The sequence below is a fragment of the Streptomyces sp. NPDC002669 genome (genome assembly GCF_042889165.1).
GTDB lineage: Bacteria > Actinomycetota > Actinomycetes > Streptomycetales > Streptomycetaceae > Streptomyces.
Genome location: NZ_JBIAQQ010000006.1, coordinates 1 through 57,671, shown reverse-complemented (window position 1 = coordinate 57,671; position 57,671 = coordinate 1). Strand labels below are relative to the sequence as shown.

Sequence of the window (57,671 nt, the reverse complement as noted above, 5' to 3'; positions counted from 1 at the left end):
GGGTCCCCAGCGCCTCCTCCTGCGTCGTGCCGGCCTTCTTCGGTACGGCGAAGCCGTGGTCGCCGTACGGCACCTCGACGATCCCGTAGGTCCCCGGGGAGAATTCGGCGGGCCGCCCGAACGGGTCGTTGCCGCCCTGTACGACGAGCGTGGGCACGCCGGTCCCGGTGAGCTCGTCCTCGCGGGACTTCTCCGGCTTCCCCGGCGGGTGCAGCGGGAAGGCGAGCGCGAGGACGGCGCGGGCGCCCAGCTCCGCGGCCGTCCGGCAGGCCACCCGGGCCCCGGCGCTGCGGCCGCCCGCGACGACGGGCGCCCCGGCGGCGGCGAGGGCGGGCCACACCCCCCGCCATCCGGTGTCCAGCGTCTTCGGGGCGGGCGCCAGCTTCTTCCCGGCGACCCGCCACGGCTGCTCCACCAGGGCGACGGTCACCCCGTGGGCGGGCAGCGCGGCGGCCAGGGCCCGGAGGTCGCGGGCCTCGATGCCGCCGCCCGCGCCGTGGCCGAGTGCGAGCACGAGCCGGGCCGCCGTGGCTCCCCCGGCGGGGAACCAGGTGATCCTTGCCGGTCCGGCATCGGTTCCGACCGTCTCGACCGTACGGTCCTTCTCTGTGGTGGTCACGCGTCCCATCCTCCCCCGGCGGGAGGCCGAAAGGGCGTCAGAAGAGGGTGCCCTCCTCCGGCGCGGCCAACTCCTCCACCAGTTCGGGCCCGTTGTTGCGGACGTTGCTGACGGCCGTGGCCACCGGGTAGGCCCGCATCAGTCCGGCCGGCGGCGGCGCGAGCAGCCCCCGCACCTCCTCGGCCTCGGTGTTCGACGGGTCGAGCCAGGCGTCCCAGCGGTCCGGGGTGAGCATCAGCGGCATCCGGGGATGGATGTCGGCGAGCGTCGCCGGGCCCTCGGCGGGGGCGACGCCGAGCGGGGTGGTCTCCGCCTCCGTCGTGATCACCGAGCAGGTCACCCACCAGGCCGCCGGGTGGTCGTCGGGCAGGGTCCGGTCGCGCCAGAAGTCGTACAGCCCGGCCATCGCGAAGACCGACCCGTCGGCGGGCGTCACGAAGTACGGCTGCTTGCGCGGGCGCTTCTTCCTCCCCTTCTCCTCCAGCTGCCGCTCGTCCGCGCCGGTGACCCACTCGTAGTAGCCGTCGGCGGGCAGGATGCAGCGCCGGGAGGCGAAGGACCGCCGGAAGGACGGCTTCTCGTGGACGGTCTCCGCGCGGGCGTTGATCATCCGCGCGGCGCCGTCGGGCGACTTCGACCAGGAGGGCACGAGTCCCCATCTCAGGGTGCGCATCTGGCGAACCGGACGCGGCTCCGCCGCGTCCTTCACAGGACGTTCCAGTACCGCGTAGACCTCCTTGGTCGGTGCCACGTTCCAATCCGGCGCCAGGGCCTCTGCGGGCTCCCACTTCTCGACCTGGAAGATTCCGGTCAGGTCCTCGGGCCGCCGACTCGATGCATACCGTCCGCACATGAGTGCCAGACTGCCACGACCGTCACGACGGCAAGACGCCGAATACCGCAAGGAGCCGCCCGCATCATGGACAGCACCGATCTGGGCAATCTGTGGGACCGCGTCACCGGCACCCAGCCCGCCCCCGAACAGTGGCTCGTGGTGGTGACCGGGACGCTCGCCCTCATCGCCGTCGTACCGAACCCGCTGTGGCGGCTGAGCCGCAACGCGATCACCATCGCGCACGAGGGCGGCCACGGACTGATCGCACTGCTCACCGGCCGGCAGCTCACCGGCATCAGACTGCACTCGGACACCAGCGGCCTCACCGTCAGCCGCGGCAAACCGACCGGCATCGGCATGATCCTCACCGCGGCGGCCGGTTACACCGCCCCGCCACTGCTGGGGCTGGGCGGGGCGTGGCTGCTGGTCGACGGCCGGATCACGCTGTTGCTGTGGCTGGCCACCGCACTGCTCGTGACGATGCTGGTGATGATCCGCAACGTGTACGGGGCGCTGGCGGTGATCCTCACCGGTTCGGCCTTCCTGCTGGTGTCCTGGCTGGCCTCGCCCGCCGTGCAGTCGCTGTTCGCGTACGCCGTGGTCTGGTTCCTGCTGCTCGGCGGCGTGCGGCCGGCCTTCGAGCTCCAGTCGAAGCGGCGGCACGGGGGTGCGCCGGACTCGGACGCGGACCAGCTGTCACGGCTGACCGACGTGCCCGCGCCGCTCTGGCTCTTCCTCTTCCACGCGGTGTCGCTCTCCTCCCTGATCGGCGGCGGGCGCTGGCTGCTCGGCATGTGAGACGGGCGGCGCCCGGGGCGCGGGGGCGGGCCCACCGGACGCTCTAAAGTGAGGTCCATGACCGAAAGCTCCGTGCACCCCGCCCTCTGGCCCGCCCCCCATGCGACCGGGGCCGTCGACGCGACCGTCACCGTGCCCGGGTCGAAGTCGGTCACCAACCGCGCGCTCGTCCTGGCCGCGCTCGCCGCCGAACCCGGCTGGCTGCGCCGCCCGCTGCGTTCCCGCGACACCCTGCTGATGGCCGAGGCGCTGCGCGCGATGGGCGTCGGCATCGAGGAGACGGTCTCGTCCAGCTCCGCCGTCACGGGCGGCCCGGAGGCGTCCGGCGAGGCGTGGCGGGTCATCCCGGCCGGTCTGCACGGCCCCACCACGGTCGACGTCGGCAACGCCGGCACGGTGATGCGCTTCCTGCCGCCGGTCGCGGCCCTCGCCGACGGCCCGGTCCGGTTCGACGGCGACCCGCGTTCGTACGAGCGCCCGCTGGACGGCGTGATCGACGCGCTGCGGGTGCTCGGTGCCCGGATCGACGACGAGGGGCGCGGCTCGCTGCCGATGACGGTGCACGGCAGCGGTGCGCTGGACGGCGGGCCGGTGGCGATCGACGCCTCCTCGTCCTCCCAGTTCGTCTCGGCGCTGCTGCTCTCGGCGCCCCGCTTCAACCAGGGGGTGGAGGTGCGCCACACGGGCGCCCGGCTCCCCTCCATGCCGCACATCCGGATGACCGTGGACATGCTGCGGGCGGTCGGCGCGCAGGTCGACGAGCCGGAGACGGGCGGTGAGCCGAACGTCTGGCGGGTCTCCCCCTCCGCCCTGCTCGGCCGGGACCTGACCATCGAGCCCGACCTGTCCAACGCCCAGCCGTTCCTCGCGGCCGCGCTGGTCACCGGCGGCCGGGTCACCATCCCCGACTGGCCCGAGCGCACCACCCAGCCGGGCGACGCGCTGCGCGAGATCTTCACCGCGATGGGCGGCAGCTGCGAGCTGACCGAGCGCGGCCTCACCTTCACCGGCTCGGGCCGCATCCACGGCATCGACGTCGACCTCGGCGAGGTCGGCGAGCTGACGCCCGGCATCGCGGCGGTGGCGGCCCTCGCCGACTCGCCGTCCACCCTGAGCGGTGTCGCCCATCTGCGGCTGCACGAGACGGACCGGCTGGCCGCGCTCACCAAGGAGATCAACGAGCTCGGCGGCGACGTCACCGAGACCGCCGACGGGCTCCACATCCGGCCCCGTCCGCTGCACGGCGGTACCTTCCATACGTATGACGACCACCGGATGGCAACCGCGGGGTCGATCATCGGCCTTGCCGTCCCCGGAGTGGAGATCGAGAACGTGGCGACAACCGCCAAGACCCTGCCGGACTTCCCGCAGATGTGGACCGGAATGCTCGGGGTCTGAGAAATGCGCCGTTACGGCAAGAACCCCGACGAGGACGACGTCCGGGTCCGCCCCAACCGCAAGGGCAACCGGCCCCGCACCCACATCCGTCCCAAGCACGAGGACGCCGAGGACGGCATGGTCCTCACCGTCGACCGCGGCCGTCTCACCTGTCTCGTCGACGACCGCACGGTCGTCGCGATGAAGGCCCGCGAGCTGGGCCGGAAGGCCGCCGTGGTGGGCGACACCGTCTCGATCGTCGGGGACCTCTCCGGCGACAAGGACACCCTCGCCCGCATCGTCCGCATCGGTGAGCGCCGCTCGGTGCTGCGCCGGACCGCGGACGACGACGATCCGTACGAGCGGGTGGTCGTCGCCAACGCCGACCAGCTGGCGATCGTCACGGCGCTGGCCGATCCGGAACCCCGGCCGCGGATGATCGACCGCTGTCTGGTCGCCGCGTACGACGGCGGGCTCTCCCCGCTCCTGGTGCTCACCAAGTCGGACCTGGCCTCCCCGGACAAGCTGCTGGAGGCGTACACCCCGCTGGGCGTCCCGTTCGTCGTCACCAGCCGCGAGGAGCTGGAGAACGGCGACGCGGCCGACCGGGTCCGCGAGCAGCTCCAGGACCGGGTCACCGCCTTCGTCGGGCACTCCGGCGTCGGCAAGACCACGCTGGTCAACGCCCTCGTGCCGGAGGACCGGCGACGCACGACCGGGGTGGTCAACGCGGTCACGGGCCGCGGTCGGCACACCACCACGTCGGCGCTCGCGCTGCCGCTGGCCGGCGGGCGCGGCTGGGTGATCGACACCCCCGGCGTGCGTTCCTTCGGGCTCAACCACATCGACCCGTCCCGGGTGATCCACGCGTTCCCGGACCTGAGGCCCGGCGCCGAGGAGTGCCCGCGCGGCTGCACCCACGACAGCCGGCAACCGGAATGTGCCCTGGACGCCTGGGTGGCGGACGGTCACGCCGACCCGGCACGGCTCGACTCGCTGCGCCGGCTGCTGTCCACCCGCGAGCGACGCGAGGGCGACTGACCCGACGGCCCGGTCCCGGCAACCGGTCCCGACGGCCCGGTCACGGCCGGGCGACGCGTCGGCGACCGGGCCGGGCGCGTTTGCGATCTGCCGTCGCCGGTAAGTGCATAATCACACCGAGCCTGGCAAGGCGGTCACCGACGTGGGAGGGCACTGACGATGGCGTGGCTGCTGGTCGTGGTCGCAGGACTTCTGGAGACCGGCTTCGCCGTCTGTCTGAAACTCTCGCACGGCTTCACCCGGCTCTGGCCGACCATCGCGTTCGCCGCCTTCGCCCTCGGCAGCTTCGGACTGCTGACGCTGTCGCTGAAGAAGCTCGACGTGGGGCCCGCCTACGCCGTGTGGACCGGCATCGGCGCGGCCGGCACCGCGATCTACGGCATGGTCTTCCTCGACGACGTGGTCTCCACCCTCAAGCTGGTCTCCATCACCCTGGTCATCCTCGGGGTGATCGGACTCCAGCTCTCGGGCTCGGCCCACTGACCGCGCCGCGCCGTCCACCTGCGGGAACACCGCTCAGACGAGCGGGCCGGACGTCCCCTCCAGCACCTGGCGCACCAGGGGGACCGGTCCCCGCCCCCTCCCGGACCGCGCCGGCACCAGCGCGTAGCTCAGGGCCAGCCTGAGCACGATCTCGCAGCGCGCGGCGAGCGCCGCCGGGTCGTACGGCGGCCGTCGCGCGGCCGGGTCCGGGCCGAAGGCGCCGAGGACGGTCGCCGCGCGTTCCCCGGCCAGCCGGAGCAGCTCCGCGGGCGGCGGTGTCCCGGCATCGGCGCGCCGCTGGGCGGGCACCGGTGAGGGGGGCGGAGGGCCACCACGCGCGGGGCGGGGCGACCGTTCGTTCCAGCAGCCCGTCAGCACCCCTCTGACCAGGGCGTTCGCCCGTACGGCCCGGACGGTCCAGACGGCGGTGGCGGTCAGTTTCTCCGTGGCGCCGCCGTCCGAGGCCAGCGCCCGTTCCACCCCGGCCAGATAGCCGTCGGCGGCGTCGCGGAGCAGGGCGCGGGCCAGGCCGTCCTTGCCGCCGAACTCGTTGTGGAGGGTCTGCCGGGAGACGCCGGCGGCGGCTGCCACGTCGACCATGCGCACCGCCGTCCAGGGCCGGGTCGCCAGCGCCGAGAGGGCGGCGTCCAGCAGTGCTTCCCGCGCTGTGGGCATCGTCGCCTCCCGCGCCGAGGGCTCCGTCCCAGCGTTGGGGCGCCCCGGAGAACTGTCAATGGCCCGCGCGGGCCCGGGGTCCTGTGGTCCCGTTCACCTGCGGTCGATACTGTGACGACATGCCCGATTACCACGATGATCTGCGCCTTGCCCATGTCCTGGCGGACGCCGCCGACGCGGCGACGATGGACCGGTTCAAGGCCCTGGACCTCAAGGTCGAGACCAAGCCGGACATGACGCCGGTGAGCGAGGCCGACAAGGCCGCCGAGGAGCTGATCCGGGGCCACCTCCAGCGGGCGCGCCCGCGGGACGCGATCCTGGGCGAGGAGTTCGGCATCGAGGGCACCGGCCCGCGGCGCTGGGTGATCGACCCGATCGACGGCACCAAGAACTACGTGCGCGGTGTGCCGGTCTGGGCGACGCTGATCTCGCTGATGGAGGCCGGGGAGGACGGTTTCCAGCCGGTCGTCGGCGTGGTGTCCGCCCCGGCGCTGAACCGGCGCTGGTGGGCGGCGAAGGGGGCCGGGGCGTTCACCGGCCGCAGTCTGACCTCCGCGACCCGGCTCCAGGTGTCGAAGGTCGAACGGATCGCGGACGCCTCGTTCGCGTACGCGTCGCTGAGCGGCTGGGAGGAGCAGGGCCGGCTCGACGGGTTCCTGGACCTGACCCGGGCCTGCTGGCGCACCCGCGGGTACGGCGACTTCTGGCCGTACATGATGGTCGCCGAGGGTTCGGTGGACATCTGCGCGGAACCGGAGCTCTCGCTCTGGGACATGGCCGCCAACGCGATCGTCGTCCAGGAGGCGGGCGGCAGCTTCACCAGTCTGGACGGGGTCTCCGGCCCCGGCGGCGGCAACGCCGCGGCCTCCAACGGCCTGCTCCACCACGAGCTGCTGGGTTATCTGAACCAGCGCTACTGACCCGGTCCCGGCCCCGCCGCCCACGCCCCGCGCGCGCCGCGCGCCCCGTACCGCCCGGGGCGCGCACGAGGGGGGCATCCTCCGCCCGGACCGCGCCGGTGGTCCCGCCCGGCCGACCGGGGGCGGTCCGGGACTCCGCCACGCGCCCCCGTGTGCGCACTCCGGGGCGGCTTCGCCCCTTGTCGGTCCCCCGCATCGGTGCGACGCTGGGAGTCCCCCCGCTTGTGAAATTGTGAACCGACCCGTGCGGTCGTTCCGACAAGGAGGTGGCTCCCTTCATGCTCGTCCGTGACGCCATGAGCACTCTGGTTCTCACCATCGGCCCCGCCCACACGCTCCGTCAGGCCGCTCGGCTGATGTCGGTCCGTCGCGTCGGAGCCGCGGTCGTCCTCGACCAGGACACCAGCGGGCTCGGCATCCTCACCGAACGCGACATACTCGACGCGGTCGGCTGGGGCCAGGACCCCGACGTCGAGACCGTCGCCGCCCACACCACCACCGACGTGGTCTTCGCCGCCCCCACCTGGACCCTGGAGGAGGCCGCGGAGGCCATGACGCACGGCGGGTTCCGCCATCTGATCGTGCTGGACGACCACGGGCCGGTGGGCATCGTCTCGGTCCGCGACATCCTGCGCTGCTGGACGCCCACCAGGCGCCGTCGCCACCCGGAGCTGATCGGCTGAGAAGCCCCGGAACGGCCGGCGGGCCGGTCTCCCGGGGAAAGGGAGACCGGCCCGCCGTCGACGACAGGCGTCCGGGTCAGCCGCGCAGGGCCTGGACCGCGGCCTCCAGACGCTTGCCGAAGTCGCCGTCCGCCCGGCGGAAGTTGTCGATCGCGCGCTCGGCGATGTCGTCGCGCGACACCTTGGCGATGAACCCGGCGAGGTTGTCGACCAGTCGCGCCTTCTCGTCCTCGGAGAAGAGCCGGTAGAGGTTTCCGGCCTGCACGAAGTCGTCGTCCTCGGCGTGGCTCGGGGCCGCGTGCGTACCGACCTCGCCGTTGACGGTGGTGGGCCCCCACAGCGGGCGGTCCGTCTGCGCCGGGCCGCCGAAGCTGTTCGGCTCGTAGTTCTTCGCACCCTTGTGGCGGCCGTCGTACAGGTAGCCGTCACGGCTGTGGGTACGCGCCTCGGTGGCGTGCGGACGGTTCACCGGCAGGTGGTCGGCGTTGATGCCGACGCGGTAGCGGTGGGCGTCGCCGTAGGCGAAGAGACGGCCCTGGAGCATCTTGTCGGGGGACGGACCGATGCCCGGCACGAAGTGCGCGGGACTGAAGATCGACTGCTCGACCTCGGCAAAGATGTTCTCCGGGTTGCGGTTGAGCTCCAGCTTCCCGATCTCGATCGGCGGGTAGTCCTCGTGCGGCCACACCTTGGTGAGGTCGAACGGGTTGAAGCGGTACGTGGCCGCCTCGGCCGCCGGCATGATCTGGACCTGCACGGTCCAGGTCGGGAAGTCGCCGCGCTCGATGGCCTCGCGCAGGTCGCGCTGGTGGCTGTCCGGGTCGGAACCGGCCAGGAGGGCGGCCTCCTGCGAGGTGAGGTTCTTGATGCCCTGGTCGGTCTTGAAGTGGTACTTGACCCAGAAGACCTCGCCGGCCTCGTTGTTCCACTGGAAGGTGTGGGAGCCGTAGCCGTTCATGTGGCGGTAGCTGGCGGGGATGCCGCGGTCGCCGAAGAGCCAGGTCACCTGGTGGGTGGACTCGGGGGACAGACCCCAGAAGTCCCAGACGTTGTCCGCCTCCTGCGAGCCGGTGTACGGGTCGCGCTTCTGGGTGTGGATGAAGTCGGGGAACTTGATGGCGTCCTTGATGAAGAACACCGGGGTGTTGTTGCCGACGAGGTCGTAGTTGCCCTCCTCGGTGTAGAACTTCAGCGCCCAGCCGCGCGGGTCGCGCACGGCGTCGGCCGCACCGAGATTGCCCGCGACGGTGGAGAAGCGCAGGAACGTCTCGGTCTGCTTGCCGACCTCGGAGAGGAACTTCGCCCGCGTCCACTGCGAGACGTCACGGGTCAGTGTGAACGTGCCGTACGCACCGGCGCCGCGGGCGTGCACGACGCGCTCCGGGATGCGCTCGCGGTTGAAGTGCGCCAGCTTCTCCAACAGCGACTGGTCCTGTACCAGGACAGGACCGCCGACGCCCGCGGTCTGGCTGTTCTGGTTGTCGGCGACCGGCGCGCCGGCCTCCGTGGTGAGCGGTCCCTGCGTCACGTGCGCCTCCTGCGTCGTTCCTGCACATTCGTCATGTCCTGCACAGCCTGTCCCTTGGCCTATACCGTTCCCGATCCTACAATAGACATTGTCCAAGTCAATTGGGCATCCAAATCAACACTCGTTCGGGATACACCCCCTCCACTGTTAGGCTTGTTCTCATGAGTGACCTGCTGGAACGACTCCGCGGACGCGGCTGGCGCATGACCGCACAGCGGCGCGTCGTGGCCGAGGTCCTCGACGGGGACCATGTGCACCTGACGGCCGACGAGGTCCACGCGAGGGCCGTCGCCAAGCTGCCCGAGATCTCCCGCGCCACCGTCTACAACACCCTGGGCGAGATGGTGACGCTCGGCGAGGTCATCGAGGTCTCCACGGACCGCCGCGCCAAGCGCTACGACCCGAACGCGCACCGCCCCCACCACCACCTCGTCTGCGCGAGCTGCGGCGCGATCCGCGACGTGCACCCGGTCGGCGACCCGATGGCGGACCTGCCCGGCGAGGAGCGCTTCGGCTTCACGATCTCCGACGTCGAGGTGACCTACCGGGGCATCTGCCCGAACTGCGCCGCGACGACCTGAGCCGACCCGGCCGACGATCGCGGCACGGGGACTTCCCGTCCCCGGCGTTCCCATCCCCGATGTTCCCGCCCATGCGGGGCGGTCCATACGGTCCCGGGCATGCACAGAGGGCCGGATCCTTGAAGGATCCGGCCCTCTGTTTTCAGTAGCGGGGACAGGATTTGAACCTGCGACCTCTGGGTTATGAGCCCAGCGAGCTACCGAGCTGCTCCACCCCGCGTCGTTGTGTTCACAACATTACGTCACCCCTCCGGCCCTGTGCAAATCGATGGCGCCCCCGCGCGGACGACACGGTTCCGGAACCTCCGCTCCCCCGGCCGCGCCCCGCACCGCCGGACGGCCCGGGGCGGGCCCGGGGGCGGTGCTCGGGTCGGGGCGGCTCCAGGGTGGTGCGCGGGGCCGGGGACGGTGCGCAGGTCGAGGGACGGTGCGCGGGTCGGGGCGTGCCCAGGGGGTGCGCGGGTCCGGGACCGGACCGGCGGGGGCCGCGCTGCCAGGCGGCCCCGGGACGGAGGCCGGCGCGGGCGGTGCCCCGCCGCCCCGGCTCCGTCCGGCCCGTCCTCGCTACGCGGTCAGCTCCTGGTGCAGTGCCTCACGCAGCCGGGCGGCCCGTTCGGCGACCTCCGCCGGGCCCAGCTCGACGGCCCGCGCGCACCAGCGCTGCCCCTCGGTGAGCTCGCCGCGACGGGCGGCCAGCAGGGCCAGGCGCAGGGCGGCCCGGCCGTGCCCGTCGTTCGCCGCGCGGCTCCACCACAGCGCGGCCTCGCGCTCGCTGCCCTCGCGGGCGAGCAGCAGCCCCAGGTTGAAGGCTCCGTTGCGGCTGCCCGCCTCGGCGGCCTCGCGGTACCAACGGGCGGCGCTGTCCACGTCGCCGCGGGCGGCCGCGAGCATCCCGACCCGCACCTGGGCGCGACGGTGCCCCTGCTCGGCGGCCCGCTCGTACCACTCCTCGCACTCGGTCTTCTCCGGCATCGGCTCCCCCAGCGCGGGAGGGCCCGGAGGCGGCCGGCGCGAGTCCAGCACCCCGGCCAGCCGGAAGGCGGCCTCGGCGCTGCCGCCGCCGGCCGCGCAGCGCAGATGGCGTTCGGCCTCCTGCTCCTCGCCCCGGTGGAGCAGGGCCATGCCGACCTGGAGCGCGGCCTCGGTGTGCCCGGCCGCCGCCGCCCGCTCGTACCAGACCAGGGCGGCACGATCCTCGTCGCGCCCGGCGTACAGGATGCCGAGGTTGAACGCCGCGTCCACGCTGCCCGCCTCGGCGGCCTTGGAGAACCAGGGCTCGGCGCCGGTCGCATCGCCCGCCTGGAGCAGGAGCACGGCCAGCGCGTTGGCGGCCTCGCGGTGGCCCGCGTACGCGGCGCGGCGGTACCACTGCTCGGCCTGCGGCGTGCGGTCCTGCGCCGCGCAGAGCAGCCCGAGGTTGTAGGCGCCGTTGACGTCGCCCGCGTCCATCGCGGCGCGGTACCAGCGTTCGGCGGTCTGCTGCTCGCCGCGGGCGGCGTGCAGCGCGCCCAGGGCGTTGGCCGCGTTGCCGTCGCCGTCCTGCGCCGCGCGCAGCCACCACACGGCGGCGCTCTCCTCGTCGCCCGCGTCGCGCAGCAGGAAGCCGAGCGCGCAGGCGGCCCGCGCCTCACCGGCCTTCGCGGAGATGAGGTACCAGCGGCCGGCCTCCTTGGGCTCGCCGCGCTGTTCGAGGATGGCGCCCAGGTGCAGGGCGGCGCGCCGGTGCCCCCGCGCGGCGGCCTGCCGGTACCACTGCTCCGCCTCGCCCACGCGTCCGGTCTCCGGGCCCGCCACCGGGCCGTCGTCCCTGCGCGCCAGGACGCGGTCGATGGCGTCCGGCCGGTCCGCGCCCCTCCCGCCGGGAGCGGAACCCGGCCGCCCGAAGGCGTCGTGCGGGTCACCCGCGGCGCTGCGGTCCAGCATCCGCGCGAGGCGGTACGCGGCTTCCCGGTGCCCCTGTTCCGCGGCGGCGCGCAGCCAGCGCTCCGCGCCGACGTCGCTGCGGTGTTCCAGCAGGTCGGCGAGGGCGTACGCGCCCAGCGCGTGACCCTGCTCGGCGGACTGCCGCAGCCAGTACTCGGCGCCGGGCTCGTCGCCGCGCTCGCGGTAGTGACGGCCGAGGGCATGCGCGGCAGCCGCGGAACCCGCGACGGCGGCGACACGCCACCAGCCGGCCGCCTCGTCGGGGTATCCGCGCTGGTGGAGCAGGACACCCAGATTGTTGGCCGCGGCCCGGTCGCCGTCCGCGGTGGCGCCGCGCAGGTAGGGCTCGGCGCCGTCCAGGTCGCCGCGGCGCAGCAGCAACGCGCCGAGGACGCTCATCGACGCGGTGTCCCCGGCGTCGGCGGCGCGTCGGTGGCGCGCCTCGCTCTCGGCGCTCTCCGGGCTCTCGGCGCCGCCGGAGGTTCCGTCGGCCTCGGCACTCCCGCCGACGCGGGCGCTTCCCGTGTTCTCTGTGAACTCCGTGCTCTCGGCGGTCGCGGCACACCCCGCAGTCTCGGCGGTCTCGGTCGTCCCGATGATCTCAGGTGTATCAAGCGTCTCGGGTGTCTCGGATGTGTCGGTGGTCTCACTCTTTACCGCGGCGTCAACACCAAAAGCCGCGTTCACCTTGCTATCCGGCCGATGAACGCGGCGCTGCACAAACCGCCCTGTCTCCAACAGAGTTGCCCTGTCCCCCATAAATACCATCGTCGCACCACCTGTAACCCGCGTACACCCGCTATATCGCGGCCAGTGAGGTCACTTCAGCGTTTTGTCGACATGCCCACAGAGAGACAAGTCAAACACGTCCGGGCCCAACTCGTGCCCTGCGAACCGCCCTTCACGCGCTTCACACAAGAAATCTCGTCACGGCATGACGAAGGCCCGGATCCTCGAAAGGATCCGGGCCTTCGTCTTTCAGTAGCGGGGACAGGATTTGAACCTGCGACCTCTGGGTTATGAGCCCAGCGAGCTACCGAGCTGCTCCACCCCGCGTCGTTGTGCAGAAACCGTACCACGACGTGGGGTGGAGCCTTTACCGGGTTTCTCAGCCGCCGCTGCGGGCGGCCGAGGCGTTCTCCTTGTCCTTGTCCTCCGGCTTGCCCTTGTCGGAGCCGTTCTTGTCCGCGTTGTTCGCGCTGCCCGGCTTGGGCTGGGCGGCCGCCGCGCGTTCGAGAGCGTCCTGCAGGTCCTTCTGGGCCTCGCCGTAGGCGGTCCAGTCCTGTTCCTTCAGGGCCGCCTCACCCGCCTCGTAGGCCTTCTGCGCGTCCGCGATCGCCTTCTTCAGCGCCGCGTCGCCGGTGGCCGGCGGCTGCGTGGTGTCGCCCGGTGGCCGGGTGGTGTCCGTGGGCGGCTGGCCGGTGTCGGAGCCCGCCACCCCGAAGACCGCGTTGAGCGCCTCGCCGAGGCTGTTCTCGAAGACGGTCTTCGACCCGTACGAGGCGGCGACCTTCCGCAGCAGCGGATAGTTCTGCGTGCCACCGCGCGTGTAGACCGGCTCGATGTAGAGGAAGCCCCCTTCGAGCGGCACGGTCAGCAGATTGCCGTACTCGATGTCGGAGTCGGTCCCCTTCAGGTTCCTCACGAACTCGGCGACGTCGTCGTTGCCGTTGAGCTCGCTCTGCACCTGACCGGGGCCCTTCACCGTGGTGGTGACCCGCAGCAGCCTTATCGTGCCGTAGTCCTTGCTGGCCGCGTCCGCGTCCACCGCCATGAACGCCCCGAGGTCGGGTCGTCCCTTCGGTGTGAACGTCGTCGTCAGCGAGAACTTCTGATTCTCCTGCCCCGGCATCTTTATGCTCAGGTAGTACGGCGGGACGGAACCGGACTCCTTGTTGGTCGGGTCGTCCGGGACCTGCCACGCGTCACTGCCGCTGTAGAACTGGGCGGGGTTCGTGACGTGGTAGCGGGTGAGCAGTTCGCGCTGCACCTTGAACAGGTCCTGCGGGTACCGCAGGTGGTCCATCAGGTCCTGCGGGATGTCCGACCTGGACTCGACGGTGCCCGGGAACGCCTTGCGCCAGGTCTTGAGAACCGGGTCCTCGGTGTCCCACTCGTAGAGCTTGACCTTGCCGTCGTACGCGTCGACGGTGGCCTTCACCGAGTTGCGGATGTAGTTGACCTGGTTCTGCTGGGCGACGACCGCGCGCTGGTTGGTGGTCAGCGAGTCGGCCGTGGTGTCACCGAGCGTCGTGCGGGAGGCGTACGGGTAGCCGTTGGTGGTGGTGTACGCGTCGACGATCCACTGGATGCGTCCGTTCACCACCGCCGGGTAGGCGTCGCCGTCGATGGTCAGCCACGGGGCGACCGCCTCGACGCGCTCCTTGGGCGTGCGGTTGTAGAGGATCCGCGAGCCCTCGCCGATGGCTCCCGAGTAGAGGATCTGCGGCTCGCTGAACGCGACGGCGTACGCGGCACGGTTGAAGGCGTTGGAGAGGCTGACCCCGCTGTTGCCCTGGTAGCTGGTGGTCTTCTCGCCGTCCTCCTCGTAGTCGAGCTCCTTCTGGGGCCCGCCGACGATGGAGTACTGCTCGGTCTTCTCGCCGTAGTAGATCCGCTGCTCGTACTTGCCGAGCTCACCGCCCGTCGGCAGGCCGGACTCGGTGAAGTCCGGGGAACCCTTCGGGTTCTTGCCGGTCGTCGTGCCCCGGGCCGCGATGGCGCCGTAGCCGTGGGTGTAGGTGAAGTGGTCGTTGATCCAGTTGCGCTTGGGGATGCCGTCGAGGTTGAGCTCGCGCAGACCGATGATCGTGTCCTGGTCCTTGCCGGCGGCGTCCTTGTAGCGGTCGACGTCCAGCGTCCTGGGGAACTGGTAGTAGTTCCTCTTCTGCTGGAGCTGCTGGAAGGCCGGGGAGACGACGTTGGGGTCCATCACCCGGTAGCTGGCGGCGTCGTCCGCGCTCGCGCGCAGCTTGGCGTCGTCGTCCGTCGTGCTCTTGCCGGAGTAGTCGTCGACCTGCGCGTTGTCGATGTCGTACGCGTCACGCGTCGCGTCGATGTTCTTCCGGATGAACGGGGCTTCCTTGGCCTGCTCGTTCGGCTGGACCTGGAACTTCTGCACGATCGCCGGGTAGAGCCCGCCGATCAGGATCGCCGAGAGGACCATGAGGCCGAAGCCGATCACCGGGAGCTGCCAGGTGCGGCGCCAGAGCGTCGCGAAGAACAGCACGGCGCAGATCGCGGCGATGCAGAACAGGATGGTCTTCGCCGGGAGGTAGGCGTTGGCGTCGACGTACCGCAGGCCCGTCCAGTTGTCCGTGGCCTTGAAGTCGCTGGACTTCACGGCCAGGCCGTACCGGTCGAGCCAGTACGCCACGGCCTTCAGCGAGACGAAGACCCCGAGCAGCACCGACAGGTGGCCGGTGGCCGCGCCGGTCGCGCGGGCGCCGGGGCTGGTGATGCGGAGCCCGCCGTACAGGTAGTGGGTCAGCCCGGCGGCGATCAGCGAGAGCACCGTGGCCGCGAAGCCGAAGCCCAGCAGGAAGCGGTACCACGGCAGGTCGAAGGCGTAGAAGGACACGTCCAGGTGGAACTGGGGGTCCTTCTGCCCGAACGCCACGCCGTTCACGTACATCAGCCAGGTACGCCACTGACCGGAGGCGGATGCTCCGGCGATCAGCCCGACGAGCGCGGTGATCGCGAGCAGCACCCACTTCTTGTGCGGGGCCAGGCTCATCCGGTAGCGGTCCAGGCTCTGCTGTTCCAGGGACATCGCGCTCAGCGGCGGCCGGAGCCGGTGCGCGAGCCAGATGTTCAGACCGACGGCGACAGCCATCAGGAGTCCGAAGACGAGGAACAGCCCGATCTTGGTCCACAGGGTGGTGGTGAAGACGGACGAATACGAGACCGACCGGTACCAGAGCCAGTCCGTCCAGAACCCGGCGAACATGACGAACGCCATGGCGAGAATCGCCAGGACGCCCAAGGTCATGAGCAGGGTACGGGCGCGCCGGGACGGGCGGCCGACTCTGATCCGTGGCCCTGTCGGGCCTCCGCCGCGGTCCGGCATCTGGAAAGCCAACGTGCGCACCTCGAAGTTCGCGGGTCGTTGTGGAGCGGGCCCAGCGATCGTAGAGCCCACCTATGCAACTTACTGAGGCTTTACCTAGTTCCCGTTACCGGGGCGGAAGGAGGCAGGATGTTGGCCATGTCCAATGTTTCCCCCTCGGGCCCCCCGATGGCCGCGAGCCCGCTCACCGTCGCCGTGCTCGAAATCGACGAGTACATCTCAGGTCTCGGCTGGGACCAGCCGGCCCGGCTCTTCGCCCTGGTCGACACCGCCAAGCTGCGGGCCCAGGAGCCCGGCCTCGCGGCCCAGCTCGGTCTCGACGCCGCCGAGGCCCCGACCTCCTCGCTCACCCCCATCGAACAGGACGAGCTGCCGCCGGGCACCGCCCTGGACGAGTTCCTGGCCACGATCGCCTGGCCCGACGCGGTGATCGGATGCGCGATGTCGGTGGAGCGGCTGATGCTGCCGCCGTCCGCCGAGGCGTCCGTGCCGGAAGGACTCAGCGACGCACAGCTGGCCAAGTGGGTCGCCAAGCACCCGGAGCGCCAGGAGGTGCGGATGACCGTGGCCGTCCTCCGGGACGGTACGCGCGAGTCGGCCGTGCGGCTGCGGGCGAAGGACACCCCGAGCGAGGTGCGGACCGGTGCCGGTCTGGTGCCCGGACTGGCCGACGCGCTGGCCGCGACCTTCGAGGCCTGACCCGCCCGGCCCCGCAGGGGGCGCGGTCAGCCCGCCGAGCAGCTCGGCAGTCCGGCCGTGTCCCCCGCCCCGATCTTCTCCAGGGACTTCCGCGCGTCGGCGAGCGTCTTCACCCTCACCAGGGTGAGTCCGCTCGGCGTGTCGGAGGCAGCGGCCCCGCAGTTCTCGTCCGGCGTCAGGAAGTACCTGGCGCCCGCGTCGCGCGCGCCGACCAGCTTCATGTTGATGCCGCCGATCGGGCCGACCTTGCCCTTGTCGTCGATCGTGCCGGTGCCCGCGATGAATTTTCCGCCGGTGAGCTTGCCGGGCGTCAGCTTGTCGATGAGGCCCAGCGAGAACATCAGGCCGGCGCTCGGTCCGCCGACGTCGGCGAGCTCGATGTCGATCCGGAACGGGAAGGTGTGGTCCGTCCCCGCCTGGATACCGACGATCGCGCGGTCCTCCTTGGGGGCCTTCGCGGTCGTGATGACGATCTTCCGGCTGCCCTCGGGCTCCTTGCCGGCCTTCTCCGCCGCCTGTGCCGTCTTCGCGGGGATGATCGTGAACGTGACCTTCTCGCCGGGATCGTGGCGGGTGACGAGCTTCGCCACGTCCTCCGGCTGTTCGATCGGCGTGCCGTCGACCTGCTTGATCACGTCGCCCGCGTGCAGCTTGCCCTGGGCGGGGCTGTCCTTCACGACCGTGGAGACCACGACGCGCGAGGAGACCGGGATGCCCAGCTCGGTCAGCGCGGCGACCTTGGCGCTCTCCTGGGACTGGCTGAACTCCTCGGCGTTCTCCTGCGTCGACTCCTGCTCGGTCTTCCCGTCGGGGTACAGCGTGTCGTGCGGAACGACCACGCCGTCGTGGGCCAGCCAGCCGTAGACGGCCTCGACGAGGTTCATCCGGTAGTCGGCGCCGGTGACCCGGACCGTCGTCATGTTGAGGTTTCCGGACGTCGGGTACGTCTTGTGCCCGGAAATCTGCAGGACGGGTTCGCCGCCGACCTTGCCGAGGGTGTTCACGGTCGGTCCGGGGGACATTTCCGAGTACGGCACTTTGATCAGCACGCCTGCGCAGAGCAGCGCGATGAGGATCAGGGTGGAGGCGAGCATCGTCGCGGTGCGGCGTGGCATGGAACGACAGTACGGGAAGGGACTGTCAGTGCACTGTCGGGGCCGGTCCGTACGGAACGGGCGACAGGGCGGGGCGCGGCGCCGGAGGGCGCCCGCGACCGGGGCCGCGCCACGGGTTGGCGACTGCGTATGTGCGACGGAAATCAGACCACGTCGGAACCGGAGTGCGATTTCTCCATCGCCTCACGGAACCGGGCATACCCGGCGAGCTCGGAGACATCACCGGTCGTGCGATTACGAGCGGCCCAGCTACCCCATATCGCAGCGCCGAGCGCAGCGAAAAGCGGAATCAACAACCAGGCGAGTGCTGCCATTACGACCTCCCTACCCCATGAGCGACCGCAACTGACCGATCAGCAGATTAACCGTCTGCGGAATCAACGCTCACGGCAGGGGTGCGGTTACGCAAATCAGGTCCGGACGGCCGCCCGTCCGGGTTGCGCTCAGCAGGCGCCGACCCACTCCTCGGTGCCGTCCGAGAAGCGCTGGTGTTTCCAGATCGGGACCTCGTGCTTGAGGTCGTCGATGAGCTTGCGGCACGCCTCGAACGCCTCGGCGCGGTGCGGACAGGAGACGGCGACGACCACCGCGAGGTCGCCCACTTGGAGGTCGCCCACCCGGTGGACGGCGGCCAGCGCGCGGACCGGGAAGTTCGCGGCGACCTTCTCGGCCACCCGGCGCAGCTCGTCCTGCGCCGACGGGTGACAGGAGTACCCGAGCGCGCCGACGTCCTGACCGCCGTCGTGGTTGCGCACCGTGCCGACGAAGAGCGCCGTACCACCGGCGGCGTCGTCCCCGACGGCCCGGAAGACCTCGTCGACCGACAGCGGCGTGTCGCGGATCTCCAGCAGCCGGATGGGGTCCATCGACGCCTGCTCGCCGGGGTGGTCGTAAGTGGGAGCCATGCGACCCATGGTGCCGTACGGCACCGACAGCGTGGAATAGCGTTTTCCACCGGCGGGCCGCCCCCGGCCTTGGAGCCTTCTACAGCACCCCGAAGGGGTGCCGTGCGGGCCCTGCCGGAAGGAGCCGCACCGAGGAGTCGTGCCCGGGACGCCATGCCAGGACGCCGCACCCGGAAGGGCCGCGTCCTGAGCACCGTGCCCCGAGGGCGCGTGTCCGGGAGGGCCGCGCCCGGGAGTGCGTGCCCCGGAGGGCCGCGCCCGGGGCGCCCGCCCCGCCCCGATCAGATGCGGCGGCGGGCCTTGCGGGCGCGGCGGACCAGCGCGGCGGTGCCCAGGAGTGCCACGGTCGCCCCGGCGGCGCCCGCCGCGGTGGCGTCCTTGCGGCCGAGCCGGCGTCCGGCGACGGTGTGCCGGCCCTCGACCTCTTCGAGAAGCGCGGCGAGCACCTCCTCGTTGGTCCAGGCCGGGCGCCAGCCCACGTCGTGCAGCCGGCTCACGCTGACCACCCAGGGGTGCATCGTGTACGCCAGGTCGCCCGCCGGTGACGGGGTGAGGCCGATCCGGTGCAGCCGGGCGGCGGCGCCCAGGGCCACGGCGGAGGGCAGTTCCATCCGGCGGACGCCGCTGAGCTCCTCGACCTCCTCCTGTTCCAGCCAGCCGTCGCAGCCGACCGCGAACTCGCCGTCGATCTTCTCCAGCGCGGCGTACTCCAGGGCCGTGACCAGGTCGTCGACGTGGCAGAACTGCCAGGCCGGACGCGATCCGGCGACGACCAGGAGGCGCGGCGACTCGAAGTAGCGGGTCAGCGCGGTGTCCGTGCCGCCGACCAGGACGGTCGGCCTGACCACGGTCACGTTGAGCCCGGGGTGGGCACGGGGCGCGCGGCGGCCGAGCCGCTCGATCTCCAGCAGGTCGCCGACGCCGGTGGCCTCGGCGGTGGCCCGCAGCTCGGCGTCCTCGGCGAGCGGGATGTCGTTGTCGGGCAGCGCCCCGTAGACCATCGCCGATGTGCACAGCACGACCCGGTGGACGCCGACGGCCGCCGCGGCGGTCAGCACGGTCTGGGTGCCGCGCACGTTGTAGGCGGTGCGGGCCGCGGGGTCGGTCTCCAGGTCGAGGTCGAGCGCCAGGTGCACCACGACGTCCGCGCCGCGCAGTTTCTCCACGATGGCGGGGTCGCGGACGTCGAGGAGGTGCCAGGTCGCCTCGGACACCTCGCCGCGGCGCTCGTCGATGGCGATGACCTGCTTGATCTCCTCGGACGCCGCGAGGCGCGCGGTGAGCAGCTCGCCCACGCCGCCGGCGGCTCCGGTGATCGCGACGACGGGGCCACGGCTTCTGGAACGGCTCTTGGCGGGTTTGCTCTCGGTCGAGGGGTCGGACGGGTTTCGCGCTGCGCGAACCTGAGGGTCTGGGGAACTCACCGGGCGTCTCCAGCGGTTGTCTTCAGTACGTACCCGAGTGACGCGTGCGTACCAGGTGGCGTCCATCCTGCCGCAGGGCGGGCCCCGACGGAGCACTGAGGCCCTGAGCGGACTTTTGGTGTCTACGCTGGATGGTGATGTCGGGCAGTCGCCGCCGGTTCGAGCCGGCGGCCCTACGAGCCGAGGAAACCCGTGAGTGACACCCCATTCGGATTCGGCCTTCCGCCGGAGGAGCCGGAGAACGGCGACGAGGGCAAGAAGAAGGACCCCACCGGAGGTGGGCAGGGTTCGGGCGGGCCTGCGAACCCGTTCGGCTTCGGGCCCGGCGCGGGCGGTGAGAATCCGTTCGCGGCGATGTTCGGCACGATGAATCCCAACGACCTGGGCGCCGCCTTCCAGCAGCTCGGCCAGATGCTGAGCTACGAGGGCGGTCCCGTGAACTGGGACATGGCCAAGCAGATCGCCCGCCAGACGGTCTCGCAGGGCACGCCGGACGGCACCAAGGACGCCAGCGTCGGCCCGGCCGAGCGGTCCGCGGTCGACGAGGCGCTGCGCCTGGCCGACCTGTGGCTGGACGGCGTGACGTCGCTGCCCTCCGGTTCGGTCTCGACCGTGGCGTGGAGCCGGGCGGAGTGGGTCGAGGCGTCCCTGCCCGCCTGGCAGAAGCTGGTCGACCCGGTGGCCGAGCGCGTCGGTCTCGCCATGGGCGACGTGCTGCCCGAGGAGATGCAGGCGATGGCCGGCCCGCTGATCGGCATGATGCGGTCGATGGGCGGCGCGATGTTCGGCCAGCAGATCGGGCAGGCCGTCGGCGTGCTGGCCGGTGAGGTCGTCGGTTCGACCGACATCGGGCTGCCGCTGGGCCCGGCGGGCAAGGCCGCGCTCCTTCCGTTGAACGTCGAGAGGTTCGGCAAGGACCTCAGCGTCCCGCAGGACGAGGTGCGGCTGTATCTGGCCCTGCGCGAGGCCGCCCACCAGCGCCTCTTCGCCCACGTCCCGTGGCTGCGCTCGCACCTCTTCGGTGCCGTCGAGGGGTACGCGCGCGGCATCAAGGTCGACACCAGCAAGCTGGAGGACGTGGTCGGCCAGTTCGACCCGTCGCAGCCCGAGCAGTTGCAGGACGCCCTTCAGCAGGGCATGTTCCAGCCGGAGGACACGCCGGAGCAGAAGGCCGCCCTGGCCCGGCTGGAGACGGCGCTCGCCCTGGTCGAGGGCTGGGTCGACGCCGTGGTCCACGAGGCCGCGAAGTCCCGTCTGACCTCGGCGGACGCCTTGCGCGAGACGATGCGCAGGCGCCGTGCCTCCGGTGGTCCGGCCGAGCAGACGTTCGCCACGCTCATCGGTCTGCAGCTGCGCCCGCGGCGGCTGCGCGACGCCTCCCGGCTGTGGGCGTCCCTCACCGACGCACGCGGTCTCGACGGGCGCGACGCCCTGTGGGAACACCCCGACATGCTGCCGACGGCCCAGGACCTGGACGATCCGGACGGCTTCGTGCACCACGAACAGCTGGACTTCTCCGAGCTGGACAAGATGCTCGGCGAGGCCGCGCAAGGCACCCAGGGCACGCAGAAGCCCGCCGCGGACGACGGGGACGACACCGGCGGCGCCGAGGGCCGCGACGACAGCAAGGGCGACACCGACCGGTGAGCCTGTACGACGACGCCGTGCTCGTGCTGAAGGAGTACGAGCAGCGGGCCGACCCGGCCCAGGACGAGCTGCGCCGGCTCTACCTCGATCACCTGGTGGAACACCCCGACGGCATGTGGAAGAGCTGCGGAGCGGGTCATCTGACGGCCAGCGCCCTGGTCGTCGATCCGGAGCGCGGCCGGGTGCTGCTCACCCTCCACCGCAAGCTGCGGATGTGGTTGCAGATGGGCGGCCACTGCGAGCCCCAGGACACCTCGCTGGCCGCCGCGGCTCTCCGGGAGGCGTCCGAGGAGTCCGGCGTCAGCGGTCTGACGCTGCTCGCGGGCGGTCCGGTGACGCTGGACCGCCACCCCATCCCCGCCCCCTGCCACTGGCACATGGACGTGCAGTACGTGGCGCTGGCGCCCTCGGGCGCGACGGAGCAGATCAGCGACGAGTCGCTGGACCTGCGCTGGTTCGCGTACGACGAGGTCGCCTCGGTGGCCGACGCCTCGGTCATCAGGCTGACTGAGCTGGCCCGCGCGGCGCTGGAGCGGCCCTAGTAGGACGGCACGCGAAAGCGGGTGGGGCGGTCTCCGAGGAGGCCGCCCCACCCGCTTCGGTCCGGGTCTCGTGCCGCGGATCAGTTCCAGGCGTTGTTCTGGTTCTGGCCGTGGGCGCCCTGCTGGCCCATGCCGTACTGGGCCCGGATGCCCTGGCCGATCTGCTGGTTCTGCGGGGGCAGCACCTCGCTGGGCTGGACCAGGGCGAAGCCCTGGCCGAGGAAGCTGAGCTCCCAGCCCTCACCGGTGTTGCCGCGTCGGCGCCACACGCCGGAGGAGTGCGTCTGGGCCTGCATCTGCACCCGCAGCGAGCTGGACCAGGCGACGATGGCGTCGGCGTCGGCGTTGACGTACTTGTCCGGGGTGACCTGCATCATCAGCGGCTGGCCCGAGGTCATCAGGGCGACCTTGCCGGTGCCGGAGATGTTGAGCTGGTACTTGCCGGTCCCCGAGATGCCGTACTGGCTGTCCACCGCGATGACCTCGGCGTGCAGCGAGGAGTCCAGTGCCAGGACGTAGGCGCTGTCCACCGTGAGGCCGTCGTGGTCGACATCCACGATGTGAACGTACTGCGCGAGGTTGGCGAGGAAGACCGTGCCCTGCCCGGAGCAGCGCATCAGGTCGAGGCCCTCGCCCGTGTTCGCGCGGGCTCGGCGCTGGCTGTTCGACTGGTACTCGCCGTCGAACTCCATCAGCCCCTGGTAGGCGACCATGGCACCCTTGCGGGCGAGCACGTCGTCGTGGCCGGTCAGCGAGACCCGCAGGAGCTGCGGGTTCTGGATGGCGTACCGGTCCTGGGACTGCTGTTCCGTGTAGTTGAAAAGCGGACTCTGCATGGTGTTTCCCTCCCCCTCAGTTCCGGACCCGCAGGCGGTCGGTACTGTCCTCGCTCGGCTGTACGACGACGATGCCCTGGCCGGAGAAGGCCATCTGGTAGGCCTCGCCGCTGCCCCGCCCGATGAGCGAGGACGCCTTGAAGCTGCGCTTGCCCTTCACCTTGAGGTTCGGGGACCACGCCACGAGGGCGTCCGGGTCGACGTAGGTCTCGTCCTCGCCGCGTCCGCAGTCGACGACGATCGGCGTGCCGCGCGAGGTGATGGCGACCCAGCCGGTGCCGGAGATGCAGACGTTCCACAGGCCCTGGCCCGCGAACTTGGCGAGGCCCTTGACCCGCTCCACACCCCAGGTGAGGTGGCCGTCGAAGGCCAGGACGTTGGTGCCGTTGACCGAGAGGGAGTCGTTGTTGAGGTTGATGACGACCACGTCGGCACCGTAGTCGGCGAGGTAGAGCAGCCCGTCGCCGGAGCACTTCATGATCGGCGCGCCCTCGCCGGTGATCCACTGGGAGGCGATCTGACGGATGGCGGGCGGGTTGGGTTCGTACTGGATGAAGCCCTCGTACGCGACCATCGAGCCGGTACGTGCGTAGAGGTCCTGGCCGGTGGCCATGGCGACCTTGAGCATCGTGCGGCCGTGGTTCTCCATCCGGGCCGTGACGGGGGACGGGGCGAAGCCCGCGAGTTGCTGGTTCATGACGGGCTCCCTCAGACCTCGTAGGGCTGGACGACGATGAAGTTGCCGGGAGCACCCCGGAACTGAAGGTTCACGGTCTCCCCGCTGTGCCCCGGGTACGCGTTGCGGCGCAGCCGGACCTGGCTGGAGATGATCACCTGGGACGCGGACGACCAGGCCACGACGGCGTTGCAGTCGGCGAAGGTGGTCGGCGTGACGGGCAGGACGACGGGGACGCCGTGGGTCTTGACGACGATCGTGCCGCTGCCCTGGAACTGCATGGTGAACAGGGCCCCGCCCGGGATTCCGTGGCCCTCGATCCTGCGGACCTCGTACTGCAGGGTCTCGTCGAAGGCGAGGACGTTCTCCGCCGAGACGCAGATCCCGTCGCCCTGGAGCTCGATGGTGTGCAGGTGGGAGCCGTCCTCCGCGAGGAAGAGCTGCCCGCGGCCGGTGCAGCGCATCAGCTGCATCTCCTGGCCGGTGGAGTTGCCGACGATGCGGCCCGCGAAGCCTGCGCCCTTGTAGCTGAAGTCGACCTTGCCCTGGTACATCACCATGCTGCCCTGGCGGGCGAGGACGGGCGTGCCGCCCATGGAGAGGTCGACCCGCATGAGCTGCTGGTTCTGCGGGGTCCAGCGCTGCCCGGTGGCCGTCTCCTTGTAGGGCTGGAGCGCCGCCTGAAGGCCGGCACCGGCCTGCGGCATCCCCTGCGGTACGCCCTGGGGCATGCCGGGCGGCTGCATTCCCGGCATTCCCGGAGGCTGCATCCCGGGCATCCCGGGAGGCTGCATTCCCGGCGGCTGCTGTCCGTACGGGGCGGGCGGCTGCTGTCCGTAGGGCGCGGGGGCCTGCTGTCCGTACGGGGCGGCGGGCGCGGGCTGGCCGGGGACCTGGCCGAACTGCGGCTGCTGCGGCTGCCCGTACGGAGCGGGGGCCGGCGCGGGCGCGGGCGGCACCGCGCCCCCGGGCGGCGCCAGCGGCGCGGCCATCGTCGGCGCGCTGTGCATCTGCTGCGGCGGTGCGGGCGGCGGGGTCTGCCCGACCGGAGCCCCGAAGGACGGAGCCGGCTGGGGGGCCTGCGGGGCCGCCGGGGCGCCGAAGGACGGGGCGGGGGCCGGCGCGGCTGCCTGGGCGGGCGGCGCGAACGACGGGGTGGCGGCCTGCGGCTGGGGAGCTGCGGGCTCCTCCTCGGCGACCTCGCCGCCGAAGTTCTTCAGCAGCGCTTCGAGGCCGCCGTCGAATCCCTGGCCGACGGCGGCGAAGCGCCAGACGTCCTTCAGGTAGAAGTCGCCCAGCATCACCGCGCGCTCGGTGCTGAACTCCGAGCCGTTGAAGGCGTACCTGACGACCTCCTCGCCCCCCGCGACGACCCGGATGTACCCGGGGCCGATCTGGGACATCTGCCCGGCCCCGTCGATCGTCGCGGTGAACGACAGCTTGTGGATGTTCGCCGGAATGCGGTCCAGGGTGACGCGGAACGACTCGGTGTCGCCTGCCTGGGCACCGAGGAGCTGAATGGACTCCTCGGGCGATTTAGGCTGATTGAAGAAGATGAAATACCGGTCGTCGGAGAGTCGCTCCTCGGCGTCGAGACCGAAGCAACTGATGTCGAAGGTCAGTCCCGACCCGGCGATCTGCACACCTACGTACAGGTCCGTCCCCGGCGTGAGATCGCTGATCTTGGCCTTGTGGCCGCGTTGGAATTCCCTGGCCATGCGTAACGACCGTCCCCCATCCCGAATGTGAATGCGTCGCGCCAGGCTAACCGCAAACTCCGACATTGAGCTAAGCCGGTACACACCTGGTACGGAATCGCCGTATGTCACTCACCTCGGGCGGCGGGCAGCTGCGGCAGCCGGTCGGCCGCCACCACGCCCTCCAGGTAACCGCGTGCCCGCTCGGTGCGGGGGTATGCCTCCAGCAGCCGCCAGAAGCGGGGGCCGTGGCCGGGAACGAGCAGGTGGGCCAGCTCGTGGACCAGTACGTAGTCGACGACGTACTCGGGCATGCCCTGCAACCGGTGCGACAGGCGGATGCTGCCCTCCGCCGGGGTGCAGGACCCCCATCGGGTGTTCTGGTTGGTCACCCAACGCACCGAAGCCGGTCTGGCCCGGCCCTCGAAGTACTGGGCGGACAACCGCTCCGCGCGCTCGGCCAGCTCGCCGTCGCCGAGGACGCGTCTGCTCTCCTGCGCCGCGAGCCGGTCGAGCATCACCCCGACCCAGCGCTGCTCCTCGGCCTCCGTCATCCGGGCCGGGATGAGCACGATGGTGCGGTTGCCCTCGCGGTACGCGGAAACCGTTCTGCTGCGGCGGCTGCTCCTGCGGACCTCGACCGCGCTCGTCGCCGAGGCACGGGGCGGACGGTCCGGATCGTCGCGCCGCCGGGTTCCGGCGCCGCTCACGGAGGTCCCCCCGGCGATTCCGGGTGGCGGGTCGGCGGGCACGCCACGACGTTACCCGGAATCGGCGGGGGAAGTCCCGCCTCCGGAACGGTTCGTGTCCGATCCAGGTCACAGCACGCACCATTTGAATGACTAATACCCCCTACCTGTGGATAACTTTCCGCACGGTTCGACGCCGGGCCGCATTCTGGCAACGGATCTCGCGAAGATCCGGGCCGCGGGCCCGCGCACAGAGACCGAGGAACACAGACCGGGGGTAGTCGTGCATCCGATGTTGAAACCCGCACTGCGCCGCGCGTGGCGTGGTCGGGGCACCGTGCAATTCGGGGTGACCCATGCTCACGCGGTGAAGTTCGGCCCGCTGGATATCGCCACGGGCAGTTTTCTGGAACTGCTCGACGGGACGCGCGGTCTGCCGCTCCTGCACGAGGAGGCCCGCACGCTGGACCTGTCGGAACATCAGGTGGACATGCTGGTGAACCGCTTGGCGAGCGCCGGTCTGATCGACGACGTGCGGGCCGCCGGCCCGGAGACCGAGGCGTTGCGGAGCCGGCCCGGGGCGTTGGAGCGGCACCGTCCCGACCTGGCGTCGCTCTCCGTCGTCCATCCCGAACCGGGCGGCGGGATGCGGCGGATGGCGGCCCGCCGGACGATGCGGGTCCAGGTGCGGGGCGCGGGCCGGGTCGGGGCCGCGATCGCGGCGGTGCTGTCGGGGGCCGGGGTGGGCCGGGTGGAGGTTTTGGACGGTGGGCACACGGAGCCGTGGGACGTCTCGCCCGGCGGGCTTCCCCCGACGTCCGTCGGTGAACGCCGGGACACCGCGGCCCGGCAGTTGGTGCGCAGATCCGCCATCGGCGCGACGCCCCGGACGGCGGAATCGGCGGGTTCCCCGTCGGGTGGTGAGCCGGGGCTCTCGCTGATCGTGGTCGCCCCGCGCGACGGTCTCGCGGTGTACGCCCCCGACCCGCGTCCGGCCGAGCCGTGGATCGCGTCGGGCACTCCTCATCTCTACGCGGGGGTGATGGAGGCGACGGGAGTGGTCGGGCCGTTGGTCCTGCCCGGGGGCACCGCCTGCGCGGGGTGCCTGGAGCTGAACCGCGCGGACGGGGACGAGCAGTGGCCCAGGATGCTGTCCCAGTGGCGGTCCGGGCGGCGGGCCGCCGTGCAGGCCTGTGACCTGGGTCTGGCGACGGCGGTGGCCGGGTTGGCGGCCGCCCACGCGTTGTCCTTCCTGGACGGGGAGCTGCCCGCGAGCACCGGGACGCGCTGGGAGGCCGCGCTGCCGTTGCTGGACTGGCGGTCCGAGCGGATCGGAGCGCATCTCGACTGCTCCTGTGGAGCGGCCGGGCATGTTGGGAGGGAGTGCTCCTCCGGGGCCGGAACCACGCACGACACAATGGCCGGGTAACCGCCGCGCCCGGCACGGCAGTCTGGGATTTGGAGGGGCTCATGTCTGATCTTCCCCGGAAAGCGGTCACTCGTACCGCCAAGTTGGCCGCCCTGCCCTTGGGGTTCGCCGGTCGCGCCACGTGGGGCCTGGGCAAGCGGATCGGTGGGAAGTCCGCGGAGTTGGTCGCCCGGGAGGTCCAGCAGCGCACCGCGGACCAGTTGTTCAAGGTCCTGGGCGAGTTGAAGGGCGGGGCGATGAAGCTGGGGCAGGCCCTGTCCGTCTTCGAGTCGGCGCTGCCCGAGGAGGTCGCCGGTCCGTACCGGGCGGCGCTCACCAAACTCCAGGAGGCCGCGCCCCCCATGCCCAGCGGCACCGTCCACGCGGTGCTGGAGGAGCGGCTCGGCGAGAACTGGCGGGAGTTGTTCCTCGAATTCGCGGACACGCCGTCGGCGGCCGCCTCGATCGGCCAGGTGCACCGGGCGGTGTGGCACGATGGGCGGGAGGTCGCGGTGAAGGTGCAGTACCCGGGCGCCGGAGAGGCCCTGCTCTCGGATCTGACCCAGCTCAGCAGATTCGCCCGGGTGCTCGGCCCGTTGATCCCGGGCATGGACATCAAGCCGCTCATCGCGGAGCTGCGCGACCGGGTCTCGGAGGAACTGGACTACGAGCAGGAGGCACGGTCGCAGCAGGACCACGCCGAGGAGTTCGCCGACGATCCCGACGTCGTGATCCCCGGAGTGGTGCACCAATCCGACCAGGTGCTGGTGACGGAGTGGATGGACGGTGTTCCGCTGGCCGACGTGATCGCGCAGGGCACACCGGAGCAGCGGGACCGGGCCGGTCAGTTGCTCGCGCGGTTCCTCTTCTCGGGTCCCGCCCGCACCGGCCTGCTGCACGCCGACCCGCATCCGGGCAATTTCCGGCTGCTTCCCCCGGACGAGGAGTCGGGCGAGGAGGACGGCGAGGAGAGCCGGTGGCGGCTCGGGGTGCTGGACTTCGGAACGGTGGACCGGCTGCCGGGTGGTCTGCCCCAGCCGATCGGCGACTCCTTGCGGCTGGCGCTGGAGGGTGAGGCGGCGGCGGTCTACGAGCTGTTGCGCGAGGAGGGGTTCGTCAAGGAGTCGGTCGACCTCGACCCGGACGCGGTGCTCAAGTACCTCCTGCCCATCATCGAACCGGCGCAGGTGGAGGAGTTCACCTTCACCCGGAGCTGGTTGCGCGCCCAGGCGGCGCAGATCGCGGACCTCCGCTCCCCCGCGCATCAGCTCGGCAAGCAGCTGAACCTGCCGCCCGCCTATCTCCTGATACACCGGGTGACGTTGAGCACAATTGGGGTGCTGTGCCAATTGGGTGCGACGGTACGGCTGCGCGACGAGCTCGAAGTCTGGCTGCCGGGCTTCCTGCCGGAGCACGAGGAGGACGGGGCACAGGAACCGGTGGAGGACGAGCGGGAGGGCGGCGTGGCGCCGGAACTGGTGGAGGACGCGCCCGCGGGGGCTTAGGGCCTCTCGTTTGGATCATGCCGGGCTCACTGATCCGGCCTGATCCAAACGAAAGACCCTAGGCCGGGGCGATGCCACGGACGCGTTCCCGCCGGATGTGTTCCTGACCGAGGCGTTCCCGGCCAGGGCGTTTCCGGCCGGTGTGTTCCGGTCGGGGGCGGGGGCCTTCGGCCGGAACGCCGGCGGCCGGGGCTCTGCCCGGTGGGGCGCTGCTGAGCGGGTGGCCGGGCGGGTCACCACCAGGCGGAGTCGAGGCGGCTTTCGATCGCCCTGATGTGGGTACGGGCGCACTGCTCGCAGAAGTACTGGCGCCGGCCGTTCTCCACGGAACAGATCCAGGTCGGTGGTGTGCTCTCGCCGTCGGCGGAGGTGCCGCACAGGGCGCAGACGACCGCTGCCTCGTCGCTCCCGGCGGGATGCCGAGCGGACTGCTGAATCGGGTGATGGGTCTCCTCGTCCACGCCGTGACGATAACTCCGGTGCCGCCGCTCCGCTCGGCATCGCCCGACGACACCGGCACGGCAGCGCCGGCATGTGGCTCGGTCGCGTGTGGCACGACCGCGGGGCCGGTCCGTCCGGACCGGCCCCGCGGAAGGGGTACTGACTGTGGGTGCTGTTCGCCTCCGGGCGGAGCGGTTGCCCGGCGGCGGGTGTTGCTGTCGACCTGGCTAGTGCATGACCGCCATGGCCAGCGCGCGGCGGGCGCGCATCGAGGCGCGCTCCGCCCTGCGCTGCATCCGACGCGCGTTGACCAGGCGCACGGCCCGGCGTTGCGTGTCGGCTTCCCTCATGCGGTCGTGCATATGAGCACGCGCCAGGGCTTCTGGGATGAGTTGCATCTCGCGGGTCCTGTTCTGACGCGAGTCGTTCGCGCCGATGTTCGTGACGTTCGGTGTTGCGGAGCCGATGGGCTCATTCGTGGGGACGGACATGGGGGCCTGATTTCGGGGATCGTGGGTGTGGGGACGGTCGATGGTTCCGATGCGCTTCATGGGCTTGGGGGCCGTGACCCCCAGGTCGGCGGTCACGCCGCGACCGGGTTCTTGCGCGGACGGCCACGCGGCCGCTTGCGAGCAACGACAACACCCTGGATGAAGAGCTCACCGCCCCAGACGCCCCACGGCTCACGACGCTCCTTGGCGCCCGCGAGGCAGGCCTCGACGAGCGGGCAGGTGCGGCAGAGGGACTTGGCGTACTCGACGTCGGCGGGCGACTCGGCGAAGAAGACCTCCGGGTCGTAGGAGCGGCACGGAACGGGTACGCCGAGGTTCTCGATGGCGTCGTCGAGCGCGGTGAGCGCGGTGAGGGGGAGCAAGGTGGAGTCCTCCGTGAGGCCGGGCGGGGAGATCGTGTCGGAAGGCGGTACGGACGGGGCGTGCGCTTCGAGTTGCACGGTGGGTGGTGTCCTCGTCTGTTCGTTCCGGCCTGTTGACCGGGTGGCGGCTGGTACCGGGTGTTTCTTGTCCCGAGGCCCCTTCGCGCTGTCTCGTCCGTTCGGACAAAACAAAAGGGCCGCGGATCCCGAGTGGGGTTCCGCGGCCCTGAAGGCGCCGGCCTGATGGTGGATCAGGCTGGATCACTCCAGGGGTCAGGCCCACGGAAGGCCCACATCGTGTGGTGCGTCATCTGCTTCTTGGCGCCGAATTCCGCTCCCGCACCGACGGCGGCAAAGGCATAGGCCTGGGCCTGTCCCTTCGCTACTGCTGCTGCCGGTGCCTGGGCCGGTCGCTCATTGCGCTCCCGCACGGGGAGGCTCGCCGGGGCCAGCAGGCTGACGGCAGGGATGCCGGACAGACCGGTGCCACGGAGCGAGGACTCGTAGGAGCGGGTGAGGCCGAGCGAGCAGGTGGAGACGACGGAAAGATCGTTCAGTTTGTTGGTCTTGATGATGCTGATCACTTCAATCGCCTCCTCTCGGCGTCCAGGGGACCGGCGAACCGGTCCTGCGTATTCGGATAAGTACAGCACGGAACCAGGACTTCAGAGAAGCCGCTGTTTCCGTGGTTAAGAACCTATGGTGATGACTGGGGCGCGCGCAAACTATTTTTCCGACGAGTTTTCCTCAGCTCTCGCCGACGGCTTCCCCGAGCACTTCATCTACCGTCCCACCTGCGCAAATGGCCAGGACCGCGGTCCCGAACCGGTCCAGCTTCCGCACACCGACGCCGGAGATCCCGGCCAGTTCGCCCTCGCTGCCGGGCACGGCCTCGGCGATCGCCATCAGTGTCTTGTCGGTGAACACGCAGTACGCGGGCTGGCCGATCTCCTTCGCCCTGACCGCCCGCCAGTCGTGCAGCCGCTCGTACAACGCCTCGTCCATGTCGGAGGGGCAGTCGTCGCAGCGCATCAGCTTCATCTCGCCCGCGTCGGTGAGTGTCTTGCCGCATACCCGGCACCGGGCGGGGCCTCGTCGCCCGCGTCTGGCGACCGGGCCGGTGCCCTGGCCCTGGCTCCGGTAGCCCCTTTCGATCCCGCCGGTCGCCGCCGAGCCGAGCCGCGCGCCGAGGGCCGCCGAGCCGGGGCGCAGCCCGTTCAGGAAGCGGCTGGGGCGCCGTCCGGCACGGCCGCCGGGCGAGCGGGAGAGCGACCAGGACAGCATGAGGTGCAGTCGGGCCCGGGTGACGCCGACGTACAGCAGCCGGCGTTCCTCCTCGACCTGCTCGTCGGTCTTGGCGTAGGCGATCGGCATCATGCCCTCGGTCAGTCCGACCAGGAACACGGCGTCCCACTCCAGGCCCTTCGCGGAGTGCAGCGAGGCGAGCGTGACCCCTTGGACCGTGGGGGCGTGCTGGGCGGCGGCCCGTTCGTCCAGCTCCGCCACCAGGTCGGAGAGCGTGGCGCCCGGCTTGGCCCGTTCGAAGTCCTCGGCGAGCCGGACCAGGGCGGCCAGGGACTCCCAGCGGTCCCGCACCGCGCCGGAGCCCGCGGGCGGTTCCGGGGTCCAGCCCTTGGTGGAGAGCACCGCGCGCACTTCCGCGGGCAGCCCCTGCGCGTCGTCGAGCAGGGAGTCGTTGCTCCCCGCACGGGCCGCGCCGCGCAGGGCGACGCCCGCCTCCCGCACCTCCGCCCGTTCGAAGAAGCGCTCCGCGCCCCGCAGCTGGTACGGCACGCCCGCGTCGGCCAGGGCCTGTTCGTAGACCTCGGACTGGGAGTTGACCCGGTAGAGCACGGCGATCTCACCGGCCGGGACGCCCGCCGCGATCAGGTCGCGGATGCGGCGGGCGGTGCCCTCGGCCTCCGCGGGCTCGTCGGCGTACTCCGTGTAGGCGGGCTCGGGGCCGGGGTCGCGCTGCGAGATCAGTTCGAGCCGGTGCTCCGCGGCGCGGCCCCGGGCCTGGCCGAGCAGCCCGTTGGCCAGGTGCACCACCTGGGGTGTGGAGCGGTAGTCCCGGACGAGTTTGACGACCGTCGCGCCGGGGTGGCGGGTGCGGAAGTTCAGCAGGTGGTCGGGGGTGGCTCCGGTGAAGGAGTAGATCGTCTGGCCGGCGTCGCCGACGACGCAGAGGTTGTCCCGGTCGCCGAGCCAGAGGTCGAGCAGCCGTTGCTGGAGCGGGCTGACGTCCTGGTACTCGTCGACGACGAAGTGCTGGTACTGACGGCGGACGTGGTCGGCGATGTCGTGCCGGTCCTGGAGGATGGCGACGGTGAGCAGCAGCACGTCCTCGAAGTCGATCACCGAACGGTCGCGCTTCAGCTGCTCGTACATCGCGTAGATCTGGGAGATCTCCGCCGGGTCCCTGGGGGCGTCGCGCTGGGTCTTGACGACTGCGGCCGGGTAGTCGGCGGGGACGGTCTGGGTGACCTTGGACCACTCGATCTCGCTGGTGACGTCCCGCAGCTCGTTGCGGTCGAGGCGGATGCGGCAGCGGGCCGCGGCCTCGGCGACGAGCTGGACCTTGCGCTCCAGCAGCCGGGGCAGGTCGCCCCCGACGGCCTTCGGCCAGAAGTACTGGAGCTGGCGCAGGGCGGCGGAGTGGAACGTCCGCGCCTGCACACCGCTCGCGCCGAGCTGGCGCAGCCGTCCCCGCATCTCGCCCGCGGCCCGGTTGGTGAACGTGACGGCGAGCACGCTCGTCGGCTGGAGTATCCCGGCGCGCACCCCGTAGGCGATGCGATGGGTGATCGCACGCGTCTTGCCCGTACCGGCTCCGGCCAGCACGCACACCGGGCCGTGCAGGGCCGTGGCGACCTCGCGCTGCTCGGGGTCCAGGCCGTCGAGCACGGCGTCGGCCGACTCGGGGACCTGCGGGAAGAGGGGGGAATGCGTTGCTGCTGTCACCCCGCCATGCTGCCAGGTCGCAAGAGACGGGCGCGGAAGTTGTCCACAGGGGGCCGCATTCGTCGTACCGGTCACGTCGTACCGCCCGGGCCGACCGATACGGGCAGTGCTCGTGCGGGGCGTGGGGCGAGAGGGGCGAGAGGGCGCGGCGGTACGGCGGTGGCAAGGGGCAGTGACGGGAATGGTCCTCGGCTCGCGTACGTTCCCCTTCCGGGCGGTACCGCGTCCCGCGGTGGCGCGCTTTCCAGCTTCTCCGCACGACGGATGAGACTGCGAAGAGAACGAGACCGAGTCCGATACCGAGTCCGAGAAGACGGACGAGCCAGAGGAGCACGAAGACATGCCGGGCACTGTGACGATGTACAGCACCACGTGGTGCGGCTACTGCCGTCGGCTCAAGAGCCAGATGGACCGTGAGGGCATCGCGTACAACGAGATCAACATCGAGCAGGACCCGGAGTCCGCGGCCTTCGTCGAGAAGGCCAACGGGGGCAACCAGACCGTTCCCACCGTCCTGGTGGTCGGTTCCACGGGTGCCGAGGCCGTCATGACGAACCCGTCCCTGGCACAGGTGAAGCAGGCGCTCGCCGCCTGATCCCGCGGCCTCCGCAGCTTCTGCGGTTCCGGAGAGGACGCCTCTCCGCCCACGCCCCCTCCGGTCGCGGAGGGGGCGTTCCCCCACGCGTCCGGAAGGGCGCCCGCCCAGGTTCCGGGCCCGGTGTGCGTCAGCCGGTGCTGCCCGGCTTCGGGAGCGGCTTGCCGTACCAGAGCTCGATCAGCCGCGCCGCGATCGAGATGCCGTACGGGGGCAGGATCTCACCCGACTCGAAGGCGGCCGTCAGGTCCTCGCGGGAGAACCAGCGGGCCTCCTCGATCTCCTCGCCGTCCACGTTGATCTCGGAGGAGGTGGCGCGGGCCATGAAGCCGAGCATCAGGCTGGAGGGGAACGGCCAGGGCTGGCTGGCGACGTACTCGACCTCGCCGACCGTGACCCCCGCCTCCTCGAACACCTCGCGCGCCACGGACTGCTCGATCGACTCCCCCGGCTCGACGAAGCCCGCGAGCGTCGAGAAGCGGCCCTCGGGCCAGTGCACCTGGCGGCCCAGCAGGGCACGGTCCTTCTCGTCCGTCACCAGCATGATGACCGCCGGGTCGGTGCGCGGGTAGTGCTCGGCGCCGCAGGCCGGGCAGCGGCGGATGTGACCGGACGCCGCGATGACCGTGCGCTCGCCGCAGCGGGAGCAGAAGCGGTGCAGGCGCTGCCAGTTCTCCAGCGCCACCGCGTGCGCCATCAGTGCCGCGTCGCGCGGGCCGAGCAGCAGACCGGCCTCGCGCAGGCCGGCCGGGCGGGCCGGCTGGTCCATGCGGCCGGGCAGGGAGTCCTTCTGGAGCGCGAAGTAGCTGACGCCGTCCTCGTCGGTTCCGAGGAAGTAGCGGTGGGTCTCGGTGATCGGGGCCTCGAAGGCCGGGGTCATGACGATCTCCGTGCCGCCCTCGGCCGTGTCGTCGATCAGCACCTGGCCGCCGGAGACGACGAACACGCGGGTGGTCGGGTGGCTCCACGCGGCGGCCAGCCACGCCTCGTCGAGGCGGTGGTGCGCCGCGCGGTCGATGCCACTGGGCGCGGTGAGACCGATGGGACGGTCCGCGGTGGCGTTGTCGAAGGTGCTCACAGGTGCTTCCTACTCCCCCGGGATGGATCGGGTGTTCAGAGGATTCAGCGGAGTGTGGCGGCCAGCTCGCCCCAGAGGTGCGCGGTCGTCTCCACGCCCTTGAACAGGAGGTCGAGCTCGACCTTCTCGTCGGGGGCGTGCCAGCCGTCGGACGGTACGGAGATGCCCAGGAAGAGGACGGGTGCGCCGAGCACGTCCTGGAGGTCGGCGGCGGGTCCCGAGCCCCCTTCCCGGGTGAAGAGGATCTTCTGGCCGAAGGCCCGTCCCATGGCGCGGGCCACGGCCTGGAGGGCCGGGTGGTCCAGCGGGGTCAGGCAGGGGCGGGTGGCCGGGGCGAAGGAGATCCGGTGCCGGACACCGGCCGGGACCTGGGTGTCGGCCCAGGCCCGGACCACCTGCTGGACGTGGTCGGGGTCCTGGCCCGCGACCAGCCGGAAACTGATCTTCACCATGGCGGAGGACGGGATGATCGTCTTGCTGCCGGCCCCCTGGTAGCCGCCTCCGATGCCGTTGACCTCGGCGGTGGGGCGGGCCCAGATGCGTTCCAGCGTGGAGTGGCCGGCCTCGCCCGACGCGGCGCGGGACTTGGCGGTGCGCAGCCAGGTCTCCTCGTCGAAGGGCAGCTCGGCGAAGAGCGCGCGCTCGGTGTCGGTGAGTTCGCTCACGCCGTCGTAGAACCCGGGGATCGCGACCCGGCCGTCCGCGTCGTGCAGTGCGGCGACGAGCCGGGCGACGGCGGTGGCCGGATTGGGGACGGCGCCGCCGAACGAACCGGAGTGGATGTCCTGCTCGGGGCCGTACAGCTCGATCTCGCACTCGGCGAGGCCGCGCATGCCGGTGCAGACCGTGGGGGTCGTCTCGTTCCACATGCCGGTGTCGGAGACGATCACGGCGTCGGCGGCGAGCCGGGCGGCCCGCTCCTCGACCAGGGCGCGGAAGTTCGGGGAGCCGGACTCCTCCTCACCCTCGATCAGGAGCTTGAGGTTGACGGCGGGCGTGGTGCGGCCGGTGGCGGCGAGGTGGGCCCGGACGCCGAGGGTGTGGAAGAACACCTGCCCCTTGTCGTCGGCGGCGCCCCGCCCGTACATCCGGCCGTCGCGGATCACCGGCTCGAACGGGTCGGTGGCCCAGCCGTCCTCGCGGGCGGCGGGCTGCACGTCGTGGTGCCCGTAGACGAGGACCGTCGGGGCGTCCGGGTCGTCGGACGGCCACTGGGCGAAGACCGCGGGAGCACCGGGCGTCTCCCAGATCTCGGCGACCGGGAAACCGGTCTCCCGGAGCTTGGCGGACAGCCACTCGGCACTGCGCCGTACGTCCCCGTCGTGCTCCGGCTGGGCGGATACGGAGGGGATGCGCAGCCAGGCGGCGAGGTCGTCGAGGAAGGCTGTGCGGTGCTGCTCGGTGTACGTACGGACGGCGCTGTCCGGGGTGTCGCTCATGGCCTTGAGCCTAGTGCCTCGTCCGGTGGGGTCCTTCCGCCCGCGGTGCGGGGCCGGTGCGGCCGGCCGGGGCTAGTCCGGTTGTTCGTCGAGCAGGATCCGTTCCAGTTCCGCGCGGCCCGGGAGGCGGGCGGGGCGGACGATCTCGCCGCTGCGCACGTAGAGGAACGTGGCGAGGACCTCGGTGGGCGGCAGGCCGTGAAGCTCGGCCCAGGCCAGGCGGTAGACCGCGAGCTGGAGGGGGTCGGCGGTATTGGTGCGGGTGGTCTTCCAGTCGACGATCTCGTAGGTGTTCCCGGTGCGGTACACCGCGTCGATGCGGCCCCGGATCACCCGCCCGGCCAGGGTGATCTGGAACGGCGTCTCGACGCGGTACGGGGTGCGGCGGGCGTACGGGGTGCGCTCGAACGCCTCCTTGAGCTCGGCGAGGTCGCGTTCGTCGGCGATCTCGGCCTCGTTCCCCTCACCGCCGGGCAGCTCGTCGGGCCCGAGCATGGGCAGCGGCACCTCCTCGAAGCGGGACTCCACCCAGGCGTGGAAGCGGGTGCCCCGGCGGGCCGCGGGCTGCGGGGGCCTCGGCATCGGGCGGGCCAGTTCCCGGGCGAAGCCGTCGGGGTCCTCGGCGAGGCGCAGCAGCTGGGTGGCGGAGAGCGACGCGGGGACGAGGACGTCGCGCACGGTGGCGCGGGCGCGCCGCAGTTCGCCGGTGAGCGCGTCGAGGTCGCGGTCCCAGGAGGCGAGGGTGCGGGACTCCTCGGGGGTGAGCCGGCGCTCCCCGGCGGGCCCGGGCTCGGGCTCGGCCTCGGGGGTCCGGGCCGCGGGGATGTGCGGGGCGGGAGCGGGGGCGGACGGGGCCGGGGGCCGCGTCGGCAGGGCGTCCCAGTCGTCGGCGTACAACTCCTCGTCGGGAAGATCGGGGAACTCGGGGGGCTCGGGGGGCTCGGGGAACTCGGGAGGCTCCTCGTCGGGGAACGGGTCCTTCTCCCCGGCGTACGGGTCCGGGCCGGTGGGGGCCGTCGTGGCCAGGGTCCTCAGGTGTGCCAGCACCGCGTCGGCGGCGGCGCGGCGGCGGGTCAGCGCGAGGGCGTCGAGGGGAAGCGGCCACGCCTGGTCGGCGGTCCGCTCCGCGAGCGCCGGGTTCTCCTCGTCCTCGGCCGGTTCGTCGGCCCAGACCTCGATCTCGCCGTATCCGGCCGCGCAGTGCTCGTACAGCGCGTGCAGGAAGCCGGACGGGCCGCGCGGCTTCTTCTGGGAGGGGCCCCACCAGTGGCCGGAGCCGAGCAGCAGGCTGCGGGGCCTGGTGAAGGTGACGTATCCCAGGCGGAGCTCCTCGGTGTACTGGTGCTCCTTCATCTCCTCCTTGAAGCCCTTGAGGCCCTTGGCGTCCCAGGAGCGGATGTCGGGGAGGGTGGCCCGGTCCCCGCGCAGGGCGTGCGGGAGGACCTTGGCCTGAGTGGTCCAGGCGTCGCGGGACTGACCGCTGGGGAACTGGCCGGTGACCAGTCCGGGCACGGCGACGACGTCCCACTCCAGGCCCTTGGACTTGTGGGCGGTGAGGACCTTGACGGTGTTCTCGCCGCCGGGCAGGGCGTTGTCCAGGCCCTTCTCGTACTGGACGGCGGTGCGCAGGAAGCCGAGGAAGGCGAGGAGGGTGGCGTCGCCCTCGACGGCGGAGAAGCGGGCCGCCACGTCGAGGAAGTTGCCCAGGGTCTCGCGGCGGCGGGCGGCCAGGGCCTGCGGCGAGGCGGAGAGCTCGACCTCCAGGCCGGTGGTGGCCAGGACCCGGTGCAGCACGTCCATCAGGGGGTCGGCCAGCGAGCGGCGCAGGTCGCGCAGTTCGGCGGCGAGGCGGGCGAAACGGACCCGGGCGTCGGCGGAGAACGGAAGCCCGTCGTCCTCCTCCCCGCCGGATTCGAGGAAGGTGTCCAGCGCGTCGGCGAGCGAGATCACCTCGGCCGGGTCGATGCCCTCGACGGCCTCGGCGAGACGGCGGTCGGGGTCGAAGTCCTCGTCGTCGCCGTGGGCCGCGCGGTGGACGAGGAGCCGGGCTCGGCGGCCGAGCAGGGCCAGGTCGCGGGGGCCGATGCGCCAGCGGGGGCCGGTGAGCAGCCGGACCAGGGAGGCGTTGGCCCCGGGGTCCTGGAGGACCTCGCAGACCGCGACGAGGTCGGCGACCTCGGGAAGGTGCAGCAGCCCGGACAGGCCGACGACCTCGACCGGGACCTCACGGGCCACGAGCGCGGCCTGGATCTCCGGGAAGTCGCCCGCCGTCCGGCACAGGACGGCGATCTCGCCGGGCTCCTTGCCGGTCCTCACCAGATGGGCGATCGAGTCGGCGAGCCAGTCGATCTCCTCGGCGTGGGTACGGAGCAGGGCGCAGCGGACGGTGCCGTCGCGTTCGGCGCCCGGGGCGGGGCGCAGCGCCTCGACCCCCTCGTGCATGGCGCGCAGCGGGGCGGCGAGGCCGTTGGCGAGGTGGAGGAGCCGGCCGCCGCTGCGGCGGTTCTCGCTGAGGGAGTAGCGGGTGGCGGGGGTGCCGTCGGCGTGCGGGAAGTGGAGCGGGAAGTCGTCGAGGTTGGCGACGGAGGCGCCGCGCCAGCCGTAGATCGCCTGGCAGGGGTCGCCGACGGCGGTGACCGCGTGCCCGGTCGCGACCGCCCGCCGGGGCGCGTCGGCGCCGGAACCGGGCTCGGGGCCGGAATCCGGACCGGAACCCGGGGCGGGCTCGTGGCCGGGCTCGGGGCCGCGGCCGAAGAGGGCGGAGAGCAGCAGCCGCTGGGCGACGGAGGTGTCCTGGTACTCGTCGAGCAGGACGACCCGGAACTCGTCGCGCAGGATCGCGCCGACCTCGGGGCGGGTGAGCGCCAGTTCGGCGGAGAGCGCGATCTGGTCGCCGAAGTCGAGGAGGTCGCGGCTCCGCTTGGCCTCGCGGTAGCGGCGGGTCAGCCGGAGCAGTTCGCGACGGGCCTCGGTGGTCTCGGGGACCTTGCGCAGTTCGGCGTTGGTGAGCTTGGCCGATTCGAGCGTGTGCAGGAGCTCGGTGTCGTGCTCCGCGAGCTGTTCGGGCCGTACGAGGTGCTCGGCCAGCTCGGCGTCCAGGGCCAGCAGATCACTGACCAGGGTGGGGAACGACCTGGTCAGGGCCGGGTAGGGGCCGGGGGCCTCACGCAGCACGCGGGCGGCGAGCTGGTAGCGGGTGGCGTCGGCGAGGAGGCGGGTGGTGGGTTCGAGCCCGATGCGCAGCCCGTGCTCGGTGAGGAGCCGGCCGGCGAAGGCGTGGTACGTGGAGATGCTGGGCTCGCCCGGGGGGTTGTCCGGGTCGATCGCGTCCGGGTCGGTGACCCCGGCCGCGATCAGGGCCTTGCGGACGCGCTCGGCGAGCTCGCCGGCCGCCTTGTTGGTGAAGGTCAGCCCGAGGACCTGCTCGGGCGCCACTTGGCCGGTCCCCACCAGCCACACCACCCGGGCCGCCATCACCGTGGTCTTCCCGGACCCGGCCCCGGCCACGATCACCTGCGGTGCGGGCGGCGCGGTGATGCAGGCCGTCTGCTCGGGGGTGAACGGAATCCCGAGGAGCTCCTTGAGCTGCTCGGGATCGGTGATGCGTGAGGACACCCCAGGAGGTTAGCCGCATGCACTGACACCGTGCGGCGCCCGCAGGTCCACCGGCCCGTGCGCACGCACGTCCGCACGCGCGTCCCGGAACCGGCCCGTTCCGGGGAAAGGGCTTCCGCGGAAAGGCCCCGCGGAAAGGGCTCATTCCAGGATGTGGCGGCCCTCCGGCTGCGCGCTGCACGAGGCCCGGAAGGCGCAGTGCCCGCAGTGCTGGCCGGTCGAGGGCGTGAAACGTTCGTCCAGGACCCGGCCCGCGGCCGTGGCCAGCAGGTCGGAGACCCATTCGCCCCCGCCGTCCCCGCCGTCGAGCGGTTCCTGCGCCTGCACCTTGGGAAGGGCGTCGCCGCCCTCCTTCTTGGGGGCGGCCTGGCGCAGCTGCACCAGTTCGGCGCCGCCCGGTTCGGGGCGCCGGCCGTCGAAGACCTCGTCGACCGCCCCTTCCCGGACGGCCAGCTGGTACACCGCGAGCTGGGGGTGACGGGCGACCTCGTCCTTGGTCGGGGCCTGCTTGCCGGTCTTGAAGTCGACGACGTAGGCCCGGCCCTCGGCGTCCTGTTCGACGCGGTCCATGGAGCCCCGGATGCGCACCTCGTACTCCCCCGCCTCCAGCGTCACGTCGAAGTCGTGCTCGCTCGCGGCGGAGGTGCGGCCGGTGCGGTCCATGACGTGCCAGCGCAGGAAGCGTTCGAGGGCGATCCGGGCCTGGTCCTTCTCCTGCCGGGACTTCCAGGGGGCGTCGAAGACGAGGCCGTCCCAGACCGAGTCCAGCCGTTCCATCAGGACGTCCAGATCGGCGGGGGTGCGCCCGGAGGCCACCTCGTCGGCGAGTACGTGGACGACGTTGCCGAAGCCCTGGGCGGCCGTCGCCGGGGCGTCCGCCTTCACCTCGCGGCCGAGGAACCACTGGAGCGCACACGTGTTGGCGAGCTGGTCGAGCGCGCTGCCGGACAGTGCCACGGGCCGGTCCCGGTCGCGCAGCGGCACGGCGGAACGGGTCGGCTCGTACAGGCCCCACCAGCGGTGGGGGTGCGCCGCCGGTACGAGCGGTGCGCCCTCCTCGTCGGTGAGCGCGGCGAGGCGGGCGAGACGGCGGGCGGCCTCCTCCCGCAGGGCATCGGACGCGCCGGGGTCGACGGTGGTGGCGCGCAGTTCGGCGACGAGCGCGGCCACGGCGAGGGGGCGGCGCGGGCGGCCGGTGACGTCGCGCGGCTCGGCGCCGAGTTCGGTGAGGAAGCGGGACGGCTGGTCGCCGTCGTCGGCGGGGGCCTTCACCGCGGTGACGACGAGGCGTTCCCGGGCGCGGGTCGCCGCGACGTAGAAGAGCCGGCGTTCCTCGGCGAGGAGGGCGCCGGGGGTGAGCGGCTCGGCCAGGCCGTCGCGGCCGATCCGGTCCGCCTCCAGCAGCGAACCCCGGCGGCGCAGGTCCGGCCAGAGTCCCTCCTGCACCCCCGCGACGACGACGAGGCGCCACTCCAGCCCCTTGGAGCGGTGCGCGGTCATCAGCCGTACGGCGTCGGGGCGCACCACGCGCCGGGAGAGGGTGTCGGCGGCGATGTCCTGGGCGTCGACCTCCTCCAGGAAGTTGAGCGCGCCGCGTCCGCCGGTGCGCTCCTCTGCGCGGGCCGCGGTGTCGAAGAGGGCGCAGACCGCGTCGAGGTCGCGGTCGGCGTTGCGCCCGGCCGCGCCGCCGCGCAGCGCGGCGCGCTCCAGCCGCGACGGCCACGGGGTGCCGGACCACAGCGCCCACAGCGCCTCCTCCGCGGTGCCGCCCCCTTCGAGCAGCTCGCGCGCCTTGCGCAGGAGCGCGCCGAGCCGCTGGGCCCCGCGGGCGTACGCCGGGTCGTGCGTGACGAGCCGTTCGGGTTCGGTGAGCGCACGGGCCAACAGGTCGCCGGAGGGCGCCGGTACCCGGTTCCCGGCAGCCCGCTCCTCGTCGCGCAGGGCCCGGCCGAGGCGGCGCAGGTCGGCCGCGTCCATGGAGCCGAGGGGGGAGGTGAGGAGGGTCAGGGCGGTCTCGGTGTCCAGCCAACGGGTCCCGTCGTCGGGTACCCGACCACCGGCCTCTTCCGGAACGCCGCCCGCCGAAGCCTCGTCCGCCGGTGCCTTCTCTTCCGGTTCCGCCGTTCCGTCCCCCGCGTCCTCCCTCACCGCCCCCTCGTCCGGCGCACCTCGGTGCAGGGCCGCCGAGGCGACCGCGCGCAGGGCGGTCAGGAGCGGGGCCACCGCCGGTTCGTGGCGCAGGGGAAGGTCGTCGCCGTCGACCTCCAGGGGGACGCCGGCCGAGGTCAGGGCCCGGCGCAGGGAGGGGATCGTGCGCCCCCCGGCCCGTACGAGCACCGCCATCTCGTTCCACGGGACGCCGTCCTCCAGATGGGCCCGGCGCAGCAGGTCCGCGATGTTGTCCAGCTCCGTGGAGGCGGTCGGGTAGGTGTACGCCTCCACCCGCCCGCCCTCGTGGACCGCGGCCAGCTCCCGGTGGGCGCGGACCTTCTCCGCGGGCAGCCTGGTCAGCGGCATCCGGCGGGTCAGCAGCCGGGTGGCGGCCAGCAGCCGTTCCCCGGACCGGCGCGAGGTGGTGAGCACACCGACCGGGGCCGGGGCGCCGTCCGCCCGCCGGAACGTCTCCGGGAAGTCGAGGATGCCGTTCACGTCGGCGCCCCGGAACGCGTAGATCGACTGGTCCGGGTCGCCGAAGGCGATCAGGTCCCGGCCGCCCCCGGCGCCCCGGGCGCTCCCCCGGTTCCCGGCCAGCGCGTGCAGCAGCCGTACCTGGGCCGGGTCCGTGTCCTGGTACTCGTCGACGAACACGGCGTCGTACTGCCCCGCGAGCGGCGCCGCCACCTCGGGGCGCTCCGCGAGCAGCACGGCGCGGTGCACCAGCTCCGCGTAGTCCAGCACCCCCTGGGCGTCCAGCACGTCCAGGTACTCGGCGAGGAACTGGGCAGCGGCGCCCCAGTCGGGCCGGCCGGTGCGGCGGGCGAAGTCGGCCAGCGCGTCCGGTCCCAGGCCCAGTTCCCGGCTGCGGGCCAGCACCGCGCGCACCTCGTCGGCGAAGCCGCGCGTGGTCAGGCAGGCCCGCAGCTCGTCGGGCCAGCGGATGTGGGGGAAGCCGTCCCGTTCCAGTTCGAGCTGACCGGCGAGCAGCTCGCGGACGGTGACGTCCTGTTCGGGCCCGGAGAGCAGCCGCAGCGGTTCGGCGAAGAGGTCGGCGCCCTGGTGGGCGCGGACCAGGGCGTAACAGAAGGAGTGGAACGTGGTGGCCTGCGGGCCGCGGGCGGCACCGAGCCGGGCGGCCATCCGGTCGCGCAGCTCCACGGCCGCCTTGCGGCTGAAGGTGAGCACCAGGAGGCGGGCGGGGTCGGCGCCCCGGGCGACCCGGGCGGCGACCGCCTCGACGAGCGTGGTCGTCTTGCCGGTGCCGGGTCCGGCGAGCACCAGGAGCGGGCCGCCGGGGTGATCAACCACCGCGCGCTGTGCCGCGTCCAGAAGAGGGGGTTCCACGGAGCCCGGCGGAGTACGCACCAGTCGGTACGCGCCCGCGGCCCGCCGTCGTTCCTGACGGTACGGACTGTGCCGGGTGGAGGAGGAGGAACTCACGTGGATCGCCGGTCCTGGTGGGTGTGCTGGTGGTGAGGGTGCGGTGCGGTGCGCGGGCTGACGACGCTACGCCAGCGGCGGCGCGGTGCGGGACGTGCGCGCTGCGTGCCTCGTCACGTTCCGGGGCGCGGACGCGGTCGGAGGTCGCACCGTACGCCCGACCGTGTCGGACATCACGCGCGTCGCGCACATCACACACACGCATGTCACACACATCACTTACGTCGGGTGCGCCACGCAGCGCGCAGGGTCCGCACACCCCGGCCCGCACGCCCCGTACCGCTCGGCAGGAACCTGCGCGTCCGGCCGTGCGGACCCCGTCCCGGCCCGCGGCGCGGGCCGTCCCGCCGGGCGTCGCCCCCCACGCGCCGGGCGTGTCGTACGGGCCCGACGTCGCCCATCGCGCCGCCGAATGGCCGAAGCTGTCAGATGTGAGCACCTCCGCCCCTGTCCCGGTCCGCGCCGCCGCCCCCGTCCGCGGTGACGCCGTCCCACCGCGCCCGCCTCATGTCGAGGCGCGGCAGATGGCCCTCCGCACCTCGCGCCGCCTCGCGCAGCGGGGTGCCCTCCTCGCGGTAGCGGTCCAGGGCCCGCAGCTCGTGGCCGGGCAGCAGCACCCCGTCGGACCGCACCACACGCCACCACGGCACCGCGGACCCGTACAGCGCCATGGCCCGGCCGACCTGCCGGGGGCCGCCGTCGCCCAGCCACTCGGCGACGTCCCCGTACGTCATGACACGGCCGGGCGGGATCAGCTCGGCGACGTCGAGCACCCGCTCCGCGTAATCCGGCAGCTCGTGGACCGTCGGCCCGGCACCCGGCCGGTCGCTCTCCGCCCGGTCGTTCCCTGCCCGGACGGCGCCCGTCCGGCCGCCGTTCGTCCCGCCGTCGCTCGTCCGGTGTTGGCTCATCCGCCCCATCCTGCCGTACGCCACCGACAGCCCGGCCCGGTCCGTCTGCCCCCGTCCACCGGGCGTGCGGGCGGGGGCAAAGGGGCGTATCTTGCGCTTCGCGTGTCCGTGCAGTGCACCCTGATGCCCCCCTCCGTCGCCGGGCCGTGCCACCATCGTGCGGGCGGTGACCGGTGATACGAGACCACGAAGACCAATCAGAGGCGACGAAGGAGCAGGGCGTGCAGCCACCGAAGGCGGCGGACGCCCCTGATGCCGAGCCCCACCCGGACAGGTCCCGGACGTCCGCCGAGTCCCACCCGGACGAGTCCCGCGCGTCCGCCGGGAAGGGTCCGGACGCGTCCCGCGCGTCCGCCGGGGAGTCCGGCCGGGAGCGGGGGGCGGCCCCCGGGCACCCGGCCGGGTCGACGCTCTCGACCGTCGCGCAGGAACAGGCCGAACGCGTCTCGGGGGACGAACCGCTGCTCCCCGCCCGGGTGCACCGCCCCTCCGACCTCATGCGGCTCCTCATCGGGATCCTGGCGATCGTCGTCCTGTTCGCGATCGCCGCGTTCGCCCACGGCACCACCGCCGGTCTCGAACAGGACATCAACAAGGGCACCGGCCAGGCGCCCGACGTCCTGATCAAGCTCGCCGGCCTGGTCTCCAGCATCGCCGTGCTGCTCGTCCCGGTCGCGTTCGCGATCGAGCGGCTGATCAAGCGCGACGGGCTGCGGATCGCCGACGGGGTGCTCGCCGCCGTGCTGGCGCACGGCGTCACCCTCGCCACCGACCTCTGGGTGTCCCGGTACGCCCCCGGCACCATCAAGGACGCCCTGACCCAGCCACAGGCCGGGGCGCTCACCGACCCCGTGCACGGCTACCTCGCCCCCGTGATCGCGTACATGACGGCGGTCGGGATGGCGAGACGGCCGCGCTGGCGGGTGGTGCTGTGGGTGGTGCTGCTGCTCGACGCGTTCGCCATGCTGGTCGGCGGCTACACGACCCCGTTCTCGATCGTCCTGACCGTACTGATCGGCTGGACCGTCGCGTACGGCACGCTGTACACGGTCGGCTCGCCCAACGTGCGGCCGACCGGTCAGCACCTGATGGCCGGGCTGCGCCACGTCGGCTTCCGCCCCGTCACCGCGATGCGCGCCGAGGACTCCCCCGACTCGGGCGACCCGAACGACCGGGGGCGCCGCTATCTGGTGTCCCTGGAGGACGGGGCGCCGCTCGACGTCACGGTCGTCGACCGCGAGCAGCAGGCCCAGGGCTTCTTCTACCGGGTGTGGCGCAGGCTCACCCTGCGCGGCATCACCCAGCGCCGTTCCATCCAGTCGCTGCGCCAGGCCCTGGAGCAGGAGGCGCTGCTCGCGTACGCGGCGATCGCCGCCGGGGCCAACGCCCCCAAGCTGATCGCCACGTCCGAGCTCGGGCCCGACGCCGTGATGCTGGTGTACGAGCACATCGGCGGCCGTTCCCTGGACGCGCTGGAGGACTCGGAGATCACCGACGAGGTGCTGCGCGGCGCCTGGCGCCAGGTGAGGGCGCTCCAGTCGCGCCGGATCGCGCACCGCAGGCTCACGGGTGACGCCATCCTGGTGGATCGTTCCGGCAAGGTGTTCGTCACCGATCTGCGCGGCGGCGAGATCGCGGCCGGTGACCTGGTGCTGCGGATGGACGTCGCGCAGCTGCTGACCACCACCGGTCTGCGGGTGGGTGCCGAACGGGCCGTGGCCGGGGCCCTGGAGGTCCTCGGCCCCGATGTCGTCGCCGACTGCCTGCCGCTGCTCCAGCCGATCGCGCTGAGTCGTTCGACCCGTGCGACGCTGCGCCGGCTGGCCCGGGAGCGCGCGCAGCGGGAGCGGGAGGCGGTGCTGGAGGCGTCGGACGCGGCCAGGCGGGTCAGGGCTCAGGAGCACGGGGCCCCGGAAGGGGCGGCCGAGCCCGGAACCGAGGACCGTACCGGCCGCAAGCCCGGCCGCAAGGCGCTCCGCAACCAGAAGCAGGCCGAGAAGCGGGCCCTGGACGACGCGCTGGAAGAGGCCCGCGAGGAGGACCTGCTCTCCCAGATGCGGCAGCAGGTGCTGCGGATCCGGCCGCAGGCGCCGGTCGAGCCGGTGCGCCTGGAACGCATCAAGCCGCGGACCCTGGTGAGCTTCATCGCCGGTGCGTTCGCCGCGTACTACCTCATCTCCCAGGTCACCCAGGCCGACTTCGGCACGGTCGCCGAGCAGGCGGAGTGGGGCTGGGTGGCCGCCGCCGTCGGCTTCTCCGCCCTCAGCTACGTGGCGGCCTCGATGAGCCTGCTGGGCTTCGTGCCCGAGCGGGTGCCGTTCGGCAAGACGGTGCTGGCCCAGGTCGCCGGGTCCTTCGTGAAGATCGTCGCCCCGGCCGCGGTCGGCGGCGTGGCGCTGAACACCCGCTTCCTGCAGCGGGCCGGGGTGCGGCCGGGGCTCGCCGTGGCGAGCGTCGGCGCCTCGCAGCTGTTCGGCCTGGGCTGCCACATCCTGCTGCTGGCGGCGTTCGGCTATCTGACCGGTACCGAGCGGACCCCGTCCTCGCTCACCCCGTCCAGGACCGTGATCGCCGGGCTGCTGACGGTCGCCGTGCTGGTGCTGGTGGTGACGGCGGTTCCGTTCCTGCGGAAGTTCGTGGTGACGCGGGTGCGGTCGCTGTTCGCCGGGGTCGTGCCGCGCATGATCGATGTGGTGCAGCGGCCGCAGAAGCTGCTGACGGGCATCGGCGGGATGCTGCTGCTGACCGGGACGTTCGTGATGTGCCTGGACGCGTCGATCCGGGCGTTCAGCGGTCCGGACGTGCCCACGCTCAGCTACGCCAGCATCGCGGTGGTCTTCCTCGCCGGCAACGCGCTGGGGTCGGCAGCGCCCACGCCGGGCGGAATGGGCGCGGTCGAGGGCGCGCTGATGCTGGGACTGATCGCGGTCAACCTGCCGAAGGAGGTCGCGGCGCCCGCCGTGGTGCTGTACCGCCTGCTGACGTTCTGGCTGCCGGTGCTTCCCGGCTGGCTCTGCTTCAACCATCTGACCCGCAAGGGCGAACTCTGACGGCGCCCCCGGGCCCGGGCCCCGGTTCACGGCGGGACCGGGCCCGGTTCGCGGGGGCCGGGGTGGAACCGGGCCCGCTCCCTGACGCCCCCTCTCCTCCCGACCCTCCGAACGGGCCCTGACGGTTCCTCAGCCACGGACGGGGCAGTGCACGAGGCCAGTCGGGCGACGGCCCGGGCGCCGACCACCCGCTTGGACCGGTGCCCCGTGCACCCCTCCGGTTCGCCCCGCACGATGGGCCCCATGAGGACCTCCCCCGCCCTGCGTGCCGCCGCCCTGGCCGCCACCGTCACCGTGCTCCTGCCCATCACCGCCTGTTCGAGCGGCGGCACCGAGGAAGGCGCCGGGCCGCGCAGCTCGCCGCTCGCGGCGAACGCCGCGGCGACCGGCCCCGACGACCTCGCCTCCCAGCAGCTGACGTGGAAGCCCTGCTCCGCCCCGGTCCCGGCGCAGGGCGGCGGGAAGGCGCCGACCCCGCTGCCCGGCGGCACCCCCTGGGAGTGCTCGTTCATGCGGGCCCCGCTCGACTACGCGAACCCCGACGGCAAGACGATCCAGCTGGCGCTCATCCGGGCCAAGGCCGCGAACCGGGATAAACGGATCGGTTCCCTCATCTTCAACTTCGGCGGCCCCGGCGCCTCCGGCGTCGCCACCCTGCCCGCCTTCGGCAAGGACTACGACAAGCTCCGCGCCCGCTACGACCTGGTCAGCTTCGACCCGCGCGGGGTGGGCCGCAGCGCGGGTGTGCAGTGCGAGAGCGACAAGCAGCTCGACGCCCGCTACGAACTCGACGGCACCCCGGACACCCCCGCGGAGGTGAAGACCCTCGTCGAGAGCACCCGGACGTTCGCGGACGCCTGCGAGCGGAACTCCGGCAGCCGGCTCCCCCACGTCGGCACCACCGAGGCCGCCCGCGACATGGATCTGATGCGCCAGGTGCTCGGCGACAAGAAGCTGTACTACTTCGGCATCTCGTACGGCACCGAACTGGGCGGCGTGTACGCCCACTTGTTCCCGAAGAACGTCGGCAGGTCGGTGCTGGACGCGGTGGTGGACCCGACCCAGGACTCCGAGCAGTCCTCGCTGGGCCAGGCCAAGGGCTTCCAGCTCGCGCTGGACAACTTCGCCCAGGACTGCGTGAACCGGGGCGACAACTGCAAGCTCGCCGGTTCCACCCCCGAGGAGGTCGAGCAGGGCATCGCCGACCTGCTGGACTCGCTGGAGAAGCAGCCGGTCGAGGGCATCGGGTCGCGCCGGCTGACCCAGACCCTGGCCACCACCGGCATCGCGACCACGCTCTACTCCAAGGAGACCTGGCCACTGCTGGAACAGGGCGTGGACGAGGCCGAGGGCGGCAACGGCGCGCTCCTCCTCGCCCTCGCCGACTCGCTGAACGGGCGCTCCGAGGACGGCAGCTACGACAACTCGATGGCCGCCAACACCGCCATCAACTGCGCCGACTCCAAGCAGCGGTTCACCGCGGACCAGACCCAGGCCAAACTCCCGGAGTTCCGGTCCGCCTCGAAGATCTTCGGGGACTACCTCGGCTGGGGTCTGATGGGCTGCACCGACTGGCCGGTCGCGGGCGCCTGGGAGACCCCGGACGTCAGCGCCCCGGGCGCGGCCCCCATCCTCGTCATCGGCAACACCGGCGACCCGGCGACGCCGTACGAGGGCGCCAGGGCCATGACGGACGCGCTGGGCAAGGGCGTCGGCGTGCAGATGACGTACGAGGGCCAGGGCCACGGCGCGTACAACAGCGGCAACCTTTGTGTGCAGAGGGCCGTGGGCGGTTACCTGCTGGACGGCAAGGTTCCGGCGGCCGGGACCGTCTGCCGGTAGTGAATCCCCTCCGGGGAACCGGGGCCCGTCCGGCGAGCGCAACCGGACGGGCCCCGTCGCCGTCCCCGGCCGGGCCCCCGGGATCGTCGGAGATCGCCGGACAGCCCTTAGCATGAGCGGACTTCTGCACGCCTCGGATGCAGGCACCTCCGTGCGCCACGACGACCAGCGCCCCCTGTGCGCCGCGTGGCGCGCGGGCGACAACGGGGAGGACGTACGACGTGGCCGCACACGCACGCGCCGGAGCTCTGGCCGGCACCGCACTTCTGCTGACGGGCCTGCTCGCGGGCTGCGGCGGGGGAACGGACGAGAAACCGGCCGACCGCGCGGACCGCGGCGCGGCGTCCCCGGCCGGTGATCCGTCGGCCTCGCCGGACGGGCGGGACGCCCTGCCCCCGCTGCCCGCCTCCCTCACCTCCCAGCGACCGGACTGGAAGCGCTGCGAGGCCCCGCAGGGCGGCACCGCGCCCGGGGACCAGTGGCGGTGCTCGACGGTCCGGGTGCCACTGGACTACACGAAGCCGGAGGCCGGGACGGTCGGGATCGCGCTGATCCGCAAGAAGGCCGGGAACTCCGGCCGGCGCCTGGGTTCGATGCTGTTCAACTTCGGCGGCCCCGGCGGTTCGGGGGTCGCGATACTGCCGCGCGCCGCCGGTGCGTACGGGGAGCTCAACTCCCGGTACGACCTGGTGGGCTTCGACCCGCGCGGGGTCGCGGGCAGCGAGGGGGTGAGCTGCCGCACCGACAAGGAGCAGGAGGACTCCTTCCGGAAGGTCGACATGACCCCGGACACTCCGGCGGAGGAGGCGGCGTTCCTGGAGGACGGCGCGGACTTCGGCGCCGGGTGCCAGCGCCGCTCCGGCAGGATCCTGCCGCACGTCGGCACGGTGAACGCCGCCCGCGACATGGACCTGATCCGTCAGGTGCTCGGCGACCGGAAGCTCACCTACTTCGGCATGTCGTACGGCACCGAGCTCGGCGGCACCTACGCCCACCTCTTCCCGAAGAACGTCGGACGCACCGTCCTGGACGCCGTCGTCGACCCGACCGCGGACGCCATCGGGCACGCCCGCAACCAGGCGACCGGCTTCCAGCGGGCCCTGGAGAACTACCTCAAGGACCGGGGCCAGGACCCGAAGAAGGGCACGCAGCGCATCGCCCGGCTGCTGGAGCGGATCGACAAGAAGCCGCTGCCGACCGCCTCGGGCCGCAAGCTGAACGACTCGCTGGCCGTCACCGGCATCGTCATGCCGCTCTACTCCAAGAGCAGCTGGTCCTATCTGACGCAGGCGCTGGACGAGGCGGAGAAGAGCGGCACCGGCACCATGCTGCTCGAACTCGCCGACTCGTACAACGGCCGTGACGAGAAGGGCCGTTACGACACCCAGAACCACTCGCAGCGCGCCATCTCCTGCGCGGACAGCAAGCTCCGGCCGACGGCGGACGAGGCCCGGGCGCTCCTGCCGGAGTTCCGGAAGCTGTCCCCGGTGTTCGGACCGTTCCTGGCGTGGGACACGGCGGGCTGGTGCTCGCAGTGGCCGGTGGAGGGCGAGCACGACAACCCGGAGACGAGCGCTCCGGGGGCCGGTCCGGTCCTGGTCATCGGCACGACCGGTGACCCGGCGACGCCGTACGAGGGTGCCCGGAAGATGGCGGACGAGCTGGGCAAGGGCGTCGGCGTCCTGCTCACCAACAAGGGCGAGGGGCACGGCGCGTACGGCGGGAACGCCTGTGTGACGTCGGCGGTGAACACGTACTTCCTCGACGGGAAGGTCCCGGACGACGGGAAGTCCTGCTCGTGAGCACCGCTCCGGAAACATGGTGAGGGGGCCGGTCCGTGCGGACCGGCCCCCTCACCATGTGCTGTACGCGGAGTGTCTCAGTACACCGGCTTCTCGGGCTCGATCTGGTTGACCCAGCCGATCACGCCGCCGCCCACGTGCACCGCGTCGGCGAAGCCCGCCGACTTGAGGACCGCGAGGACCTCGGCGCTGCGGACGCCGGTCTTGCAGTGCAGGACGATGCGCCGGTCCTGCGGGAGGTCCTGGAGGGCGTTGCCCATCAGGAACTCGTTCTTCGGGATCAGCTTGGCGCCGGGGATCGAGACGATCTCGTACTCGTTCGGCTCACGGACGTCGATGATCTCGATCTTCTCGTCCGCGTCGATCCACTCCTTGAGCTGCTTGGGAGTGATCGTGGAGCCGGCCGCCGCCTCCTGGGCCTCCTCGGACACGACGCCGCAGAAGGCCTCGTAGTCGATGAGCTCGGTGACGGTGGGGTTCTCGCCGCAGACCGCACAGTCGGGGTCCTTGCGGACCTTGACCTGGCGGTACTGCATCTCCAGGGCGTCGTAGATCATCAGCCGGCCGACCAGCGGGTCGCCGATGCCGGCGATCAGCTTGATGGCCTCGTTGACCTGGATGGAGCCGATGGAGGCGCAGAGCACCCCGAGCACGCCGCCCTCGGCGCAGGAGGGGACCATGCCCGGCGGGGGCGGCTCCGGGTAGAGGCAGCGGTAGCAGGGGCCGTGCTCGGACCAGAAGACGGACGCCTGGCCGTCGAACCGGTAGATCGAGCCCCAGATGTACGGCTTGTTCAGCAGTACGGCCGCGTCGTTGACCAGATAGCGGGTGGCGAAGTTGTCCGTGCCGTCCACGATCAGGTCGTACGGGGCGAAGATGTCCATCACGTTGTCGGCTTCGAGCCGCTCCTCGTGAAGGACCACGTTCACGTACGGGTTGATGCCGAGCACCGAGTCCCTGGCGGACTCGGCCTTGGAGCGGCCGATGTCGGCCTGGCTGTGGATGATCTGGCGCTGCAGGTTCGACTCGTCGACCTCGTCGAACTCCACGATGCCGAGCGTGCCCACACCGGCCGCGGCCAGGTACATCAGGGCCGGCGACCCCAGACCGCCGGCGCCGACACAGAGCACCTTCGCGTTCTTCAGCCGCTTCTGTCCGTCCATCCCGACATCCGGGATGATCAGGTGGCGGGAGTACCTGCGGACCTCGTCGACGGTGAGCTCAGCAGCTGGCTCGACCAGGGGTGGCAGCGACACAGGAACCTCAACAATGCAGGTGGTCGGTTTCTACGTACTTCAACTGCGTACGGTTGTTCTTCCGGTAACACTGCCACGCCCCCTCTCATTCCGAGATACCCGGTCCGACTCGCGAGACGATTTCGTCCCAGTACCTGGGCAGCGTCGCGAATGGGTCGGTTTGCCCTTGCCGGCCGTCTCGATCCGTGAAGAAGATCGTGCCCGCCCCCTGCCAGCGGGCGATGCGCATGGCCTCTTCGAGGTGGGTGCTCTGGACCCCGTGGACGAAGTGCGCGAACTTCTGCGGCGGATAGGCGGCGGTCCACTCCGCCACCTGCGACCAGCGGTAGTCGGTCCACGGGCCGCGGAAGGTCACCAGCTGGTCGGCGGCCTCCGCGTAGCCGGGGTACGGATGGGTGTCGGGCGCGAGCACCAGCGGCCCGCGCTCCCGGCCGCCCGGCCGCTCCCCGTCGTCGAGGAGCGCGGCGAGCGTGCCGGTGAGACGGCGCACCGCCGGGAGACCGGCGCGTTCGGCCGGGCAGCGGTCGAGGTAGAAGCCGTCGACGCGGTACCAGTCGAGGAAGGACCGCGCGTCGGCGACCAGTTCCGGGAAGGGGCGGTCGCCGAGGGCCAGGTCGAGGTGGCCGAGCAGCCGGCCGCCCGCCGCCCGGACCGCCTCGCGCGGGTCCTCGTCGTGCACGGCCCGCTCCCGCGCGTTGCGCAGCCGGCCCGCGGCCTCCAGACAGTGCGGGTCCGGTCTGCTGCCGGGGCCGTTGTCGATGTTGAGGACGGCCCAGTGCAGCGGGGTGCCGGGGCGGGCCAGTTCGGCCCACTCGGCGGGGGCGAGCAGCGGGTGCGCGCAGCCGGGGACGCCGAACCCGAACCGTTCGGCGCCACTGGTTCTGGGGACCGTGCCGGTGATGGTCAGATACGGCACGCCGCCTCCATCCAGATGTCGGCGAGGGACTCCTCCAGATTGATCCGGGGGCGCCAGCCGAGCCGGTCCCTGGCGGTGCGGACGTCGGCCTGCTGCCAGGCGCCGCAGCCGTCGGGGTAGGGGGACGGGGTCGCCGAGAGGTGCTCGATGACCGACTCGTTGGAGGTGCGCGGGGCGCCGATGGGCAGCCGGGGCGGGGGCGCGTCCAGCTCGTGGAGTGCGCCCGCGTACCCGGCGACCCGGGCGAGGACGGCGGCCGCGTCCCGCAGGCGCACGGCGCGTCCGGTACCGATGTTGACGACGCCCTGGGCGGCGGAGAGCGAGGCCGCGTGCACGGCGCGCGCGACATCGCGCACGTCGACGAAGTCGCGCTGCACGCCGAGGCCGCTGAGCTTCAGCTCGCCGTCCCCGGACTGCATGGCCCGGCGCATCGCCTCGGCCAGCCTGCCGAGCGGGGAACCGGCCGGGGTGCCCGGTCCGACCGGGGAGAAGACCCGCAGCACGACCGCGTCGAGGCCGGAGCCGAGGACGAGTTCGGTGGCGGCGAGCTTGCTGACGCCGTACGGGCCGCCGGGGCGCGGCAGCGCGTCCTCCGCGGTGGACGAGCCGGGCTGCGAGGGCCCGTACTCCGAGGAGCAGCCGACCTGGACGAGGCGGGCCGTGCAGCCGCTGCGCCGCATCGCCTCGCAGACGGTGGCGACGGCGACGGTGTTGTGGCGGGTCAGCTCGCGCGCGCCGCCGCGGGTGGCGCCCGCGCAGTTGACGACGACACCGGGGTGGACTGCGTCCAGGAACCGGGTCAGCGCGCCGGGGCTCCCGCTGGCCAGGTCGAACCGTACGTCGGCGTCGTCGCCGCGGCCGAGCGCCGTGAGGTGCACGGCGGGGTCGGCGAGCAGGCGGTCGGCCACGAACCGGCCGAGGAAGCCGTTGGCTCCGAGCAGCAGCACCCTCATCGCGCGCCCCCTCGGCGCCGACGGCGACCTGCCGGGGAAGGGGATTGGGGGGTCATGTCCGTTGTCTCCTCGTGGAAATGGGATGGGTGATGCGGCAGCGACCCGCGACGTCGGCTCCGCGGGGCGTGCGCATGGTTCGTGGGGGGTGGTGGAACGGTGGTGCGGCTTCGGGGTGGTACGGGGGAGTCCGCGCGCGCCGCCCGGACCGGGGCCGGGCGGTCGGGCGCGGGGTGGTGAGTGGGGGGCGGTACGGCGGTGGTCACCCGGTGGTGCCGCTTTCGTCGGCTCGGGCGAGGGTGTGGGCGGACGCCCGGGAGAGGACGACGGTGGCGGTGATGAGCAGCACGAGGGCGGAGGCGCCGCAGGCGACGGCGGGTACCGCTCCGGTGCCGCCCGCCACGACGAGGAGGTCGACGGGGCGGGCCAGGAAGTGCAGACCGGGCAGTCGCCCGGCCAGGATCAGGGCGGGTGCCAGGGCCTCGACGGCGCAGGCGGTGGCGAGCGCGGCGGTGGCCGGGCCGGGGTGGCCGTGCCCGGTCAGCAGCCGGGCCAGCAGGAGCAGCACGCCGAGCGCGGCCGTCCCGGTGAACGCCCCGCCGCTCCCGTACCCGAGGCGGGCGAGGTGCAGCAGACCGATGAGGGCGCACAGGTGGAGCGCGACGGCGCCGAACAGCAAGGGGCGCACACCGGCGGCGAACTCCTCCAGTGCGCGGCTGCCGTGGAGTTTGCGGCGTGTGTGCACGGAGAAGAGGTGGGCGCACCAGGCGGCCGGGAGGAGCGAGAGGGCCAGCCCCAGCAGCGGTGCGGGGGTGATCTCCCAGGGGCCCTCGGGTCCGCCGCTGAGCACCTGGTCGAGCAGGGGTTCGCCGTACAGGACGTAGCCGAGGAGCCAGCAGCCGTACAGCCGGGCGGTGAGCGGGGAGCGGCTCCCGGCGCTCAGGGGGCCGTCGCGCAGGGCGAGGGCGAGGCCGGCGAGCGCGAGGAGCGCGCCGGTGAGGGCGACCGCGAGCCGGGCCCCTCCCCCGAGCGTCCCCTCGGTGAGTTCGAGCACGCCCACGGTCGCGGCACAGGCGGCGCCCGGCAGCAGGGCGCGGAGCGACCAGGCGGCGCGCGTGGGGACGTCGCGCTCCGGCGCACCGGGGCCGGCCGCGGGCTCCGTGACCGCTCCGGGCATCCGTGCGAACAGTTCCTCGGCGAGCGAGAAGACGTCGCGGTGCCGGTAGCGGGCGGCCACCCGGTCGGTGATGCCGTGGGCCTCCAGTCCGACGGCGATCTCCAGCGGGTCGACGGCCCGTTCGCACAGCTGCCGGTGCCGGTGCATCAGCGACTTCACGGGGTCGGCGGTGCCGCGCCGCGCGGTACCGGGCCGCCGCGCCGCGACGGCTCCGGCGATCTCGGGGGCACGGGAAGCCCCGGCTTCAGGGAGGGGGACTCCGGTGACGGGGGCTCCGGGGGCGGAAGTTCCGGTGGCGGGGGCTTCCGTTCCGGTGGCGAGGGTTCCGGCGGTCGGGGGCAGGGCGTCCCCGCCTCCCCCGGCGGCCGGCGTGACGGGTGCGTCGGGCGTCTCGGCCGGGCGGCCCATGGTGACTCCTTCGTGTTCGTCGCCGACCGTGCCGGAATGTCCCGGCGCGCCGCGGCCCGGCCCGGCCGCCTCCTGTCCCTGCCGCCGCTCCTGCTCACGCATCCGTGCCCCCCGCTCCCCGCGCTCCCGCGCAGACGGTCCGGGGCCCGGCGGCCCAGCTGGGCGTGCGGTCGGCCGGAACGGTGCACGGGTCCGTCCACGGGCCCATGACGTGTGCCTCGGGCGGGGTGGCGAACGGACGCGGTCCGCCGTCGGGCTCCGCCGCCCCGGACCCGGCCCTCCGGCGGACCGGGGCGTGCGCCATCAGCTCCAGGTAAATGCCGCGAAATGCCGCGAGGTTCTGTTCGACGGTGAAGAGTTCGAGTGCGCGGGCGCGCGCCGCCGCTCCGAGCCGTGCGCGCCGCTCGGGGTCCCGCAGCAGCGCGAGACAGGCGTCGGCCAGTGCCCCGGGGTTGCCCGGGGGCACCACGAGACCGGTGCCGCCGATGACCTCGACGACCGCCCCGACGTCCGTCGAGACCGTGGCCCGGCCGCAGAACATCGCCTCGACCAGGCCGGTGGGGAAGCCCTCGGCCACGCTGGAGAGGACGACGACTCCGCCCGCCCCGTACGTCTTCGCGGGGTCGGCCGCACCGGCCGCGCCGGGGTCCTCGAAGGAGACCGGGCCGCCGGCGGGGAACAGCCGGTCGGCGAGCGCCCGGCAGTGCGCGAGGTAGGCGGCGCCCTCCGGGCCCCCCGCCGGGGCGCCGATGATCCGCAGCCGGGCGGCCGGTACGGACCTCCGGACCTCGGCGAAAGCGCGCAGCAGCGCGACCAGGTCCTTGGCCGGCTCGATCCGGCCGACCCAGACCAGGGTGTCGTCCGGGCCGCCGTCGCCGCTCTCGCCCAGCTCCGTGAAGCGGTCGGACTCCATGCCGGGGTGGACGGTGCGCAGCTTCTCGCGCCCGGCCCCGCACCGCTCCTGCCAGCGCCGGGCGTGGGTGTCGCCGGGGGTGACGATCGCGGCCTGCCGGTACACCTCGGCGGCGAGCAGCCGGTGGAAGCCGGCGAGCAGGGCGCGCACCGGCGCACCGGCGCCGGTTCCGGCCGCGGCGAGGTGGTGCGCCCGCAGCCGCGCGCCGTACTCGGTGACCAGCAGGGGGACCCCGAAGAAGCGTTTGACCAACAGCCCGGGCAGGGCCGCGGCACCGCCGGACGTCGCGTGGCAGAGGTCGACCGCGCCGAGGCCCTCCTCGTCGTACCAGTCGAGCGAGAGCGGGTGCAGCGCCCGGTCGAGCTCCCGGGCGAAGACGAGCAGGTCGGGGACCGCGGCGGCCTGGACGGTGCGTCCGGCCCCGGGGGCGTGGCAGGCCGCCTCCAGGACGCGCACGGCGGTCTCGGAACGGAGCGCCGGGGCCAGTCCGCCGTGTTCGCGGGCCAGTTCGGCGAGCCCGTAGAGGCCCTGCGCGAACCGCTCGCCCACCGCGTCACCGGCCGTGCGCCCCACGCCCGCCCCGCCGGAACCGCCCGCCCCGCCGTAACCGTCCGTGCCGTCGACGGCCCCGCTCCCGGCCCGCGACCCGTCGGCCGCGCAGACCGAGGACGCGAGAGCCGTCAGATGCGCCGTGAAGCGCCGCCGCTCGCGCCGTCCGTACGGGCGCGCGCCCCCGCCCGAGCCCGCCCGGCCGAACAGTCCGCGGGGGGCCGGAGCGCTCTCGTCGGCGGACCACACCGGCGCCGTCCGCACCCGGCTGACCTGCATCGGGAGCGGGACCCAGCCCTGCTCCCCCTGCTCGGTGGAGCGGCTGAGCGCGAAGAGATCGAACTCGTGCTGCGCGATTCCGCGCACCAGACGGTCGCACCAGAGCCCGGACTCACCGTCCGGGTACGGGTAACCACCCTCGGTGAGGAGTCCGATCCGCACGAGCACACCTCCGATCTCCCCTGGGGACGGCCGCCGTTGACACGACGACTCATAGCGGGAAGACCGTAAGCGGATACGCCGGTGGGGGGGGGGGGGGGGGGGGGGGGGGGGGGGGGGGGGGGGGGGGGGGGGGGGGGGGGGGGGGGGGGGGGGGGGGGGGGGGGGGGGGGGGCGGGGG

General features: G+C 72.5%; 45 protein-coding genes and 2 tRNA genes (1 of these 47 running past the window's edge). 16 read left to right on the top strand and 31 right to left on the bottom strand.

The features are described 5' to 3' along the window. Window positions 1-619, bottom strand: the 5' portion of a protein-coding gene (locus ACFYW1_RS11300; protein ID WP_388990289.1) for an alpha/beta family hydrolase. 50 nt of this gene lie to the left of the window's left edge; the window shows 619 of its 669 coding nt (coding positions 1-619); its start codon is at window positions 617-619; the stop codon falls past the left edge of the window. Window positions 620-656: 37 nt separating this feature from the next. Continuing rightward, entirely contained in the window at window positions 657-1,472 is an 816-nt protein-coding gene (locus ACFYW1_RS11295) for an SOS response-associated peptidase (protein ID WP_388990287.1), read from the bottom strand. Between the two features lie 66 nt (window positions 1,473-1,538). Here ACFYW1_RS11295 and ACFYW1_RS11290 point away from each other — a divergent pair, with 66 nt between their 5' ends. The 4 genes from ACFYW1_RS11290 to ACFYW1_RS11275 all read left to right on the top strand — a co-directional run bounded on the left by ACFYW1_RS11290 (window position 1,539) and on the right by ACFYW1_RS11275 (window position 5,153). Beyond that, on the top strand, window positions 1,539-2,252 hold the full coding sequence (locus ACFYW1_RS11290; protein ID WP_388990285.1) for a M50 family metallopeptidase: 714 nt from the start codon (window positions 1,539-1,541) through the stop codon (window positions 2,250-2,252). A gap of 57 nt (window positions 2,253-2,309) precedes the next feature. Further along, window positions 2,310-3,650 carry a 3-phosphoshikimate 1-carboxyvinyltransferase gene (gene aroA / locus ACFYW1_RS11285; protein WP_388990283.1) on the top strand — a complete coding sequence of 447 codons (1,341 nt, stop codon included), beginning with the start codon at window positions 2,310-2,312 and terminating at the stop codon, window positions 3,648-3,650. A gap of 3 nt (window positions 3,651-3,653) precedes the next feature. Beyond that, on the top strand, window positions 3,654-4,670 hold the full coding sequence (gene rsgA / locus ACFYW1_RS11280) for a ribosome small subunit-dependent GTPase A (RefSeq protein WP_388990280.1): 1,017 nt from the start codon (window positions 3,654-3,656) through the stop codon (window positions 4,668-4,670). Between the two features lie 159 nt (window positions 4,671-4,829). Next, the gene (locus tag ACFYW1_RS11275; protein ID WP_388990278.1) at window positions 4,830-5,153 is read left to right on the top strand and encodes a DMT family transporter; all 324 of its coding nucleotides are present in this window, start codon (window positions 4,830-4,832) and stop codon (window positions 5,151-5,153) included. Between the two features lie 33 nt (window positions 5,154-5,186). Here ACFYW1_RS11275 and ACFYW1_RS11270 read toward each other — a convergent pair whose 3' ends face one another. Then, window positions 5,187-5,828 (bottom strand): TetR/AcrR family transcriptional regulator, encoded by a 642-nt coding sequence (locus ACFYW1_RS11270; RefSeq protein ID WP_388990276.1) that lies wholly within the window; start codon window positions 5,826-5,828, stop codon window positions 5,187-5,189. Between the two features lie 119 nt (window positions 5,829-5,947). On the opposite strand from ACFYW1_RS11270, the gene hisN reads away from it, so the two are divergent. Together hisN and ACFYW1_RS11260 are read left to right on the top strand one after the other, a co-directional pair. After that, complete coding sequence (hisN, locus tag ACFYW1_RS11265; protein WP_356930899.1) at window positions 5,948-6,748, top strand: histidinol-phosphatase; 801 nt, start codon at window positions 5,948-5,950, stop codon at window positions 6,746-6,748. Between the two features lie 278 nt (window positions 6,749-7,026). Then, complete coding sequence (locus ACFYW1_RS11260) at window positions 7,027-7,431, top strand: cyclic nucleotide-binding/CBS domain-containing protein (protein ID WP_388990273.1); 405 nt, start codon at window positions 7,027-7,029, stop codon at window positions 7,429-7,431. 76 nt (window positions 7,432-7,507) lie between these two features. Here ACFYW1_RS11260 and ACFYW1_RS11255 read toward each other — a convergent pair whose 3' ends face one another. Next, window positions 7,508-8,959, bottom strand: coding sequence for a catalase (locus tag ACFYW1_RS11255; RefSeq protein WP_388990271.1), 1,452 nt, complete (start codon window positions 8,957-8,959; stop codon window positions 7,508-7,510). 161 nt (window positions 8,960-9,120) lie between these two features. Between ACFYW1_RS11255 and ACFYW1_RS11250 the strand changes: the two genes are divergently transcribed. Then, complete coding sequence (locus ACFYW1_RS11250; RefSeq protein ID WP_388990269.1) at window positions 9,121-9,540, top strand: Fur family transcriptional regulator; 420 nt, start codon at window positions 9,121-9,123, stop codon at window positions 9,538-9,540. A 146-nt stretch (window positions 9,541-9,686) separates the two neighbouring features. Here the strand turns inward: ACFYW1_RS11250 and ACFYW1_RS11245 are convergent. The 4 genes from ACFYW1_RS11245 to ACFYW1_RS11230 form a co-directional block, all read right to left on the bottom strand. Then, window positions 9,687-9,760: transfer RNA gene (locus ACFYW1_RS11245), tRNA-Met, on the bottom strand. A 344-nt stretch (window positions 9,761-10,104) separates the two neighbouring features. Further along, window positions 10,105-12,231 carry a tetratricopeptide repeat protein gene (locus tag ACFYW1_RS11240; RefSeq protein ID WP_388990267.1) on the bottom strand — a complete coding sequence of 709 codons (2,127 nt, stop codon included), beginning with the start codon at window positions 12,229-12,231 and terminating at the stop codon, window positions 10,105-10,107. Window positions 12,232-12,445: 214 nt separating this feature from the next. After that, window positions 12,446-12,519, bottom strand: a tRNA-Met gene (locus ACFYW1_RS11235). Window positions 12,520-12,571: 52 nt separating this feature from the next. Further along, window positions 12,572-15,532 carry a UPF0182 family protein gene (locus ACFYW1_RS11230; protein ID WP_388990764.1) on the bottom strand — a complete coding sequence of 987 codons (2,961 nt, stop codon included), beginning with the start codon at window positions 15,530-15,532 and terminating at the stop codon, window positions 12,572-12,574. A gap of 129 nt (window positions 15,533-15,661) precedes the next feature. On the opposite strand from ACFYW1_RS11230, the gene ACFYW1_RS11225 reads away from it, so the two are divergent. Beyond that, window positions 15,662-16,231, top strand: a complete 570-nt coding sequence (locus ACFYW1_RS11225) for a PPA1309 family protein (protein WP_388990265.1) — start codon at window positions 15,662-15,664, stop codon at window positions 16,229-16,231. A gap of 26 nt (window positions 16,232-16,257) precedes the next feature. On the opposite strand, the gene ACFYW1_RS11220 is transcribed toward ACFYW1_RS11225, so the two are convergent. The 4 genes from ACFYW1_RS11220 to ACFYW1_RS11205 all read right to left on the bottom strand — a co-directional run bounded on the left by ACFYW1_RS11220 (window position 16,258) and on the right by ACFYW1_RS11205 (window position 19,675). Beyond that, complete coding sequence (locus ACFYW1_RS11220) at window positions 16,258-17,346, bottom strand: PDZ domain-containing protein (protein ID WP_388990263.1); 1,089 nt, start codon at window positions 17,344-17,346, stop codon at window positions 16,258-16,260. Between the two features lie 143 nt (window positions 17,347-17,489). Continuing rightward, window positions 17,490-17,660 (bottom strand): hypothetical protein, encoded by a 171-nt coding sequence (locus ACFYW1_RS11215; RefSeq protein ID WP_187438840.1) that lies wholly within the window; start codon window positions 17,658-17,660, stop codon window positions 17,490-17,492. Between the two features lie 129 nt (window positions 17,661-17,789). Then, window positions 17,790-18,251 carry a molybdenum cofactor biosynthesis protein MoaE gene (locus ACFYW1_RS11210; protein WP_388990260.1) on the bottom strand — a complete coding sequence of 154 codons (462 nt, stop codon included), beginning with the start codon at window positions 18,249-18,251 and terminating at the stop codon, window positions 17,790-17,792. A gap of 281 nt (window positions 18,252-18,532) precedes the next feature. Continuing rightward, complete coding sequence (locus ACFYW1_RS11205; RefSeq protein ID WP_388990258.1) at window positions 18,533-19,675, bottom strand: SDR family oxidoreductase; 1,143 nt, start codon at window positions 19,673-19,675, stop codon at window positions 18,533-18,535. Between the two features lie 192 nt (window positions 19,676-19,867). Here ACFYW1_RS11205 and ACFYW1_RS11200 point away from each other — a divergent pair, with 192 nt between their 5' ends. Continuing rightward, entirely contained in the window at window positions 19,868-21,322 is a 1,455-nt protein-coding gene (locus ACFYW1_RS11200; RefSeq protein ID WP_388990256.1) for a zinc-dependent metalloprotease, read from the top strand. Beyond that, window positions 21,319-21,864 (top strand): NUDIX hydrolase, encoded by a 546-nt coding sequence (locus ACFYW1_RS11195; RefSeq protein ID WP_388990254.1) that lies wholly within the window; start codon window positions 21,319-21,321, stop codon window positions 21,862-21,864. Before ACFYW1_RS11200 ends, ACFYW1_RS11195 begins: the two co-directional genes overlap by 4 nt. 80 nt (window positions 21,865-21,944) lie before the next feature. Here ACFYW1_RS11195 and ACFYW1_RS11190 read toward each other — a convergent pair whose 3' ends face one another. The 4 genes from ACFYW1_RS11190 to ACFYW1_RS11175 all read right to left on the bottom strand — a co-directional run bounded on the left by ACFYW1_RS11190 (window position 21,945) and on the right by ACFYW1_RS11175 (window position 25,825). Beyond that, a complete protein-coding gene (locus tag ACFYW1_RS11190; RefSeq protein ID WP_388990252.1) occupies window positions 21,945-22,700 on the bottom strand; it encodes an AIM24 family protein in 756 nt (251 codons plus the stop codon). 16 nt (window positions 22,701-22,716) lie between these two features. Beyond that, the gene (locus ACFYW1_RS11185) at window positions 22,717-23,397 is read right to left on the bottom strand and encodes an AIM24 family protein (RefSeq protein ID WP_388990250.1); all 681 of its coding nucleotides are present in this window, start codon (window positions 23,395-23,397) and stop codon (window positions 22,717-22,719) included. An 11-nt stretch (window positions 23,398-23,408) separates the two neighbouring features. Then, window positions 23,409-25,094 (bottom strand): TerD family protein, encoded by a 1,686-nt coding sequence (locus ACFYW1_RS11180; protein WP_388990248.1) that lies wholly within the window; start codon window positions 25,092-25,094, stop codon window positions 23,409-23,411. Window positions 25,095-25,201: 107 nt separating this feature from the next. Further along, entirely contained in the window at window positions 25,202-25,825 is a 624-nt protein-coding gene (locus ACFYW1_RS11175; RefSeq protein ID WP_388990246.1) for a M48 family metallopeptidase, read from the bottom strand. Between the two features lie 220 nt (window positions 25,826-26,045). Here ACFYW1_RS11175 and ACFYW1_RS11170 point away from each other — a divergent pair, with 220 nt between their 5' ends. Then, on the top strand, window positions 26,046-27,191 hold the full coding sequence (locus ACFYW1_RS11170) for a ThiF family adenylyltransferase (protein WP_388990244.1): 1,146 nt from the start codon (window positions 26,046-26,048) through the stop codon (window positions 27,189-27,191). A gap of 41 nt (window positions 27,192-27,232) precedes the next feature. Next, window positions 27,233-28,675 (top strand): ABC1 kinase family protein, encoded by a 1,443-nt coding sequence (locus ACFYW1_RS11165; protein ID WP_388990242.1) that lies wholly within the window; start codon window positions 27,233-27,235, stop codon window positions 28,673-28,675. 233 nt (window positions 28,676-28,908) lie between these two features. Here ACFYW1_RS11165 and ACFYW1_RS11160 read toward each other — a convergent pair whose 3' ends face one another. The 5 genes from ACFYW1_RS11160 to ACFYW1_RS11140 all read right to left on the bottom strand — a co-directional run bounded on the left by ACFYW1_RS11160 (window position 28,909) and on the right by ACFYW1_RS11140 (window position 32,954). After that, on the bottom strand, window positions 28,909-29,136 hold the full coding sequence (locus ACFYW1_RS11160; RefSeq protein ID WP_388990240.1) for a hypothetical protein: 228 nt from the start codon (window positions 29,134-29,136) through the stop codon (window positions 28,909-28,911). Window positions 29,137-29,343: 207 nt separating this feature from the next. Beyond that, a complete protein-coding gene (locus ACFYW1_RS11155; RefSeq protein WP_388990762.1) occupies window positions 29,344-29,667 on the bottom strand; it encodes a hypothetical protein in 324 nt (107 codons plus the stop codon). Window positions 29,668-29,699: 32 nt separating this feature from the next. Further along, window positions 29,700-30,068, bottom strand: coding sequence for a WhiB family transcriptional regulator (locus ACFYW1_RS11150; RefSeq protein ID WP_148839094.1), 369 nt, complete (start codon window positions 30,066-30,068; stop codon window positions 29,700-29,702). Between the two features lie 173 nt (window positions 30,069-30,241). Next, the gene (locus ACFYW1_RS11145; protein ID WP_388990238.1) at window positions 30,242-30,574 is read right to left on the bottom strand and encodes a hypothetical protein; all 333 of its coding nucleotides are present in this window, start codon (window positions 30,572-30,574) and stop codon (window positions 30,242-30,244) included. Between the two features lie 163 nt (window positions 30,575-30,737). After that, window positions 30,738-32,954: an ATP-dependent DNA helicase UvrD2 gene (locus ACFYW1_RS11140; protein ID WP_388990236.1), complete on the bottom strand. Its 2,217-nt coding sequence runs from the start codon at window positions 32,952-32,954 to the stop codon at window positions 30,738-30,740. A gap of 340 nt (window positions 32,955-33,294) precedes the next feature. Between ACFYW1_RS11140 and ACFYW1_RS11135 the strand changes: the two genes are divergently transcribed. Next, complete coding sequence (locus tag ACFYW1_RS11135; RefSeq protein WP_148839091.1) at window positions 33,295-33,549, top strand: mycoredoxin; 255 nt, start codon at window positions 33,295-33,297, stop codon at window positions 33,547-33,549. A 130-nt stretch (window positions 33,550-33,679) separates the two neighbouring features. Here ACFYW1_RS11135 and nudC read toward each other — a convergent pair whose 3' ends face one another. The 5 genes from nudC to ACFYW1_RS11110 form a co-directional block, all read right to left on the bottom strand. Then, entirely contained in the window at window positions 33,680-34,627 is a 948-nt protein-coding gene (gene nudC / locus ACFYW1_RS11130) for an NAD(+) diphosphatase (protein WP_388990233.1), read from the bottom strand. A gap of 44 nt (window positions 34,628-34,671) precedes the next feature. After that, window positions 34,672-36,066: a dipeptidase gene (locus ACFYW1_RS11125; protein ID WP_388990231.1), complete on the bottom strand. Its 1,395-nt coding sequence runs from the start codon at window positions 36,064-36,066 to the stop codon at window positions 34,672-34,674. Between the two features lie 72 nt (window positions 36,067-36,138). Beyond that, window positions 36,139-39,681 (bottom strand): UvrD-helicase domain-containing protein, encoded by a 3,543-nt coding sequence (locus ACFYW1_RS11120; protein WP_388990229.1) that lies wholly within the window; start codon window positions 39,679-39,681, stop codon window positions 36,139-36,141. Between the two features lie 141 nt (window positions 39,682-39,822). Beyond that, window positions 39,823-43,278, bottom strand: a complete 3,456-nt coding sequence (locus tag ACFYW1_RS11115) for an ATP-dependent helicase (protein ID WP_388990227.1) — start codon at window positions 43,276-43,278, stop codon at window positions 39,823-39,825. 425 nt (window positions 43,279-43,703) lie between these two features. Continuing rightward, window positions 43,704-44,189 carry an MGMT family protein gene (locus ACFYW1_RS11110; RefSeq protein ID WP_388990225.1) on the bottom strand — a complete coding sequence of 162 codons (486 nt, stop codon included), beginning with the start codon at window positions 44,187-44,189 and terminating at the stop codon, window positions 43,704-43,706. A 221-nt stretch (window positions 44,190-44,410) separates the two neighbouring features. On the opposite strand from ACFYW1_RS11110, the gene ACFYW1_RS11105 reads away from it, so the two are divergent. The 3 genes from ACFYW1_RS11105 (at window position 44,411) to ACFYW1_RS11095 (ending at window position 50,883) form a co-directional block, all read left to right on the top strand. After that, entirely contained in the window at window positions 44,411-47,239 is a 2,829-nt protein-coding gene (locus tag ACFYW1_RS11105; protein ID WP_388990222.1) for a lysylphosphatidylglycerol synthase domain-containing protein, read from the top strand. A 243-nt stretch (window positions 47,240-47,482) separates the two neighbouring features. Continuing rightward, window positions 47,483-49,081 carry an alpha/beta hydrolase gene (locus ACFYW1_RS11100; protein WP_388990220.1) on the top strand — a complete coding sequence of 533 codons (1,599 nt, stop codon included), beginning with the start codon at window positions 47,483-47,485 and terminating at the stop codon, window positions 49,079-49,081. Window positions 49,082-49,302: 221 nt separating this feature from the next. Continuing rightward, window positions 49,303-50,883: an alpha/beta hydrolase gene (locus ACFYW1_RS11095; protein WP_388990218.1), complete on the top strand. Its 1,581-nt coding sequence runs from the start codon at window positions 49,303-49,305 to the stop codon at window positions 50,881-50,883. 77 nt (window positions 50,884-50,960) lie between these two features. On the opposite strand, the gene moeZ is transcribed toward ACFYW1_RS11095, so the two are convergent. From moeZ to ACFYW1_RS11070, 5 genes are all read right to left on the bottom strand, one after another. Beyond that, window positions 50,961-52,139, bottom strand: a complete 1,179-nt coding sequence (gene moeZ, locus ACFYW1_RS11090; RefSeq protein WP_388990216.1) for an adenylyltransferase/sulfurtransferase MoeZ — start codon at window positions 52,137-52,139, stop codon at window positions 50,961-50,963. A gap of 85 nt (window positions 52,140-52,224) precedes the next feature. Next, window positions 52,225-53,055: a spherulation-specific family 4 protein gene (locus ACFYW1_RS11085; protein WP_388990214.1), complete on the bottom strand. Its 831-nt coding sequence runs from the start codon at window positions 53,053-53,055 to the stop codon at window positions 52,225-52,227. Further along, a complete protein-coding gene (locus tag ACFYW1_RS11080) occupies window positions 53,043-54,008 on the bottom strand; it encodes an NAD(P)-dependent oxidoreductase (RefSeq protein ID WP_148839080.1) in 966 nt (321 codons plus the stop codon). The genes ACFYW1_RS11085 and ACFYW1_RS11080 overlap by 13 nt, the downstream gene beginning before the upstream one ends. A 259-nt stretch (window positions 54,009-54,267) precedes the next feature. Beyond that, window positions 54,268-55,692 (bottom strand): hypothetical protein, encoded by a 1,425-nt coding sequence (locus tag ACFYW1_RS11075; RefSeq protein WP_388990211.1) that lies wholly within the window; start codon window positions 55,690-55,692, stop codon window positions 54,268-54,270. Further along, window positions 55,685-57,493, bottom strand: coding sequence for a glycosyltransferase (locus ACFYW1_RS11070; RefSeq protein WP_388990209.1), 1,809 nt, complete (start codon window positions 57,491-57,493; stop codon window positions 55,685-55,687). Before ACFYW1_RS11070 ends, ACFYW1_RS11075 begins: the two co-directional genes overlap by 8 nt. Between the last annotated feature and the right edge of the window lie 178 nt (window positions 57,494-57,671).

Excerpts from the sequence above, each read along its gene's own strand:
- ACFYW1_RS11295 (WP_388990287.1), bottom strand. The coding sequence starts at position 1,472 with ATGTGCGGACGGTATGCATCGAGTCGGCGGCCCGAGGACCTGACCGGA.
- ACFYW1_RS11290 (WP_388990285.1), top strand. The coding sequence starts at position 1,539 with ATGGACAGCACCGATCTGGGCAATCTGTGGGACCGCGTCACCGGCACC.
- aroA (WP_388990283.1), top strand. The coding sequence starts at position 2,310 with ATGACCGAAAGCTCCGTGCACCCCGCCCTCTGGCCCGCCCCCCATGCG.
- rsgA (WP_388990280.1), top strand. The coding sequence starts at position 3,654 with ATGCGCCGTTACGGCAAGAACCCCGACGAGGACGACGTCCGGGTCCGC.
- ACFYW1_RS11275 (WP_388990278.1), top strand. The coding sequence starts at position 4,830 with ATGGCGTGGCTGCTGGTCGTGGTCGCAGGACTTCTGGAGACCGGCTTC.
- ACFYW1_RS11270 (WP_388990276.1), bottom strand. The coding sequence starts at position 5,828 with ATGCCCACAGCGCGGGAAGCACTGCTGGACGCCGCCCTCTCGGCGCTG.
- hisN (WP_356930899.1), top strand. The coding sequence starts at position 5,948 with ATGCCCGATTACCACGATGATCTGCGCCTTGCCCATGTCCTGGCGGAC.
- ACFYW1_RS11260 (WP_388990273.1), top strand. The coding sequence starts at position 7,027 with ATGCTCGTCCGTGACGCCATGAGCACTCTGGTTCTCACCATCGGCCCC.
- ACFYW1_RS11250 (WP_388990269.1), top strand. The coding sequence starts at position 9,121 with ATGAGTGACCTGCTGGAACGACTCCGCGGACGCGGCTGGCGCATGACC.
- ACFYW1_RS11240 (WP_388990267.1), bottom strand. The coding sequence starts at position 12,231 with ATGGTATTTATGGGGGACAGGGCAACTCTGTTGGAGACAGGGCGGTTT.
- ACFYW1_RS11230 (WP_388990764.1), bottom strand. The coding sequence starts at position 15,532 with ATGCCGGACCGCGGCGGAGGCCCGACAGGGCCACGGATCAGAGTCGGC.
- ACFYW1_RS11225 (WP_388990265.1), top strand. The coding sequence starts at position 15,662 with ATGTTGGCCATGTCCAATGTTTCCCCCTCGGGCCCCCCGATGGCCGCG.
- ACFYW1_RS11220 (WP_388990263.1), bottom strand. The coding sequence starts at position 17,346 with ATGCCACGCCGCACCGCGACGATGCTCGCCTCCACCCTGATCCTCATC.
- ACFYW1_RS11215 (WP_187438840.1), bottom strand. The coding sequence starts at position 17,660 with ATGGCAGCACTCGCCTGGTTGTTGATTCCGCTTTTCGCTGCGCTCGGC.
- ACFYW1_RS11210 (WP_388990260.1), bottom strand. The coding sequence starts at position 18,251 with ATGGCTCCCACTTACGACCACCCCGGCGAGCAGGCGTCGATGGACCCC.
- ACFYW1_RS11190 (WP_388990252.1), bottom strand. The coding sequence starts at position 22,700 with ATGCAGAGTCCGCTTTTCAACTACACGGAACAGCAGTCCCAGGACCGG.
- ACFYW1_RS11185 (WP_388990250.1), bottom strand. The coding sequence starts at position 23,397 with ATGAACCAGCAACTCGCGGGCTTCGCCCCGTCCCCCGTCACGGCCCGG.
- ACFYW1_RS11180 (WP_388990248.1), bottom strand. The coding sequence starts at position 25,094 with ATGGCCAGGGAATTCCAACGCGGCCACAAGGCCAAGATCAGCGATCTC.
- ACFYW1_RS11165 (WP_388990242.1), top strand. The coding sequence starts at position 27,233 with ATGTCTGATCTTCCCCGGAAAGCGGTCACTCGTACCGCCAAGTTGGCC.
- ACFYW1_RS11155 (WP_388990762.1), bottom strand. The coding sequence starts at position 29,667 with ATGAAGCGCATCGGAACCATCGACCGTCCCCACACCCACGATCCCCGA.
- ACFYW1_RS11135 (WP_148839091.1), top strand. The coding sequence starts at position 33,295 with ATGCCGGGCACTGTGACGATGTACAGCACCACGTGGTGCGGCTACTGC.
- ACFYW1_RS11125 (WP_388990231.1), bottom strand. The coding sequence starts at position 36,066 with ATGAGCGACACCCCGGACAGCGCCGTCCGTACGTACACCGAGCAGCAC.
- ACFYW1_RS11110 (WP_388990225.1), bottom strand. The coding sequence starts at position 44,189 with ATGAGCCAACACCGGACGAGCGACGGCGGGACGAACGGCGGCCGGACG.
- ACFYW1_RS11100 (WP_388990220.1), top strand. The coding sequence starts at position 47,483 with ATGAGGACCTCCCCCGCCCTGCGTGCCGCCGCCCTGGCCGCCACCGTC.
- ACFYW1_RS11080 (WP_148839080.1), bottom strand. The coding sequence starts at position 54,008 with ATGAGGGTGCTGCTGCTCGGAGCCAACGGCTTCCTCGGCCGGTTCGTG.
- ACFYW1_RS11075 (WP_388990211.1), bottom strand. The coding sequence starts at position 55,692 with ATGCGTGAGCAGGAGCGGCGGCAGGGACAGGAGGCGGCCGGGCCGGGC.